At 73.8% G+C, this 57,671-nt stretch carries 39 protein-coding genes, 1 tRNA gene, 1 other RNA gene and 1 riboswitch (1 of these 42 only partly in view); of the genes, 5 read left to right on the top strand and 36 right to left on the bottom strand.

All coding sequences use genetic code 11. The features are described from left to right. From AC2TEW_RS20785 to AC2TEW_RS20800, 4 genes are all read right to left on the bottom strand, one after another. Window positions 1-1,977, bottom strand: partial view of a phosphatidylglycerol lysyltransferase domain-containing protein gene (locus tag AC2TEW_RS20785; protein ID WP_484624821.1) — the 5' portion only. It extends 543 nt beyond the left edge of the window; the window shows 1,977 of its 2,520 coding nt (coding positions 1-1,977); it begins with the start codon at window positions 1,975-1,977; its stop codon lies off the left edge, out of view. Beyond that, window positions 1,974-3,311: an alpha/beta hydrolase gene (locus AC2TEW_RS20790; protein ID WP_484624822.1), complete on the bottom strand. Its 1,338-nt coding sequence runs from the start codon at window positions 3,309-3,311 to the stop codon at window positions 1,974-1,976. The genes AC2TEW_RS20785 and AC2TEW_RS20790 overlap by 4 nt, the downstream gene beginning before the upstream one ends. Then, complete coding sequence (locus AC2TEW_RS20795) at window positions 3,308-3,865, bottom strand: class F sortase (protein WP_484624867.1); 558 nt, start codon at window positions 3,863-3,865, stop codon at window positions 3,308-3,310. Before AC2TEW_RS20795 ends, AC2TEW_RS20790 begins: the two co-directional genes overlap by 4 nt. A gap of 130 nt (window positions 3,866-3,995) precedes the next feature. After that, on the bottom strand, window positions 3,996-6,536 hold the full coding sequence (locus AC2TEW_RS20800) for a phosphatidylglycerol lysyltransferase domain-containing protein (protein ID WP_484624823.1): 2,541 nt from the start codon (window positions 6,534-6,536) through the stop codon (window positions 3,996-3,998). A 310-nt stretch (window positions 6,537-6,846) separates the two neighbouring features. On the opposite strand from AC2TEW_RS20800, the gene AC2TEW_RS20805 reads away from it, so the two are divergent. Then, window positions 6,847-8,151 carry a polysaccharide deacetylase family protein gene (locus AC2TEW_RS20805; RefSeq protein ID WP_484624824.1) on the top strand — a complete coding sequence of 435 codons (1,305 nt, stop codon included), beginning with the start codon at window positions 6,847-6,849 and terminating at the stop codon, window positions 8,149-8,151. On the opposite strand, the gene AC2TEW_RS20810 is transcribed toward AC2TEW_RS20805, so the two are convergent. Next, entirely contained in the window at window positions 8,125-9,597 is a 1,473-nt protein-coding gene (locus AC2TEW_RS20810) for an MFS transporter (RefSeq protein WP_484624825.1), read from the bottom strand. The two genes, AC2TEW_RS20805 and AC2TEW_RS20810, sit on opposite strands and share 27 nt — an antisense overlap. 138 nt (window positions 9,598-9,735) lie before the next feature. Then, the gene (locus AC2TEW_RS20815) at window positions 9,736-10,050 is read right to left on the bottom strand and encodes a DMT family transporter (protein WP_484624868.1); all 315 of its coding nucleotides are present in this window, start codon (window positions 10,048-10,050) and stop codon (window positions 9,736-9,738) included. 54 nt (window positions 10,051-10,104) lie between these two features. Then, a riboswitch (guanidine-III (ykkC-III) riboswitch) is annotated at window positions 10,105-10,171 on the bottom strand. Between the two features lie 279 nt (window positions 10,172-10,450). Here AC2TEW_RS20815 and AC2TEW_RS20820 point away from each other — a divergent pair. Beyond that, window positions 10,451-10,525: transfer RNA gene (locus AC2TEW_RS20820), tRNA-Cys, on the top strand. Window positions 10,526-10,775: 250 nt separating this feature from the next. On the opposite strand, the gene AC2TEW_RS20825 is transcribed toward AC2TEW_RS20820, so the two are convergent. The 10 genes from AC2TEW_RS20825 to AC2TEW_RS20870 all read right to left on the bottom strand — a co-directional run bounded on the left by AC2TEW_RS20825 (window position 10,776) and on the right by AC2TEW_RS20870 (window position 23,422). Beyond that, window positions 10,776-12,323 carry a WXG100 family type VII secretion target gene (locus AC2TEW_RS20825; protein ID WP_484624826.1) on the bottom strand — a complete coding sequence of 516 codons (1,548 nt, stop codon included), beginning with the start codon at window positions 12,321-12,323 and terminating at the stop codon, window positions 10,776-10,778. A 1-nt stretch (window position 12,324) separates the two neighbouring features. Further along, window positions 12,325-12,651, bottom strand: a complete 327-nt coding sequence (locus tag AC2TEW_RS20830) for a hypothetical protein (RefSeq protein ID WP_484624827.1) — start codon at window positions 12,649-12,651, stop codon at window positions 12,325-12,327. A gap of 119 nt (window positions 12,652-12,770) precedes the next feature. Then, window positions 12,771-14,144, bottom strand: coding sequence for a S8 family serine peptidase (locus AC2TEW_RS20835; RefSeq protein WP_484624869.1), 1,374 nt, complete (start codon window positions 14,142-14,144; stop codon window positions 12,771-12,773). A gap of 149 nt (window positions 14,145-14,293) precedes the next feature. After that, complete coding sequence (locus AC2TEW_RS20840; RefSeq protein ID WP_484624828.1) at window positions 14,294-15,544, bottom strand: S8 family serine peptidase; 1,251 nt, start codon at window positions 15,542-15,544, stop codon at window positions 14,294-14,296. A 263-nt stretch (window positions 15,545-15,807) separates the two neighbouring features. Next, window positions 15,808-18,141 (bottom strand): xanthine dehydrogenase family protein molybdopterin-binding subunit, encoded by a 2,334-nt coding sequence (locus AC2TEW_RS20845; protein ID WP_484624829.1) that lies wholly within the window; start codon window positions 18,139-18,141, stop codon window positions 15,808-15,810. After that, complete coding sequence (locus tag AC2TEW_RS20850) at window positions 18,138-19,550, bottom strand: (2Fe-2S)-binding protein (RefSeq protein ID WP_484624830.1); 1,413 nt, start codon at window positions 19,548-19,550, stop codon at window positions 18,138-18,140. Before AC2TEW_RS20850 ends, AC2TEW_RS20845 begins: the two co-directional genes overlap by 4 nt. Continuing rightward, a complete protein-coding gene (locus AC2TEW_RS20855; RefSeq protein WP_484624870.1) occupies window positions 19,547-20,413 on the bottom strand; it encodes an FAD binding domain-containing protein in 867 nt (288 codons plus the stop codon). The genes AC2TEW_RS20850 and AC2TEW_RS20855 overlap by 4 nt, the downstream gene beginning before the upstream one ends. A 347-nt stretch (window positions 20,414-20,760) precedes the next feature. Continuing rightward, window positions 20,761-22,407, bottom strand: coding sequence for a beta-N-acetylhexosaminidase (locus tag AC2TEW_RS20860; protein WP_484624831.1), 1,647 nt, complete (start codon window positions 22,405-22,407; stop codon window positions 20,761-20,763). 82 nt (window positions 22,408-22,489) lie between these two features. Continuing rightward, a complete protein-coding gene (locus AC2TEW_RS20865) occupies window positions 22,490-22,768 on the bottom strand; it encodes a DUF3039 domain-containing protein (RefSeq protein ID WP_033823860.1) in 279 nt (92 codons plus the stop codon). 75 nt (window positions 22,769-22,843) lie between these two features. Then, window positions 22,844-23,422 (bottom strand): YqgE/AlgH family protein, encoded by a 579-nt coding sequence (locus tag AC2TEW_RS20870; protein WP_484624832.1) that lies wholly within the window; start codon window positions 23,420-23,422, stop codon window positions 22,844-22,846. A gap of 259 nt (window positions 23,423-23,681) precedes the next feature. Here AC2TEW_RS20870 and murA point away from each other — a divergent pair, with 259 nt between their 5' ends. Next, window positions 23,682-25,025, top strand: a complete 1,344-nt coding sequence (murA, locus tag AC2TEW_RS20875) for a UDP-N-acetylglucosamine 1-carboxyvinyltransferase (RefSeq protein ID WP_484624833.1) — start codon at window positions 23,682-23,684, stop codon at window positions 25,023-25,025. An 83-nt stretch (window positions 25,026-25,108) separates the two neighbouring features. On the opposite strand, the gene AC2TEW_RS20880 is transcribed toward murA, so the two are convergent. From AC2TEW_RS20880 to ftsE, 10 genes are all read right to left on the bottom strand, one after another. Beyond that, entirely contained in the window at window positions 25,109-25,390 is a 282-nt protein-coding gene (locus AC2TEW_RS20880) for an HU family DNA-binding protein (protein ID WP_033823863.1), read from the bottom strand. 478 nt (window positions 25,391-25,868) lie between these two features. Then, window positions 25,869-27,344: an NAD-dependent malic enzyme gene (locus AC2TEW_RS20885; protein ID WP_484624834.1), complete on the bottom strand. Its 1,476-nt coding sequence runs from the start codon at window positions 27,342-27,344 to the stop codon at window positions 25,869-25,871. Between the two features lie 380 nt (window positions 27,345-27,724). After that, window positions 27,725-30,040 carry a HelD family protein gene (locus tag AC2TEW_RS20890; protein WP_484624835.1) on the bottom strand — a complete coding sequence of 772 codons (2,316 nt, stop codon included), beginning with the start codon at window positions 30,038-30,040 and terminating at the stop codon, window positions 27,725-27,727. Window positions 30,041-30,421: 381 nt separating this feature from the next. After that, window positions 30,422-31,588, bottom strand: a complete 1,167-nt coding sequence (locus AC2TEW_RS20895) for a uroporphyrinogen-III synthase (RefSeq protein ID WP_484624836.1) — start codon at window positions 31,586-31,588, stop codon at window positions 30,422-30,424. A gap of 155 nt (window positions 31,589-31,743) precedes the next feature. Then, entirely contained in the window at window positions 31,744-33,117 is a 1,374-nt protein-coding gene (locus AC2TEW_RS20900; RefSeq protein ID WP_484624837.1) for a nitrate/nitrite transporter, read from the bottom strand. A gap of 215 nt (window positions 33,118-33,332) precedes the next feature. Further along, window positions 33,333-33,711: a transfer-messenger RNA gene (gene ssrA / locus AC2TEW_RS20905) on the bottom strand. Window positions 33,712-33,800: 89 nt separating this feature from the next. Continuing rightward, window positions 33,801-34,277, bottom strand: a complete 477-nt coding sequence (smpB, locus tag AC2TEW_RS20910; RefSeq protein ID WP_033823868.1) for an SsrA-binding protein SmpB — start codon at window positions 34,275-34,277, stop codon at window positions 33,801-33,803. A gap of 45 nt (window positions 34,278-34,322) precedes the next feature. Then, on the bottom strand, window positions 34,323-35,429 hold the full coding sequence (locus AC2TEW_RS20915) for a S41 family peptidase (RefSeq protein WP_484624838.1): 1,107 nt from the start codon (window positions 35,427-35,429) through the stop codon (window positions 34,323-34,325). 119 nt (window positions 35,430-35,548) lie between these two features. After that, window positions 35,549-36,457, bottom strand: coding sequence for a permease-like cell division protein FtsX (gene ftsX / locus AC2TEW_RS20920; protein ID WP_033823872.1), 909 nt, complete (start codon window positions 36,455-36,457; stop codon window positions 35,549-35,551). Window positions 36,458-36,515: 58 nt separating this feature from the next. Continuing rightward, entirely contained in the window at window positions 36,516-37,205 is a 690-nt protein-coding gene (gene ftsE / locus AC2TEW_RS20925; protein ID WP_033823873.1) for a cell division ATP-binding protein FtsE, read from the bottom strand. 385 nt (window positions 37,206-37,590) lie between these two features. On the opposite strand from ftsE, the gene AC2TEW_RS20930 reads away from it, so the two are divergent. Next, window positions 37,591-37,785, top strand: coding sequence for a hypothetical protein (locus AC2TEW_RS20930; RefSeq protein WP_033823874.1), 195 nt, complete (start codon window positions 37,591-37,593; stop codon window positions 37,783-37,785). Window positions 37,786-37,994: 209 nt separating this feature from the next. Here AC2TEW_RS20930 and prfB read toward each other — a convergent pair whose 3' ends face one another. From prfB to AC2TEW_RS20945, 3 genes are all read right to left on the bottom strand, one after another. Continuing rightward, complete coding sequence (gene prfB / locus AC2TEW_RS20935) at window positions 37,995-39,107, bottom strand: peptide chain release factor 2 (RefSeq protein WP_484624839.1); 1,113 nt, start codon at window positions 39,105-39,107, stop codon at window positions 37,995-37,997. A 35-nt stretch (window positions 39,108-39,142) separates the two neighbouring features. Beyond that, on the bottom strand, window positions 39,143-40,453 hold the full coding sequence (locus tag AC2TEW_RS20940; protein ID WP_484624840.1) for a serine/threonine-protein kinase: 1,311 nt from the start codon (window positions 40,451-40,453) through the stop codon (window positions 39,143-39,145). A 160-nt stretch (window positions 40,454-40,613) separates the two neighbouring features. Beyond that, window positions 40,614-42,446: a serine/threonine-protein kinase gene (locus tag AC2TEW_RS20945; protein WP_484624841.1), complete on the bottom strand. Its 1,833-nt coding sequence runs from the start codon at window positions 42,444-42,446 to the stop codon at window positions 40,614-40,616. Between the two features lie 351 nt (window positions 42,447-42,797). Between AC2TEW_RS20945 and AC2TEW_RS20950 the strand changes: the two genes are divergently transcribed. Next, the gene (locus tag AC2TEW_RS20950; protein WP_484624842.1) at window positions 42,798-45,572 is read left to right on the top strand and encodes an FtsK/SpoIIIE domain-containing protein; all 2,775 of its coding nucleotides are present in this window, start codon (window positions 42,798-42,800) and stop codon (window positions 45,570-45,572) included. 132 nt (window positions 45,573-45,704) lie between these two features. Here AC2TEW_RS20950 and AC2TEW_RS20955 read toward each other — a convergent pair whose 3' ends face one another. From AC2TEW_RS20955 to AC2TEW_RS20985, 7 genes are all read right to left on the bottom strand, one after another. Next, complete coding sequence (locus tag AC2TEW_RS20955; protein ID WP_484624843.1) at window positions 45,705-46,670, bottom strand: CU044_5270 family protein; 966 nt, start codon at window positions 46,668-46,670, stop codon at window positions 45,705-45,707. Beyond that, the gene (locus tag AC2TEW_RS20960) at window positions 46,667-47,296 is read right to left on the bottom strand and encodes an RNA polymerase sigma factor (RefSeq protein WP_484624844.1); all 630 of its coding nucleotides are present in this window, start codon (window positions 47,294-47,296) and stop codon (window positions 46,667-46,669) included. Before AC2TEW_RS20960 ends, AC2TEW_RS20955 begins: the two co-directional genes overlap by 4 nt. Window positions 47,297-47,398: 102 nt before the next feature. Then, on the bottom strand, window positions 47,399-52,339 hold the full coding sequence (locus tag AC2TEW_RS20965; protein WP_484624845.1) for an NAD-glutamate dehydrogenase: 4,941 nt from the start codon (window positions 52,337-52,339) through the stop codon (window positions 47,399-47,401). A 388-nt stretch (window positions 52,340-52,727) separates the two neighbouring features. After that, window positions 52,728-54,353: an L-glutamate gamma-semialdehyde dehydrogenase gene (gene pruA, locus AC2TEW_RS20970; RefSeq protein ID WP_484624871.1), complete on the bottom strand. Its 1,626-nt coding sequence runs from the start codon at window positions 54,351-54,353 to the stop codon at window positions 52,728-52,730. A gap of 280 nt (window positions 54,354-54,633) precedes the next feature. Then, window positions 54,634-55,290, bottom strand: a complete 657-nt coding sequence (locus tag AC2TEW_RS20975) for an HAD family hydrolase (protein ID WP_484624846.1) — start codon at window positions 55,288-55,290, stop codon at window positions 54,634-54,636. Between the two features lie 80 nt (window positions 55,291-55,370). Beyond that, window positions 55,371-55,880 carry a DUF6912 family protein gene (locus AC2TEW_RS20980; protein ID WP_484624847.1) on the bottom strand — a complete coding sequence of 170 codons (510 nt, stop codon included), beginning with the start codon at window positions 55,878-55,880 and terminating at the stop codon, window positions 55,371-55,373. Between the two features lie 444 nt (window positions 55,881-56,324). After that, window positions 56,325-57,416 (bottom strand): patatin-like phospholipase family protein, encoded by a 1,092-nt coding sequence (locus AC2TEW_RS20985; protein ID WP_484624848.1) that lies wholly within the window; start codon window positions 57,414-57,416, stop codon window positions 56,325-56,327. Window positions 57,417-57,671: the final 255 nt, after the last annotated feature.

Genomic DNA, 57,671 nt, shown 5'->3' on the forward strand with positions numbered 1-57,671 from the left:
GACCCACTCCTCGGAGATCGCCCGGATCTGGTCCCGGATCGCGATCGGGGCGTCGTGGTAGGTCCACCACTCGGCGGTGATGCCCTGCTTTCCCGCCTTGTTCAGCGAGGTCCTGATGTCCTGCCACTTCTTCCCGGTGAAGGCCAGGTCGGGCAGTGCCACCACGGTGTCCTCGGCGACCTGCAGCGAGCGCCAGCCGAGCTCCTCGGCGGCCGCCAGGGTCTGCGGGGTGACGCTGTAGAAGCAGGGGGTCCAGCCGCGCGCGTCGCAGTAGCGGGCGAAGCCCGCCACCGCCGCCCGCCGGGCCTGCGGCTCGCCGAACGGGTCCCCGGTGGTGAGCGCGACGGTGGCGATCACCCGGTACGGCACGGCCGCCCGGCCCCCGTCGTCGAACCAGTAGTGGTTGCCGTCCCAGGTGGAGATGAAGGAGAGCGTCGAGCCGCCGTGCGCGGTCAGCAGCTCCCGGGCCCGGGCCGCGTCCTCGGCCCCGCTGTGCACCACCGGCCGCCGGAACGCCAGCACCAGCGCGACCAGTGTGACCAGCCAGAACACCACCCCGCAGTAGATCTGCAGCGCCTGCGCGGTCCCCCCGACCGCGATCGGGTAGCCCGGCAGCAGCGCGTTGTACGAGGGCGGCAGCAGTTCCGCGGGCAGCCCGGCGAACAGCCCCGCCAGGGTGGCCTTCGGCTCGTACTGGCCGCGCACCAGCCAGCCGATGCCCACGTACGCGCCGCAGCACAGCACCAGTGCACCGCCCACCACGGCGGCCAGCCGGCGCACGTCCCGGCGCGGCAGCAGCTGGTCGAAGCTGCGCCGGGTGACCCACTGCAGCACCAGCAGCGCGACCGGCAGCAGCAGCGCCTCGCCGACCAGTTCGAAGAGCAGCCCGACGCCGCCGTCCTTCGCGAAGTCATCGTAGTTGTCGGACAGCAGCCAGGCCAGCACCCCGACCCAGGCCACCTCGGTGATCACGGTGATCCACCAGGCCAGCCGCAGCCCGCGGCGCAGCCCCTCGGCGAGCACCAGCAGCAGCACCGGGACGAGGGCGGCCATCAGCCGTCCCGGGGAGTCGAAGAACCGCTGCACGGAGTGCGCCCGGGCGCAGTCCACCGGCGAGTCCGCGCAGGCGTCGGCGATCTCCGCGGAGGAGGGGACGTGCGAGAAGTAGAGGTCGCCGACGGTGTTGAACGGTCCGATGGCGTCCTGGTAGAGCGAGGCGACCAGCGGCCCGATCGCGGCGGCGGCCAGGCAGAGCGCGACCAGCACCCGGGTCTCGGTGTAGGAGGCGCGGTGCGGGCGGGTCGGCCGGTGCCGGTACAGCAGCGCGCCGGTGACCAGCCCGACCAGCGCCCCGGCCACCCGCTGGACGCTCTGCAGGTGGCCGACGTACAGCATCAGCACCAGCGGGACGAGCACCGTCAGCAGCCGCAGCCGGCGCCGCCACAGCACGCTGAGGCGGTAGCTGAGCACGGCGGCGAGCGCGAACAGGCCGATCGCCGGGCCGACCGCGATCTGCCGCTGGATCTCCTGCATCCAGCCGAGGTCCGCGGCGACCCCGAGCCGGACCACGCCGGTCCCCAGCAGGCTGCCCAGGACCTGCCCGAGCACCAGCACCGCGGCGGCCCGCGCGCTGGTCAGCCGCCGTTCGGCGAACGGCCCGAGCACCGCCAGCAGCAGGCTGGTCACCACGTACGAGCCGATGCCCGAGCACCACAGCAGCGAGCTGAACGGGGTCCACCAGTGCCCGGCCTCCAGGCTCGGGATGCCGACGCCGACCCGGATCAGCAGGCCGGGGTCCGGCCCGGCGCCGAGGCTGCCGGTGGCGGCGCCGACCACCCAGAGCGCGGCCAGCAGCGCCAGCGTCAGCGGGGCGGAGCGCAGCTGCGCGGCGTACGGGCGCAGTGCGCGCAGCCGGCGCTGCCAGCCCTGTTCGGCGCGCGGGGCGACGGGGGCGGTGTCGGTGTCGGCGTCGGTCATCGGGTGAGTCCTGTCTGCTGGGCCACCCAGGGGATGTACCGGGCCAGGCCGAGGTGGAAGGCGCTCCAGTTGTGGCCGCCGGGGACGGTCTCGAAGGTGGTCCGCATCCCGGACCGGACGGCGGCGGCGTGGATCACCTGCTGCTGCGGGCCGAACTCCCCGTCCGAGGCGCCGACCAGGAAGAGGGCGGCGGTGTCGGGGAAGCTCCGGCGGGCCATCACATGGACCGGGTCGACGGCGTCGAAGGCCGCCTCGTCGCCGCCGAAGGCGGTCCGGACGGTCAGTTCGTGGCTGCCCAGGGTGGGTTCCTGCTGTCCGGACATGTCCAGGAAGGTGCCGAAGACCTGGGGTGCGTTGACGGCCAGCTGCAGGGCGCAGGTGCCGCCGAAGGAGATCCCGCCGGCCGAGAGCGCGCCGCGGCCGGTGGCGGTCTGCAGGTGGGTGTGGATCCAGTCGGGGACGTCGACGGCCAGGTAGGTCTGGGCGTTGGCGATCCGGGAGTCCATGCACAGGGTGTTGCCGAGGGTGGAGCCGATCGGGTCGGCGACCACGACGACCGGGGCGAGGCCCTGGTGGGCGGCGGCGAAGTCGTCCAGGACCTGCTGCAGTCCGCCCGAGTTGACCCAGTCGGCGGGGCCGCCGGGCTGGCCGCCCATCAGCAGGACCACCGGCAGCAGCGGGCGCGGCGAGGTGAGGTAGGCGGGCGGCAGGTAGACGTACGCGTCGCGGGCCTTGAACCCGGAGCGGGTGCCGGGGATGGCGACCGAGGAGAGGGTGCCCCGGGCGGGCATCCCGGCGGGGGGCCGCCAGACCTCGGAGAGGGTCCGGCCGGGCGGGGCGGTGACGGTCTCGGCCTCCCGGCCGGTGGTGAGCGCCTCGGTCTGCGGGGAGAGCATGGCCCGCAGCGTCGGGTACTGGGCGTAGTACCGGTTGACCTGGTTGGCCGCCATCGCCACCACCAGCGCGGCGGCGACCAGCGCCGCGGCCCGGCCGGGCCAGCGCAGGGCGGGCAGCCGGAAGGCGGCCAGCGTCAGGCCCAGCAGGGCCACCCCGATCCAGACCGTGACGGTGCGCGGCAGCCGGTCCGGGAACGGCCGCCACCAGTGGTCGACCGCGTACACCAGCAGGACGGTGAGCGCGGCGGCGAGCAGGACGGCGCCCGGCAGCAGCCGGGTCCACCAGCGCGGGGAGGTGGAGACCGCGAGCCCGAGCAGCGCCCCGGACCCGGCCGCCAGCAGCGCGTAGGGCACCGGGCCGTGCAGCAGCGACCAGTCGAGCGGGTTCCATGCCGCGAGCGGCCGGGTCATCTCGGTCCTCCCCTCCGGGCGGGTCATCCGCGCAGGGTGCGGATCAGGTGGGCGTAGACGACGACGTTGCCGTCGTAGCCGTTCTCACGGGTGAAGCCGCCGCCGCAGGTGATCAGCCGCAGCTGGGCGTCGCCGGTCGGGTCGTAGACCTTGCGGTCGGGGAAGTCCTTCTTCGGGTACACCTCGACGCCGTCGACGGCGAAGTAGGCGGTCGAGCGGTCGGCCCGGGCGATCTCCAGCTGGTCCCCCTTGTGCAGGGTGCCGAGCCGGTAGAAGACCGCGGGCCCGGCCAGGGTGTCGACGTGCCCGGCGACGATCGAGGCGCCGCGCTGGCCGGGGGTGGCGCCGCCCCGGTACCAGCCGGCCAGGTTGCGGTCGTCGTCCGGCGGCGGCCGCAGGGTGCCCCCGGCGTCCAGGTCGAGCGGGGTGAAGGGGGCGTCGACGCCGATCGCGGGGATCCGCAGCCGGGTGGGCTCGGAGCGCGGCAGCGGCGGCACCACCGGTCCGGCGACCGCCCGGCCGTCGAAGGCCTGGTCGGCGCCGGGCCCCGGCGGCAGTCCGGTGCCGCCGTGCTGCACCATCCAGGCGCCCAGCACGAGCGCGGTCCCGGCGGCGAGTGTGCCGGGCCACGGGCTCCTGGTCTGCTGCCCGCCCACCTGTGCTCCCCTCGGTCGGTCCGCCCGTGCCGTCCGGCGCTGCGGGGTGCCCGGCTCACCGGGCCGGCTCCGTGCGGCCGCGCCGCAGCGAGCCGACGCTGGGCAGCCGGGGCCGGGTCAGGAAGCCCTCGGCGGCCGCGTTGGCGATGGCGATGGCCGGCAGTTCGGAGGACTTCTCGTAGAGCAGGTACCGGGGCTCCCAGTCGGGCTGGTACTTGGCGTTGGCCCGGTACAGCGACTCGAGCTGCCACCAGCGGGAGAGGAACCGCAGCACGGCCCGCAGCAGCCGCAGCACCGGGCCGGCGCCGATCCGGCCGCCGTGCTCGAAGACGTACCGGAACATGGCGAAGTTCAGCGAGATCCGGGCGACCTCCGGGTCGCCCGCCGCGGAGCGCTGGAGCAGTTCCGCGATCAGGTACTCCACCAGGCCGTTGTCGGACTCCCGGTCACGGCGCATCAGGTCCAGCGACAGGCCGTGCGCGCCCCAGGGGACGAAGCTGAGCAGGGCGCAGGTGCGGTCGTTCTCGTCCCGGCACTCGGCCATCAGGCAGTCGCCGTCGGCGGGGTCGCCGAGGCGGCCGAGCGCCATCGAGAAGCCGCGTTCGGTGCGGCCGTGCCGCCAGGCGTCGGCGAGCCGGACCAGTTCGGCCAGTTCGGCCTCGGGGATGTCCCGGTGGCGGCGGATGACGGCCCGGTAGCCGGCCTTGCGGACCCGGTTGCAGGTCTGGCGCAGGGTCCGCATCGAACGGCCCTCCAGGGTGAAGCCGGCCGTCTCGACCAGTGCCTCGTCGCCGAACTCCAGCGCCTTGAGTCCGGCCACCCGGGCGTACGCCGTGCCGGCCTGTTCGCCGGCGCCGGTGACGGCGGGGACCCAGGCGTGCCGGCGGACCTCCTTCCACCACCCTTCGATCGCCTGCGGCCAGGCCTCGGGGTCGCCGATCGGGTCGCCGGAGGCCAGGGCGACGCCGTTGACGACCCGGTAGAGCACGGCGGCCTTGGCCGAGGGCGACCAGCAGACCGACTTGTCGCGCCGCAGCGCGAAGTAGCCGAGCGAGTCCCGGGCGCCGTGCCGCTCCAGCAGGGCGCGCAGTTTCAGCTCGTCCTCGGGTTCCAGCAGGCGGCGCCCGCGCGGGGAGCGCAGTAGCGCGCGCAGGGCGAACAGCAGCAGGGCGGCGCCGAACAGGTTGATCCCGAGGTCGACCCAGCCGGGGACGTCGACGTCGGTGTACTCGACGATGCCGGACAGGGTGACCAGGCGGAGCAGCACGTAGACGGTGCTGTCGCCCCAGTCGGGCGGGGTGCCGGAGTAGGTGAGCCGGACCACGGCGGCGCCGAGCACGGTGAGCACGGCCCCGCCGAGCACCAGGACGGCCAGCGCCAGCGCGATGTTGCGGCGCTCGCCCCTGGCCCGGAAGGCGTCCCTGGCCAGCACCAGGTCGACCAGCAGGGCGGTGGTGAGCGCGGCCGAGACCCAGTTGAAGGGGTGCTGGTGGTAGGTCCGGTAGCTGAGCGCGATCAGGAAGACGCCAGCGTAGACCGTGACCACGACGGTGGTGACCAGCCAGGCGGCCCGCTTGCGGCGGCGCAGCATGACCGAGAGCAGCCCGGCGAACAGGGCCGAGCTGAAGCCGGCGGTGACCAGCACCGGGGTGAAGAACTCGCCGGTGTTGGCGTGCTTGATCTGGTCCCGGAATGGTGCGATCAGCCCGGCCAGCAGGCAGAGCAGCGCGGCGATCCGGACGTACCACTCGGCTCCGGTGGCGCAGCGCCCGCGCCAGGGGGCGACCGGTTCCGCCGCGCGGAACTCGTGTTCGGGCGGCGGGATGACCGGGGGTGCGGGCCGGTCCTGCTGCTCGGAGACGTTGGGGGCGCCTGCCACGAAGTTGTAGGCGGCCGTGCGGTAGGTGGTGATCCGGCCGTGGATCCGGGCCTCGCGGCGTTCGGCGCGGGCCATCCGCTTGGGCCGGGAGCGGTAGCGCCAGCGGGCCCAGGGGCTCTGCGGGCGGGCCAGCCGGATGGCGCCGACCAGGGCGAGCGGGGAGAGCATCACGCCGAGCAGGCCGGTCCACAGCTTGCCCTTGAGCAGGGTGATCACGACCAGCAGCAGCAGGATGGCGGCGCCGACCAGCTGGCCGACGGTCAGGTGCCCCTTGAAGCCGCCGAACGGGAGTTCGCCGAGCAGCAGCAGACCGATCACGGCGACCGCCATGATCACCGCGTCCACCGACTTGCGGCCCTGCTCCTCCCAGTAGACGTCCTCCAGGTGGAGCACCAGCGCGAACTCGTCCAGCACCAGGCCGGCGCCGATCCCGAAGCCGAAGCCGAGCCAGTTCCAGACCTCGCCGCCGTCGCCGCGGATCGCGAACGCGGCCACGCCGCAGATCAGCATGGTGGCCTGGCCGAAGACCACGTGGTGGATGTGCAGGCCGCCGGGGCTGACGTTGCCCGGCCACCAGCTGGTGCCGCGGCGGATCATCCGGACGCTGAAGCGGATGAAGAGGAAGGAGAGGATCAGTCCGACCAGCAGCAGGAAGAGCGGTTCGCGGCCGGAGTCCACGATCCGCTCCCGGTAGGTGTCGGTCACCCACTGCCACATCGATGGACGCACCTCCGGCGAAGCAGGGCACCGCACTGCCCCGGCTGAACGGCTGGCTCCATCTGACGACGGTTCAGCCGGCGGCTGCCACCCGGCGGACCTGCGGATACGCCGAACGGATGAGCCTGTTCCCGGCGCCCGGGCGATGCCGCGCGCCACTCGCCCCGCCTACCCGCCCCCCGCGTCCGGCCGTGCCATGCTGTGGCCCGGTTCGCCCCCCGGTGACACTGATGCGATTGTCGGACTGTCCGTCAGTACGAATCATCGGCGCCGCTACCAGGACACCCACCCCCTGCGAACGGATGTGACCATGGAAGCCCTCCCCCGCCGTACCCTGCTCGCCGCCGGCGCCGCCACCGCCGCCACCCTCGCGGCCGGCTGCTCCGGCCGGGGCGGCGGCGGGGGCGAGCAGCAAGCCCGGTCCGCACCCGCCACCGGCCTGCCCGCCGCGGCCGGCCAGAGCCCGCAGGCCGTCCCGGTCGCCACCCTGATCGGCGACGGCTCCACCTCGGACACCGGCGCCCAGCCCAACCAGCCCAAGGCCGAGCCGCTGAAGCTGGGCGAGCGCCCGCCGCAGTTCGTGGTCTTCTCCTGGGACGGCGCGGGCGAGCTCGACAACAAGCTGTTCAGCCGCTTCCGGCAGCTCGCCAAGGACCACAACGCGACGATGACCTTCTTCTTCAGCGGCATCTACGCCGTACCGGAGTCGAAGAAGACCCTCTACCGTCCGCCGCAGCACCCCATCGGCGCCTCCGACATCGGGTACCTCACCGACGAGCACATCCACGGCACCCTCCAGCAGCTCGGCGCCGCCTGGCTGGAGGGCCACGAGATCGGCACCCACTTCAACGGGCACTTCTGCGGCCCCACCGGCGGCGGCGCCTGGTCCCCCGACGACTGGGACAGCGAGATCGAGCAGGCGATGGACTTCGTCATGAACTGGAAGACCAACACCGGCTTCGACCTGCCCGCCCTGCCCTTCGACTACCGCAAGGAGCTGATCGGCTCCCGCACCCCCTGCCTGGAAGGCCAGCGCGGCCTGCTGCCGACCGCCGCCAAGCGCGGCTGGAAGTACGACAGCAGCGGCGGCGGCGGGCTGCAGATCTGGCCGCAGAAGTTCCAGAACGGCGCGCTGTGGGACATGCCGCTGCAGTCCATCCCGTTCCCCGGGCACACCTTCCAGGTGCTCTCGATGGACTACAACATCATGTACAACCAGTCCGGCGCCAACACCAAGGGCGACCCCGGGCACTACGCCGCCTGGCAGACGCAGGCCCGCGACTCGTACCTGGCCGGCTTCGACCGGGCGTACAGCACCAACCGGGCACCGATGATCATCGGCAACCATTTCGAGGAGTGGAACGGCGGGATCTACATGACCGCCGTGGAGGACGCGCTGAAGGTCATCGCCGGCCACCCCGACGTGCGGCTGGTGTCGTTCCGTCAGCTGGTGGAGTGGCTGGAGGTGCAGGACCCGGGCGTGCTGCGCAAGCTCCAGGCGCTGGCCCCCGGGCAGGCGCCGACCGGCGGCTGGGCCGAGTACCTGGGCGCGGCCGGACCGACCCCCTCCCCCACCAAGCCCGAGCCGTCAGTGCTGATCGCCCCGCGCACCTGAGCCACCGCCGCGGGCCGGGCCGCCGGTGCGGCCCGAGATCAGGGCGCCGAGCAGCGCCACCCCGGTCATCACCAGGAAGATCACCGCGAACGGGCCGGCCGGGACCGGCCCGCTCCCGGCGGCGGCCAGGGTCCCACCGCCGAGCGCCGCGAACAGCACCCCGGACAGGCCAATCAGCAGCACATTGCCGAGCGCGTCGCTGAGCTGCAGCGCCGCCGAGTTGGCACCGGTCTCGGCGGGCGCCGAGAGCTTCATCATCAGCACGCTGATACTGGCCACCGCCAGTCCCATCCCGACCCCGCCGACCGCCCAGGCCACCGCGGCCACCCAGACCGGCACGGCGGGCACCAGCACCAGCGCCGCCCCCGCGATCGCCACCGCCGTCAGCACGAAGCCCCACCGGATCAGCGCCTCACGGTGCCGGTCGGCACCCGGCCGGCCCTGCAGGAACGAGCCGAGCGCCCAAGACAGGCCGCCGCTGGTGAGGGTGAGCCCGGCCAGCGTCGGGGACAGCCCGCGCTGGGTCACCATCATCAACGGGATGAACGCCTCCGCGGCGAAGAACGCACCCGCCGCCACCCCGCGCAGCAGGATCACCGTCGGCAGGCCCCGGGCCGCCAGCAGCGCACCCCGCGGCAGCAGCCGTACCACCGCGGGCAGCAGCAGCGCCGCCCCCGCAGCAGCCGGCAGCAGGCCGATCAGGTCCAGCCGCTGCCCCGCGTACTGGAGCAGCCCCGCGCCGAGCGCCGCCATCGCGGCGAGCACCGTGCGGCGGCGGTCGTAAGCCGCCGCCACCGTGGACGGCAGGTCCCGCTCCGCGCGGCGCAGTGCCGGCCCCATCACCGCCAGCGGCAGCAGGATCAGCACCGGCACCGCCAGGAACACCCAGCGCCAGCCGAGGTGCTGGGTGACGGCGCCGGAGACCAGCGGGCCGACGATCGACGGCAGCACCCAGGCCGCCGAGAACGCCGCGAACACCGCGGGCCGCAGCGCCTCCGGGTAGGCCCGGCCGACCACCACGTACAGCGCCACGATCACCAGCCCGCCGCCCAGCCCCTGGACCGCCCGGCCCGCGACGAAGGGCCACATGCCGGTGGCCGTCCCGGCCATCACCAGCCCCGCCCCGAAGACCGCGATCCCGGTGAACAGCGGGGCCACCGGACCCCGCCGGTCGCACCACTGCCCCGAGACCACCAGCGCGAACAGGGTGGTGGTGAAGTACCCCGAGAAGGCGAAGGCGTACAGCCCGAGCCCGTCCAGCTGGCGGGCCGCCACCGGCATCGCCGTGTTGACGGCCGTCGCCTCGAAGGCGAGCAGCAGCACCACGGAGACGATGCCGAGGGTGAGCGCCCGGTAGGGGCCGCTCATCACGCCGGCGGGTTCCTCGGGCAGCGGTGCCCGGGGTTCGGGGGCATGGCCGACCGCGGAGGTGGAGGCTGTGGTCATGCCAGCCATCGTAAGACGCGTGGCGCGCTATGACTCCTGACGGGAGACCGGTTCCGCCTCCGTCCCCGGACCTACGCCCCCGGTGGGGCGGCCGGCGACGGGCCGGCAGTGGGCCGCGGCGGCGGGCTACTCGGCCGGCTAGTGCAGGGCCTTCAGGCCCACCACGCCGGAGAGGATCAGCACCAGGCAGGTGATCCGGGCCGCCGTCACCGCGTCACCGAGCGCCGCTATCCCGTACAGCGCGGTGCCCACCGCGCCGATGCCCACCCACACGGCGTAACCCGTACCGAGCGGGATGGAACGCATCGCGTACGCCAGGCCGCCCATCGACAGCGCCAGCGCGACCACGAACAGCGCCGTGGGCGCCGGCCTCGAGAACCCCTTGGACGCGTCCAGTGCCACCGCCCAGACCGTCTCCAGGACGCCGGCGACGATCAGTACCACCCAGGCGATCACGACGAACTCCTCCGCAGCCAGTGCGCGACAGCCGTGTGCTGCCGCTGCTGTACTGCGTCGTCTTGTCGTGCCGGGTACGACGCACCTCGTCCGGGGCCGGCGGATCTCCCGCCGTCTCCCTCCGACGGTAGCACAGCACGACACACAGAATTCATATTCGGATATTGACGGGCCCCGGCCCCGGCCGCATAAGATGAATTCATCAGCACGGCGGCACGGAACAATCCGGCCGCCCCGGCGGTACCCACGACAGGAGTCGGCAATGATCAGGAGCACGGAGGCCCGCAGCGCGGCGCCCGGCACCTGCGCCCCCTGTTGCCGCCGCACCTGTTGTTGCGCCTGAGCGCCGCCTCTCCCCTCTGCCCGGCCCGGATCCATGATCCGACGCCGCCCTCCCGGCCGTGTGCCCGAGTGGTTCAGGGAACCGCCTGCAAAGCGGTTTACGCGGGTTCGATTCCCGCCATGGCCTCCATCCGCCGAATTCCCGGCCTGCGGCATCCATGCATTCCCGTGGATATCGCAGGCCGGGAATTCGGCATGCCCGGAATGTATTTCCGGGCGGCATCACGGGCATCATGGTCCGCACGGGAGTCGGGCGATTCGTGGGAGTCAGGCCGAGTCACGCGCGCGGCGAGCGCGAGTCGGGCGAGTCCCGGAGAAGCCGCAGGGGCGGCCCCGGTGCTCCCGGGGCCGCCCCTGCGGCTTCGCTCCTGATCGGCCTGCTACTCGATCACGGGCGGCAGGGCCGAGCCGCCGCGCCAGGTGTCCTCGTCCTCGACGAGGTAGTCCGGACGGTGACCCGCTTCCTTCTTCTTGCCCTTGCCCGCACCACCGGTACCGGCGCCGTGCATACCGCCCGCGCCCGCGGCACCGTTCGCACCACGGCCCTTCCCGAGACCGGAACCGCCCTCGGTGAAGGCCCGGCCGCTCGCGCTGCCCGGCTTGGCGCCGCCGATCGTGCCGCCGGCCTTGCGGACCAGGCCGCTGCTCTTGCCGCCCGCGCCCTTGCCACCGGCGCCCGCACCGCCGCCCATGCCGCCGCCGTGCATCCCGCCGGCCCCGGCCGCACCGGGCCGGCCCTGGCCGCTGCCCGCACCGCCGACCCCGCCGGCACCGGCACCCGTGCCACCGGCACCGCCGGTCGAACCGGGCTTGGGCGCACCACTGGTACCGCTCTTGGCACCGGTGCCACCGGCCAGACCGCCGCCCTTGACGCCGCCGCCGCCGATACCACCGCCCTTGCCGCCGGTGTAACCGCCGCCGCCACCGAGACCGCCGGGGACGAATCCGCCCCCACCGATACCCAGGCCGCCGCCACCCGTGCCACCGCCGCCACCGATACCGGTGCCGGTGCCGACACCGCCGGGGAGGCCGATTCCGCCGCCGCCCGGAGCGGGCGTCGTCGTCGGCGGGGTCCAGCCGTCGATACCGGTCGACGGGGGCTGGACGACACCGCCGGGGTGCGGGAGCGCACCACCCGGCAGGGTCTGCCCGGGCACCGTCGGCAGGTTCGGGTTGGACGGGTCCATCCCGTGCGGCAGCCCACCGGGCAACGTCGCATGCCCCCCGGGCCCGCCGGACGACGGGCTGTCGGGGTAGGCGGGGGTGGGCATGGGGGACGGGCCGACGCTGCTGGGGGTGACGGGGTTCTCGGGCGGGGGCGGGAAGCCGTGGCTGCCCTTGTCGCGAGTGTCCTTGTCCTTGTCCGGGGCGTCGAGAAGCCCGGCGGCCTTGTTGTACTCAGGGCCGAGGTACTCCATGACCCCGATGGCGTACTGGTGCTGGATCTCGGTCGCCGAGAGGCTGTCCTGGTTCTTGTTGACGGCGTCGATCCGGTTCATGCCCGAAGCGAGGTCTGCCTTGAACTGCGCATCCGAGCGGTCGAAACCGTCACCGAGAAGCTTGGTCCCGCTCTCCCACATACCCGGAACGTGGACCTGCTTCATGGTGCTCTGCGCCTGCTGGAGCGCCTGGCCCGCCACCTTCAGCGCCGCACTGGTGTTCTGCGCGTGCGCCGCCGTGTTGGACAGCTTGGTCTGGAGCTCGCCCGCCTTGCGCGTGAACGCGCCGGCAGCGTCACCTTCCCAGTTGGCCGTGGCGTGCTCGACCGCCTTCTGAAGGTCCTGCACGGCCTGAGTCAGCTCGGCGTGCACGTTCGTCCAGTGCTGGCTGACCTCCTCGAGCCGCGCGGGCTTGGCACTGTCCAGCATGTTCTTGAGCGGGATCAGGTCATAGCCGTCGAACTTCGTCGTGGGTTCGTTGCCGCCCATCTCAGGCACCTCCCTGATACTTGTTCACGGCCGACACGCCCTCGTACTCGCGGGCCTTGTAAGCCTCGTTGACGGTGTGCGTCTTGTCGCCGAACTCGTTGATCAGGGAGTCCAGGTCCGCGATCATGCCCGTCAGGAACTGCTGCATAGTGCCGTGGGCGGAGTACATCGACTGAGCCTCGAGGAAATCACCACCGAAGTCCTCGCGGGTGACCACCGTGTTGTACTTCGCCTTGTTGCCGCACTCGTTGATGCCCTGCTGGAGGGCCCGCAGTCGTGTGACGACTGCCTCCAACTCATCGGTGTTGACGCGGTATCCGTCGGACACGCGACCCTCTCCCCCTGGAAATCTTGAACTTCCCCGTGATTTCGCCCGACCGCCCGGGCGAGGACTGTCTAGTTTCAGCGTTCGATGGTATCGCCTGGGGCCGACACCCTGACACACCCTCAACGCTGCTGGTTACCATCCTGGTACGGATTGTTCTGGTACGGCTGCTGCTGGTGCGGCGGGAACCCCGGCTGGGGAGCCTGTCCACCGTACTGCTGCTGTTGCGGGTAGCCCTGTGCGGGCGCCTGGCCGCCGTACGGCTGCTGGCCGGGCTGCCAAGTCGGAGCACCGTAAGGCTGCTGAGCCTGGGTCCGCCGACGACCGCGCCGCGCAAGGACGACGATCACCACGACGAGCAGTACCAGGCCGACCAGGACCGCAGCACCGATCAGCAGGTAGGAAGCGCCCTTCGATCCGGAGTCGGAGGCAGCAATCGGAGGAAGGCTCCCTGCGGGCGGTGCAGAGGCAGCACCGGAGGAACCCGCGCCCGGCGCCTTGCTGTCACTGCTCGATGCGGCCCTGGCCAGCGGCCCCTGGGCCGACCCCGCCGGGATGTCCATCGTCAGCGCCTCGTAGGGCCGCAGGACGCCGTACCCATAGTGGGGATCCGGCGCCTTGGCACCCTTCGCGGCAGGCGGCATGAGAGCCGACTTGACCAGCCTGTTGGCCACCTGACCGGCGGTCAGGTTAGGGAACTTGGCCCGAACGAGGGCAGCCGCTGCGGAGACATAGGCGGTCGAGTCGGAGGTACCTTCGGCAATGCAGTACTGGCCGCCGTCACAGGCGCCTGCACTGACCATCTCCGTCCCTGGCGCCGAGATCAGCACCTCAGGACCATAGTTGGAGTACTTCCACGCAGTAATCGACTTGTCCACGGCACCTACCGCAAGGACGCCGGGGACGTTCGCGGGAGACTCTACGGGGCTGATCCCGTCGTTCCCGGCCGACGCCACAACAAGAACGTCGTGGTCGACTGCGTAGTTGATGGCCTCGACTTCCCTGGCCGACGAACTTCCGGCGGCACCAGCGGAAATGTTGACAACCTTCGCACCGTGATCGACTGCCCAGCGGAGGCCCTCAGGAATTGCGTTTCCGCCAGAACCATTGTCCTTGTTGATGGGGAGAATCTTCGCCCCAGGCGCAAGACCGACAACGCCCGCGTTGGTGCCGTGTCCCTTACCTGCGATCTCACTCGCCATCTGCGTGCCGTGCGTCCCAGTCGGCTTCCTGTCGCGGCCCTGGCCGGCCGGGTCGTAGCCCGCGAGGACCTGGCCCGCGAGGTCCTGGTGGCTGGCGTCGACCCCGGTGTCGATGACGGCGACGATCACGCCGTCGCCCTTGCTCACCGACCACACCTTGTCCAGGGAGTAGTACTGGTTCACCCACTGGCCGTCCCGCACCTGGTCCGCCGAGGCGGTCGGTGCGGCGGTCATCAGTAGTGCGCCGGAGAGCGCCGTGGCGCCCAGTACTCGCATGGTTCTGGTCAGCGTCATCAGCACCCCGTCAGTCGGCTACCGCTACCCGTGTCTCGCAATGGCCCCCATAGGCCGGGCCGTTCGATCGTATCGCCCGTTCACCCGCCGTGTGCAGCAACCCCCGGGCGCGGTTCGGTGGCGGACGGCCGGGGCGGGGCAACGGCCGGTCAGCTCGAGGGGTGGGGGTCCTGACGTGGCGTCTCGTACGGTGCGGCGCCCGGCGGGGGCTGGTACGGGAAGGGCGGCGGCGGGTACGGGAGGGCCGCGGCGGCGGCCGCGTTGCGGCGGCGCAGGCGGCGGGAGAGCAGCAGGACGAGCAGCGCCGGGACGGCGAGCAGCAGCAGGCCGGCCGGCGGGCTGCCGGCCGCGGGACTGCCGGTGGGGCCGGAGCCGGCGGTGGTGGTGCGGGAGTCGGCGGGGGCGGTGGCGGCGACCGGTCGGGCGAGCGGGCCGTCGGCGGGGCCGGCCGGGATCTGCTGGGTGAGCGCCTCCAGCGGGCGCAGGATGCCGTAGCCGAAGCGCTGGTCGGGCAGGTGGGCGCCCTGCAGGCTGGGGGTGACCAGGGCGGACTTGACCAGGCGGTCGGCGACCTGGCCGGCCGTCAGGTCGGGGTACTTGGCGCGGACCAGGGCGGCGGCGCCGGAGACGTAGGCGGTGGCGTCGGAGGTGCCTTCGCCGAGGCAGTACTTCTGGTCGTCGCAGGACCCGGCGGCGACGATGCCGACGCCCGGTGCGGCCAGCATGATCTGCGGGCCGAAGCTGGACTCGGCCCAGATGTCGAGTCCGCGGTCGACGGCGGAGACGGCGAGCACGCCGGGGCTGTCCGCGGGGCTGAGCACCCGGGCCTCGCCCTCGTTGCCGGCGGCGGCCACGATCAGGACGTCGTGCTTCACGGCGTACGCGACGGCCAGGCTGAGGGAGCGGCTGGCGCCGTCCTTGCCGCCGAGCGAAATGTTGATCACCTTGGCGCCGTGGTCGACGGCCCACCGGATGTCCTCGGGCACCGCGTCGTAGCCGCGGGCGTCGTCCTTGTAGATCGGCAGGATCTTGACGCCGGGGGCTATGCCGACCACGCCGTCCGCGCCGCCGGCGCCGTGGCCGTGACCGGCGATCAGGCTGGCCATGCTGGTGCCGTGCGGGTCGGCCGGGCTGGTGTTGAGGCCCTTGCCGCTGGGGTCGTAGCCGGGCAGCACCTGGCCGGTGAGGTCGGGGTGGCCGGCGTCGACGCCGCTGTCGATGACCGCGACGACCACGCCCTCGCCCTTGGTCACCTGCCAGACCTGGTCCAGCTTGAAGTAGGTGTTGGCCCACTGTTCTTCGCGCAGGTCGTCCGCGGCGGCCACCGGTGCGCCGGCGTACAGCGCCACGCCGGTCAGCAGTACGGCGCCGGCCATCCGCTGCGCTCGGCCGAGCAGCATCGTCCCCGTCCCCCTTCACCGGCCGCGCGGCCGGTCCCTGTCAGCTGGAAGCAGCGATGGTACCGGCCCCGACCTGCGGCGGCGCGCGGTTTCCGGGCCGCTCCCCCGACCGGGAACGCCGGACGGGAACAGCCGCCGGGACCACCCGAACGTGGACACCGGCCCGGGCCGCGCCCCCGACCGGGAACACCGACCGGGAGCACCGGCCGGGCGGCCGCCGCGGACCGACCGGTGGACGATCCGGCGTACCGGCCCGGAGCCCGTCAGCCGGCGATGGCGTCCTCGGGCAGGATCGGCAGCCGGCCGACCGGCAGGCCGGTGGCGGCCCGGACGGCCGCCGCCACGGCGGCCGGGGCGACCACGGCGGGCGGGGCGCTGACCGCCTTGGCGCCGAAGGTGGCGACCACGTCGCGCTCCTCCAGCAGGGCGGCGATCCGGATCTCCGGGGTGTCCAGGGCGGTCGGCAGCCGGTAGCCGGTGAGCGAGGGGTTGACCAGCCGGCCGCCCTCGGTGCGCAGGTCCTCCAGCAGGGCGAGGCCGACGCCCTGGGCGACCCCGGCTTCGATCCGGTCCTCGATCTGGCGCGGGTTGAGCGCCCGGCCGACGTCCTGGGCGACCGTCATCTCGACCACCCGGACCGCGCCGAGCTCGATGTCGACGTCGACCACGGCCCGCATCGCGCAGAACGCGATGGAGACGAAGGCGTCGCCCTGCCCGGCCTCGTCGAGCGGTTCGGTCGGGTGCGGGCGGCACTGGGCGGTGGCCCACAGCTCGCGGCCCTCCAGCGCCTCGGCGACCGGCATCCCGAGCACCCCGTCGTACGAGGTGATCTTGCCGTCGGCGATGGTGAGCAGTTCGACGGACATGCCGAAGTTGGCGGCGATCGGCTGCAGCATCTGGTGGCGGACCATCACGGCGGCCCGCTCGACCGCACCGCCGGACACCCAGGTGTGCCGGCCGCGGGCGGACGGGCCGGCGCCGGACTGGTCGCTGTCGACCGGCGCGATGTAGACCTCGCTGACGCCGAGCACGGACTGCACGATCTGCCGGGCGAGGGTGGCGAAGCCCTGGCCGGAGTCGACGGCGGCGCAGATCACGGTGGCGTGGTCGCCGTTGACCCGGACGGTGGCGGTGGAGACCTCGTCCTCGCCCTCGGCGCCGAGCATGTGCACCATGCCGACGGCGTAGCCGATGCCGCGCCGGACGGCGGCCGGGTCGCCCGCGCCGCCGGGGCCGCCGGGGAGCAGCCAGTCGGCCTCGGGGTCGTCGACGGGCAGGGCCGGCAGCGGCTGTTCGGCGATGGCGTCGAGCAGCGCGGTGACCGGGGCGGGGCAGGTGACGGGCTGTCCGGTGGGCAGCGGGTCGCCGGTGGCCATCGCGTTGCGGCGGCGGATCTCCAGCGGGTCGATGCCCACCTGGAGGGCCAGCTGGTCGAGCTGGGACTCGTACGCGAAGCAGGCCTGCAGGGCGCCCTCGCCGCGCATCCGGCCGGCCGGCGGGTTGTTGGTGCGCACCGCCCAGGCGTCGACGAAGACGTTGGGGCAGGTGTACGGGCCGACCGAGAAGGCGGTGGCGGCGGCCAGCGCCTCGGCGGAGACGTCGGCGTAGGCGCCGCCGTCCAGCAGGATCTGCGCCTCGACCTTGACCAGGCGGCCCTCGGCGTCGGCGTGGTGCCGGTAGCGCAGCAGGGCGGGGTGGCGGGTGGTGTGGGTGTGGAAGGACTCCTCGCGGGTGAGGGTCATCTTCACCGGGCGGCCGGTGCGCAGCGCGAGCAGGGCCAGGGTGACCTGGAAGGAGAGGTCCTCGCGGTCGGCGGTGGCGCCGGGCACACCGGTGACGACCAGCCGGACCCGGTCGGGTTCGAGGCCCAGGCAGGCGGCGGTGCGGTCGCGGTCGCCGTGCGGGTCGGTGGTGGAGAGGTGGAGTTCGACGCCGCCGTCGGGGCGGGGGACGGCGAGGCCGGCCTCGGCGCCGATCGGGGCGGGGTCCTGGCGGCCGACCTGGTAGAGCCCTTCGACGACGATCTCGCCGACCGCCTCGGGGTCGCCGGTGCGCAGCGGGAGGTGGCGGAAGAGGTTGCCGTCGGGGTGCAGCGGCGGGGCGTTGAAGGCGGCCTCGGGGTCGGTGACGGCCTCCAGCGGCTCGTACTCGACCACGATCAGCGAGGCGGCCAGCCGCGCGGTGTCGGGGTGGTCGGCGGCGACGGCGGCGACGGGTTCGCCGTGGTGGCGGACCACGCCGGCGGCCAGGATCGGGCGGTCGGCGACGATCGGGCCGTGCGGGGCGCCGTCGGCGGTGCCGTCGGGCCCGGGCGGCAGGTCGGCGGCGGTGACCACGGTGTGCACGCCGGGGACGGCGAGCGCGGCCGAGATGTCGACGGCGGCGATCCGGGCGTGCGGGTGCGGGGAGCGCAGGACCGCGCCCCAGAGCAGCCCCTCGGCCCAGAGGTCGGCGGCGTACGGGTAGATGCCGAGCGCCTTGGGCAGGGCGTCGGTGCGCAGCGGGGAACTGCCCAGGCCGAAGGGCTCGGCGGGCCCGTTCTCCTCGGGTGCGGCGGCGGGGGCGGCGGCCGGCGCGAGGTCGGTGGGCGAGGTCATGCGTGGCGGTCCTCAGGGATGGGGGCCACCCCGGGTGCGGGCTGGGGGTGGATGCCGTGGGCGGGGGTACTGCCGTCGTAGCCGGGGGTCTGGTGGCCGGGGGTCTCGTAGACCGGTCCGTCGTAGCCGGGGCCGTCGTACACCGGGCCGTCGTAGCCGGGGGAGTCGTACACCGGGGCGTCGTAGCCGGAGCCGTCGTAGCCGGGGCCGGGGTAGGCCGCCGGGTCGTAGCCGCCCGCCGGGGCGGCGGGGACGTGGCCGGGCAGCTGGTGGCCCTGCGGGTAGCCCGGGTGGCCGGTGCCGTGCGGGGGTGTGGGCAGGTACGGGGTGCCGTGGGCGGGGGTGGTGTCGGGACCGGGGCCGTCGTGCGCGGTGCCGTGCGCGGGGGTGGCCTCGTAGCCGGGGGCGCCCTCGTAGCCGGGGAGCCGGAAGTGGCCGGTGTCGTAGCCGGTGGGCTGCGGCGGTACGACGGGGTGGTGCCCGGTCCCGTACCCGGCCGGGTCGTAGCCGGGCGGCTGGTGGGCGGCCTGGTGGCCGTCGGCGGGGTGGGCGGCGTTGTGGACGCCGGTGCCCGCGGCGGTGGGCTGGTCGGGCCGGAACTGCTCGGCCTCGACCCACAGCTCGGAGTCGGCGTAGAGCGGCAGTTCGCCGGCCAGCGGGAGGTCGGCGACGGACTGCGCGACCGGCTGCGCGACCGGCTGGGCGGGCGGCTGCCGGTCGTCGGGGTGGCCGGAGCGCTGCGGTGCCACGCCCGGCAGGGTGTCGCCGGGCAGGGTGTCGTCGAGCCGTCCGGCGGTGTCGGGCGCGCCGGGGTCCTGGGCGGCGGCGGCCCGGGCGGCGGCCTCGGCCGCTTCGGCCTCCGCCTCCAGCTCGGCCTCGCGCTGCTCGGCGACGCTCTGGACGGCGGCCAGCACGCCCCGGTAGCCGGTGCAGCGGCAGAGGTTGCCGCACAGCGCCTGGCGGGCCTCGACGTCGCTGGGCCGGTGGTTGCGCTGGAGCAGGTCGTGGACGGCCATCGCGAGGCCCGGGGTGCAGTAGCCGCATTGGACGGCGCCGGACTCGGCCAGCGCCCGCTGGACGTCGCTGGGGCCGCCGGACTCCGACAGCCCCTCGACGGTGGCGATCTCGCTGTCGGCGGCCAGCGCGGCGGGCACCAGGCAGCCGGCCACCAGCTGGCCGTCGACCTGCACCGAGCAGGCCCCGCACTCGCCCTGCTCGCAGCCGCCCTTGGCGCCGGCCAGGCCGAGCCGTTCGCGCAGCACGTACAGCAGGCTCTCGCCGATCCAGGCGTCGGTGACGGGCCGTTCGAAGCCGTTGACGCGCAGCGTGTAGGAGGCGCACGGGCGTACGTCGCCGGCCAGCCCGGCAGGCTGCCCGGCCGGCTGCTCGATCGTCGGGTGGTCCGTCACTTCAGTGCCCTTCCCAGTGCCCGGCGGGCCAGTACGGCCACGGTACGCCGCAGCCGGACGGCGGTGGCGCCCGGCCCCTCGCCCGCGCCCTCGAGGGCGCCGTCGGGGATGCAGGCCCCCGCGACGTACTCGCCGAAGGCGGCCAGCGCGGCGGGGTCGATGGTGGTGGCGCCGTCCTCGCCGCGGGCGTCCCAGTCGATGCAGCCGGCCACCCAGGCCTCGGCCTCCAGCGGGCGCAGCGGCACCGGGGCGACGGCGCCGACGGCGCAGCGCACGGCGCGGCGGGCGGGGTCGAGGACCAGGGCGACGGAGGCGGTGGCGCGGGCCGGGCCGCTGCGGCCGGTGGACTTCAGGAAGACCTGGGGGGCGTGCAGCAGCGGCACCCGGACCCAGGTGAGCAGTTCGCCGGGGCGGATCGGGTCGAGGCCGGTGAGCAGGTGGCTGACGGGCACCTCGCGGGTGGACCCGGCGCGGGCGAGGGTGGCGGTGGCCTCGAGCGCGGCGAGGACGGGGAGGGTGTCGCCGGTGGCGGCGGCGGTGGCGAGGTTGCCGCCGAGGGTGCCGACGTTGCGGACCTGCGGGGGGCCGGCGGTGCGGGCGGCGTCGGCGAGCGCGGGGATCAGCGCGGCGAAGTCGGGGCGGTCCATCCGGGCGTGGGTGAGGCCGGCGCCGAGGACGGCGGTGCCGCCGTCCTCGTAGCGCCAGCCGCGCAGTTCGGTGATCCGGCCGAGGCCGATCAGGGCGGCGGGGCGGAGCCGGCCGGCGTTGACGGCCTCCATCAGGTCGGTGGCGCCCGCCACCGGAACCGCGCCCGGGGTGGCGGCCAGCGCCTCGACGGCCTCGTCGACCGAGGCCGGCAGCATGATCGTCCGGTTCACCAGGATTCCACCGTGCTCCACTTGCTCATCAACTGCCCGGCCCTCCCGCGGCCTCGGTCGTCCGTCGGCCGGGGACGCCCTCGGGCGGTGCGACCTGGCCCGTAGGGTACGGGCGATCGGGCCGGGTTGGGCAACTCTGGCACACAATGTTCGGTGATCATTTCCCGGGTCTCGGGCGGCCGCCGGGAATCCCGGACAAGTCAGGGCAATTGTCGGTCACCCGCCGTCGACAGCCGGTCGACTGTTCACCTGATCTTGACGTCACCGGGCACCCGGGGGTTCCCCGCCGCCGTCCCCCGCGCACCCTCGCGCGCGGGGGACGGCGGCGGGGCTCAGGCGGTCGGCGGCGGGCCGTCGGACGGGCGGCCGACCACCCCGGGCCGGCGCTGCCACGGGCGGGGCCCCTCGGGCCGGCGGTACTCGACGCCGAGCGCGTCCAGGCGCCGGTAGTGGGCGGCCATCCGGCGCTCGAAGCCGGAGAAGTCGCGGGCCGCCGGGTCCCGCGGCAGGTCGGACCAGGCCACCTCGGCGAAGGCCGCCAGCCGCGGGAAGGCGCGGTAGTCGACGTCCCGGGCGTCGTCCATGAACTCGGTCCACAGGTTGGCCTGGGTGCCCAGCACGTGGGCGGCGGCCGCGGCGTCCAGCTCGGCCGGGACCGGTTCGAAGCGGTAGACGTCCTCCAGGGTGCGGACGTACCCGACCGGGATCGGCTCGTCCTCGCCGGGCGCCTGCCGGTGGTCCAGGTAGACGTACTGCTCCGGGCACATCACCACGTCGTGCCCGGCCCGGGCGGCCGCCACCCCGCCCGCGTACCCGCGCCAGGAGGACACCGCGGCGCCGGGCGCGAGGCCGCCCTCCAGGATCTCGTCCCAGCCGATCAGCCGGCGTCCGCGCTCGGCCAGCCAGTGGTCGAAGTGCCGGATGAACCAGCTCTGCAGCTCGTCCTCGTCGGCCAGCCCCAGCTCCTTGATCCGGGCCTGGGCGGCCGGGCTGGCCCGCCACTGCTCCTTGGGGCACTCGTCGCCGCCGAGGTGGACGAACCGGGACGGGAAGACCTCCAGCACCTCCTCCAGGACTCCCTCGAAGAAGCGAAGGGTCCGTTCGGAGACGTTCAGCACATTGGGGTTGATCCCCCAGTCCGTCCACACCCCGAGCGCGGCGGTGTCCACCACGTCGGTGTTGCCGAGTTCCGGGTACGCGGCGATGGCGGCCTGGGAGTGGCCCGGCAGGTCGATCTCGGGGACGACGGTGATGTGCCGCTTGGCCGCGTACGCGACGATCTCGCGCAGGTCGTCCTTGGTGTAGTAGCCGCCGTGCGGGCGGTCGTCGCGGCGGTCGGCGGCCCGGAAGCCGACCATCGAGCGCTCCCGCCAGGCGCCGACCTCGGTGAGCCGGGGGTGGCGCTCGATCTCGATCCGCCAGCCCTGGTCGTCGGTCAGGTGCAGGTGCAGGACGTTGAGCTTGTGCGCGGCCATCAGGTCGAGGAAGCGCAGCACGTCCGACTTGGGCAGGAAGTGCCGGGAGACATCCAGCAGGACGCCGCGCCAGCCGAACCGGGGCGCGTCCTCGATCGAGACGCTCGGGACCTTCCACGGCTCGCCGGTGATCGGCGCCCGGCGGAACGCGGCCGGGCCGAGCAGCTGGCGGAAGGTCTGCGCGGCGTAGAACAGGCCGGGCCGCCCGCCTCCGGCGAGCCGGGCGCCGTACACGTCGACGGTGATCCGGTAGGCCTCACGGCCGCGCTCGGCGCGCAGCCGCTCGTCGAGGACCAGGGTGACCGAGTCGGCGGACCGGTTCGCCTGCTCCGGCGTGCAGGCGTCCAGGGTGAAGCCGGTCGCGGCGGAGAGCTCGGAACGCAGCCAGCGGGCCACGCCCTGGGCGCCCTGGTCGGCGCCGATCCGGGTGGTCGGCCGGAGCTGGAACGTCCACTCGTGGGGCTCCCACTCGTCGACGTGGTTCGGGGCGGGGATGAGATCCATGCGGCTCATCCTGCCCCGCCACCACCCGAGTGGCATAGACCAATGCCCGGGCCGGTCGACCCGGCCCGGCGGCCGGCCGGGCTCAGCCCTGGTTGTCGTCGCCGCCCTTGGGGGTGCCGAGCCCCTCGAAGATCTCCTTGCACATCGGGCAGACCGGGTACTTCTTCGGGTCGCGGCCCGGGACCCAGACCTTGCCGCAGAGCGCCACCACGGGGCTGCCGGAGAGCGCGCTCTCCATGATCTTGTCCTTCTGGACGTAGTGCGCGAAGCGCTCGTGGTCGCCGTCGCCGTGCGACACCTGGGGGACGGGCTCGACCAGGGTGCCGGTGCCGAGGCCGCGCTCGGGCTCAAGAGTGCTCATGGGTGCCAATTCTATGGCGGCCGCCGGGAACCGGGCCAGTACCGCCCCGGCGGGCCCGCGGGAGCGGCGCGCGGCCTAGTTCAGCGTCGGGTTGTCCGGGTACGTGGCGAGCATCGCCAGCGGGCCGCGCTGGCGGCGCAGCACCGAGCGCCAGAGCCGGTCCGGGTCGGGGCAGGAGACGTCGCCGGGCTCGCAGTCGGCGAGGTACCAGGCGCCGTCGGCGATCTCCGCCTCCAGCTGGCCGGGCGACCAGCCCGCGTAGCCGGCGAACACCCGCAGTGCCCCGAGTTCGCCCGCCAGCACCTCCGGCGGGGCCTCCAGGTCGACCAGCCCGATGGCGCCGTGCACCCGGCGCCAGCCGAGCGGTTCGGCGTGACCCTCCTCACCCGGGACGACCGCGATGGCGAGTGCCGAGTCGAGCGCGACCGGCCCGCCCTGGAAGATCACCGACGGCTGTCCGGTCAGCTCCGCCCAGGCGTCCAGGACCGCGGCGACCTCCACCGGGGTCGGCCGGTTCAGCACCACGCCGAGCGCGCCCTGCGGGTCGTGGTCGAGGAGAAGCACCACGGTACGGGCGAAGTTGGGGTCGGTGAGGACCGGGGTCGCGACGAGCAGTCGGCCGGTGTGCGAGGGGGCCGGTGTCATGCCAGACATGATCCCGCAGCCGGGCCGGGGAAGGGCGTCCAACACGGAACCTCCGCGAACCGCTTCCCCACCCGTTCGGCTCAGTCGGCAGCCCGCCGGAGGCCGCCCGGGAGCATGATCACCAAAGGGACACACGGGAACCAATCGCCCGCCTACTACCATCTACGTTTGGTGGTGCGCATTTCGCGGGTGGAACCCGTCCCACAGCGGTCCCAGAAGCCCGCCGCCTCCGCCCTGTCCTCCCCCCGGCACCCGGATTGCGAGAACGATGATCGACGACGTCCTGCTGGTCCACGGCGGTAATCCGCTCGAAGGCGAGATCCAGATCCGTGGTGCGAAGAACCTGGTCCCCAAGGCCATGGTCGCCGCGCTGCTCGGCCAGGGCCCCAGCAGGCTGCGCAACGTCCCCGACATCCGTGATGTCAAGGTGGTGCGCGGCCTGCTCCAGCTGCACGGGGTGACCGTGCGCACCGGCGACGAGGACGGCGAGCTGATCCTCGACCCCTCGCACGTGGAGAGCGCCAACGTCGCCGACATCGACGCGCACGCCGGTTCCTCGCGCATCCCGATCCTGTTCTGCGGCCCGCTGCTGCACCGCCTCGGCCACGCCTTCATCCCGGGCCTGGGCGGCTGCGACATCGGCGGCCGGCCGGTCGACTTCCACTTCGAGGTGCTGCGCCAGTTCGGCGCCTCGATCGAGAAGCACCCGCAGGGCACCTACCTGGTCGCCCCGCAGCGGCTGCGCGGCACCAAGATCGAGCTGCCGTTCCCCTCGGTCGGCGCGACCGAGCAGGTGCTGCTCACCGCCGTCCTCGCCGAGGGCGTCACCGAGCTGCGCAACGCGGCCATCGAGCCGGAGATCGTCGACCTGATCTGCGTGCTGCAGAAGATGGGCGCGATCATCTCGATGGGCACCGACCGCACCATCCTGATCACCGGTGTGGACGAGCTCGGCGGCTACAACCACCGCGCCCTGCCGGACCGCCTGGAGGCGGCCTCCTGGGCCTGCGCGGCGCTGGCCACCAAGGGCGACATCTACGTCCGCGGCGCCCGCCAGCTGGAGATGATGACCTTCCTGAACACCTTCCGGAAGGTCGGCGGCGCCTTCGAGGTGGACGACGAGGGCATCCGGTTCTGGCACCCGGGCGGCGAGCTCAAGGCGATCGCCCTGGAGACCGACGTGCACCCCGGCTTCCAGACCGACTGGCAGCAGCCGCTGGTGGTCGCGCTCACCCAGGCCAACGGCCTGTCCATCGTGCACGAGACGGTGTACGAGTCGCGGCTCGGCTTCACCGGCGCGCTGAACCAGATGGGCGCCCACATCCAGCTGTACCGCGAGTGCCTGGGCGGTACGCCGTGCCGCTTCGGCGCCCGCAACTTCAAGCACTCGGCGGTCGTCTCCGGCCCGTCCAAGCTGCTCGGCGGCGAGCTGGTCATCCCGGACCTGCGCGGCGGCTTCTCGTACCTGATCGCGGCGCTGGCGGCCGAGGGCACCTCGACCGTGCACGGCATCGACCTGATCAACCGCGGCTACGAGAACTTCATGTCCAAGCTGCGTGACCTCGGGGCGCACATCGAGCTCCCCAGCGAGGAACTGGTCGCGACCGCCTGACGGCCGCACCACGCACTGTGGCCGGGTCCCCCGCGGGGGACCCGGCCACAGTGCGTTCGGCGTGGGCTCCGAGGAGCCCCGCGTCACTTGCCCTTGGCGGCTTCCTTGAGCTTCGAGCCGGCGCTGACCTTGACGCTGTAACCGGCCGGGATCTGGATCGGGTCGCCGGTCTGCGGGTTGCGGGCGGTGCGGGCGGCGCGGAGGGTGCGCTCGAAGGTCAGGAAACCGGGGATGGTGACCTTCTCGTCGCCCTTGGCGACGACCTCGCCGGTGATCTCGGCGAAGGCGGCCAGCACGGCGTCGGCGTCCTTGCGGGTCACCTCGGCGCGCTCGGCCAGCGCGGCCACCAGCTCACTGCGGTTCATGTGTACTCCTGTGGTCTGTTGCTCTGCTGCGGGCAAGGGCCCGCCGATGCCCGCCAGGGGCACCCGGGGGGCCGTCGCTCCGCACACTGTGCTCATTCAGGCGATAGGTGGTCAGGGGCCGGGCTCGCACCCCAAAGCGCCGCAAACTGCCCGCCTGGGAACGAATCCTGCCCCGACCGGCACTGAGAAAGCCAATCGGGCATTGGCGGGGTTGACCCGAACAGCGCCCGCCCCACGGAGTTGTGACGCTCCGTCGGCTCCGGGTGACCCGGTGCGGGCGGCGGTCGGGACGACTCGCCGAGATGCCTGAGGGGACGTTCCGTACTTGTCGGACACGCCGCCCCATGCAGGGCTACCGTACGCCCTGGCACCGACAAGCCCAAACACGCCCCTGCCCTTGTGTCGCAAGGGCTCGGGGCGTGCGGGGACGGTCAGGTGCGCCAATCGGACATTTGACCGATCGCCGGCGGCCTCCCGGTCAGAGCCGGACCGCCGGGAAGGCGGCCGTGTCGAGGGTGCCCACGATGCCGGCGGTGGGCCTCGACGGGGCCGGCTCCTCGCCGCCCCGGGCGGCCAGCGCGGCGTCCCGGACGGCCGCCGCGACGGTCTTGGCGACGTCGGGGTGGAAGACGCTCGGGATGATGTAGTTCGGGTTCAGCTGGTCGTCCGCGACGGTGGTGGCCAGCGCCCGGGCGGCGGCCAGCATCATCTCGGTGTTCACGGTGTGGCTCTGGGCGTCCAGCAGGCCGCGGAAGACGCCGGGGAAGACCAGCACGTTGTTGATCTGGTTCGGGAAGTCGCTGCGGCCGGTGGCGACCACCGCGGCGCTCTGCCGGGCGACGGCCGGGTCGACCTCGGGGTCCGGGTTGGCGAGCGCGAAGACGATCGCGTTCTCGGCCATGGTGGCCAGGTCGTCGCCGTCCAGCACGTTCGGGGCCGAGACGCCGATGAAGACGTCGGCGCCCGCCACGGCCTCCTTGAGGCTGCCGGTGCGCCCCGAGCGGTTGGTGTGCTCGGCGATCCACCGCAGGCTGTCGTTGAGGTCGTCACGGCCCTGGTGGACCACGCCGCGCACGTCCGCCACGGTGGCGTGCTCCACGCCCGCGGCCAGCAGCAGCTTGAGGATCGCGGTGCCGGCCGCGCCGGCGCCCGACATCACCACCCGGATGTCGGAGATCTCCTTGCCGACCACCTTGAGCGCGTTGGTGAGCGCCGCCAGCACCACGATCGCGGTGCCGTGCTGGTCGTCGTGGAAGACCGGGATGTCCAGCGCCTCGCGCAGCCGGGCCTCGATCTCGAAGCAGCGCGGCGCCGAGATGTCCTCCAGGTTGATGCCGGCGAAGCCCGGGGCGATGGCCTTGACGATCGCCACGATCTCGTCGGCGTCCTGGGTGTCCAGGCAGATCGGCCAGGCGTCGATCCCGGCGAACCGCTTGAACAGCGCCGCCTTGCCCTCCATCACCGGCAGCGCGGCCTTCGGGCCGATGTTGCCCAGGCCCAGCACGGCGGAGCCGTCGGTGACCACGGCGACGCTGTTGCGCTTGATGGTCAGGCGGCGGGCGTCCTCGGGGTTCTCCGCGATGGCCATGCAGACCCGCGCCACGCCCGGGGTGTAGATCATGCTCAGGTCGTCACGGTTGCGGATCGGCAGCTTCGAGGACATCTCGATCTTGCCGCCGAGGTGCATCAGGAAGGTCCGGTCGGAGACCTTGCCGATGGTCACGCCGTCGATCGCGCGCAGCTTCTCGACGATCTCCTCACCGTGCGCCACCGAGAAGGCGGCCACCGTCACGTCGATCCGCAGCGCCTCCAGCCCGGAGGCCGTGACGTCGAGACCGGTGACCGAGCCGCCGGAGGACTCGACGGCGGTGGTGATCGAGCTCACCGCGTTGCCCGTGGCCGGAACCTCCAGCCGCACCGTGATCGAGTTCGAGACACTGGGCACCGTCGCCATCGACGTCCTTCTTCCGTCCGTGATCGGGGCTCTGGGGCTGCGACTTCAACATAATGTTGAATGGCGCGCCCTGCGCATGCTAGACCTCGATCGTCGCACCTACCAGTGGGTACCCAGAAATAAGGTTCCGCCACTGTGCACAGTCCACAAACGGGCCCCGGCCGTCCTGGGCACCCGTCCGAAAAACTGCCGCGGCCACCTTGGATCCCCGGGGCGATGCGTTACATTGGACGGGACACCGGCTCGATCCAAGCCCCCGGGCCCAACCTTCGTCGCTACGAGCGACCACTTGCCGCGAGGCGAGCATGGCGGGTCGGTGTCATTACTCGTGGCGAAGGCCCCCACCGGCAGGTGGGGGCCTTCGCCGTGTCCGGGACCGCTCAGCCGTGCAGCAGGGCGGGCACCCCGGCCGCGTCCGGCAGGTCGTCCGGGCCGGAGAGCACCGTCAGCCGCTGGGTGGCCCGGGTCAGCGCCACGTACAGCACCCGCAGGCCCGCCTCCGACTCGCCCGCGATACCGGTCGGGTCGGCGACCACCGTCGCGTCGTACTCCAGGCCCTTGGCCTCCAGGCTGCCCAGCGCCACCACCCGGCCGCCCAGGCCCTCGGCCCAGCCCGCCGCCTCGGCCCGGCGGTCCATCGGGACCACCACCGCCACCGTGCCGTCCACCTCGTCCAGCAGCCGCACCAGCTCGGCCCGCGCCGCGGCCGCGAAGGCCTCCGGCGCCGGGTCGGTGACGGCCGCGAACCGCGGCTCGACCCCGGTCGAGCGGACCGCGCTCGGCGACGGCGTGCCGGGCGCCGCCAGCGCCAGCACCTTGGCCGCCACCTCGGCGATCTCCGCCGGGTTGCGGTAGTTCACCGTCAGGGTGTGCCGGCGCCGCGGCTTGCCCGCCAGGATCTCGTCGAGCGCGGCCTGCGCCTCCTGCGGGTGCGGCCAGGAGCTCTGCGCCGGATCGCCCACGATGGTCCAGGTGGCCATCCGGGCCCGGCGGCCGATCATCCGCCACTGCATCGGGGTGAGGTCCTGGGCCTCGTCCACGATGATGTGCGCGTACTCGCGGCGCTCCACCGGGACCGCGGCGCGCTGCCGGGACATCCGGTCGGCGTAGGTGGTGACCTCGTCCAGACCGCTCAGCAGGTCCACCGCGTCCACCTCCCGGACCTTCGGCCGGGCCGGCTCGCCGAGCAGCAGCTGCAGCTCGTCCACCAGCGCCACGTCGTGCGCCGACAGCGGGCCGCGGCCCTGGTCGTCCAGGTGCCGCCAGGAGCCCGCCAGCAGCCGCGCCTCCTCCGGGGTGACCGCCCGGCGGGCGATCCGGTTCAGGTGCCGGGACTGCCGCATGGTGGCCAGCACCTGGCGCGGGGTGACCGCCGGCCACCAGGCGTCCAGGAACGCCAGGAACGGCGCCTCGTCCGACACGTACTCGTCGAAGGACTCCCGCTCCTCCTGCCGCTGCTCCCGCTCGGCGTGGCTGACCGGCTTCGGCAGGTGCCGGACTGCGACCGACCAGAGCGCGTCCAGCAGCAGCCGGCGGGCGCGCGGACGCAGCAGGTTCAGCGGCGTGCCGCCGCTGCCCAGCACGTTGCCGCGGACCGCCCGCAGTCGCCCGGCGTCCAGCCGCAGCGCCTGGCCGCGGGCGAACACCCGCAGCTCGGCCGGCTCGTTCAGCTCCAGCGCCGCCCGGGCCGCCCGGCGCAGCAGCTGCACCATCCGCGACGACCCCTTGACCCGGGCCGCCTCCGGCGTGTCGTACCGCTCGGCCTCGATCCCGTCGACCAGGCTGCCGACCGCCCGGATCGCGACCTGGCCCTCCTCGCCGAGCGAGGGCAGCACGCCCTCGGTGTACGAGACCAGCAGCGCGGTCGGGCTGACCACCAGGATGCCCCCGGCGTACCGGCGGCGGTCCTGGTAGAGCAGGAACGCGGCCCGGTGCAGCGCGACGGCCGTCTTCCCGGTGCCCGGACCGCCGGTGACCAGCGTGGCACCGGCCGCGGCGGCCCGGATGACCTCGTCCTGCTCCTTCTGGATCGAGGAGACGATGTCGCGCATCGAGTGGCTGCGGGCCCGGCCCAGCGACGCCATCAGCGCGCCGTCGCCGACCACCGCCAGCTCGCGGCCGTCCAGGGTGGGGGTCAGGTCGGGGCGCAGCAGGTCGTCCTCGACGCCGATCACCTTGCGGCCCTTGGAGCGGATCACCCGGCGGCGGACCACCCGGCCCGGCTCCAGCGGGGTGGCCCGGTAGAACGGCGCCGCGGCCGGCGCCCGCCAGTCGATGACCAGCGGGCCGAACTCGGCGTCGAGCACGCCGAGCCGCCCGATGTGCAGGGTCTCCGCGACGGCCGGGTCGGCCGGGTCCATCGGGGTCTGCGACGGGATCCCGTGCTCCTCCGGGGCGTCCGCCTGCTGCAGGTCGATCCGGCCGAACAGGAAGTCCTCGAACTCGCTGTTCAGCCGGTGCAGGTGCGCGCCGGCCCGGTAGACCTGGGCGTCCCGCTCCGCGAGCGCGCCGGGGGTGCCGACCTGTACGCGCTTGGCGGCGTCCTCGAGGATGTACTCGGCCTCGGCGAGCTTCTCCTCCAGGCGGTGGTAGACGGTGTCGAGGTGCTGCTGCTCCTCCGCGATCTCACGGTCGCGGACCGTGTCTTGCTGGGTGGTGGTACTGCTGTGGTGCTGGGCTGAGCCGTGCGCGCCCAAGGAGCCCCCTGAGGTACGTCCTGCGGGTGGTGAGGGAGACCGCCTCCACGAGAAAGGCGGACGGATGATCCTACGCCCTCCCCCACCCCTGCCCCCAGCCCACACCCCTGACCACCCCCAGGGGCACCACCCGCTGGGGCGCGGGGCACCTCCCCCAGTGGCACCTCCAGGGGCGCGGGGAACTGCGCGGGATCGGAAGGCACCTGCCCGCAGCCTCCCGGCTTCGCGCAGTTCCCCGCGCCCCTGGGGGCCTGGCGGCCCGCCCCGGGGGGTAGCACGCGGAATCGGCGAGTACCGGCCCACGGCCTCCCGGCTTCGCGCAGTTCCCCGCGCCCCTGGAAGCGTGGCCGCCTGCGCCCCTGGGGGTACCGCCCGCAGGCGTCAGGTGGTGCCGTACTTCTCCCCCGGGTCGGTGACCGGGTCCAGGGCGAGGCGGTAGCCGCGCTTGACGACGGTGGTGATCAGGCCGGGCGTGCCGAGGGCGGTCCGCAGCCGGGCCATCGCGCTCTCCACCGCGTGCTCGTCCTCCCCGCTGCCCGGCAGGGCCCGGAGCAGGTCGGCCCGCGACACCACCCAGCCCGGCCGCTGCGCCAGCACCCGCAGCAGCGCCATCCCCGCGGGCGGCACCGGCCGCAGCTCCCCGTCGACCAGCGCCGCCTGCCCCCGCAGCTCCAGCCGGCGCCCGGCCACCGCCAGGCCGCGGGAGCGCCGGGGCAGCTCGGCGGTGAGGACCTGCACCATCGCCCCGAGCCGCATCCGCTCGGGCCAGATCGCCGGTACGTCGGCCTCGTCCAGCGGGGCCGCGGTGACCGGCCCCACGCAGACCGGCAGCACCTCGCGCCGCAGGGCGTGCAGCAGTTCGCCGGTCCGGCCGCGTTCGGCGGCGCGCTCCAGCAGGCTCAGCACGGCCGGGGCGCTGGTGAAGGTGACGGCGTCCAGGGCGCCGCCGCAGCAGGCGTCCAGGAGCCGGTCGAGCGGCGCCGGGTCGACCGGCGGCAGCCAGCGGTAGACCGGGACCTCCACCACGTCCGCGCCGGCCGCGGTGAGCGAGTCGACGAAGCCGCGCAGCGGTGCGCCGTGCAGCTGGACGGCGATCCGGCGCCCGTCGACGCCCTGGTCCAGCAGGTGGGTGAGGACCTCGGCGGAGGACTCGGACTCCGGTGACCACTGCTCGCGCAGTCCGGCGGCCCGGATCGCGCCCTTGGCCTTGGGGCCGCGGGCGAGCACCTCGGCCTTGCCGAGGCGGGCGGTCAGCTCGTCGCCGAGCCCCCAGCCCTCCGCGGCCTCGATCCAGCCGCGGAAGCCGATGCCGGTGGTGGCGACGGCGATGTCGGGCGGGTCGGCAACCAGGGTGCGGGTGGCGGCGAGCAGTTCGGTGTCGTCGGAGAGCGGGACGATCCGCAGGGCGGGCCCGCGCAGGACGGCGGCGCCGCGGCGCTGGAGCAGCGCGGCGAGTTCGTCGGCGCGGCGGGCCGCGGTGATCCCGACGGTGAAGCCGGCCAGTGGCGGCACCGGGTCGGCGGGCTGACGGTCGGTCTGGTCGGCCATGGCGTGCGGTCCTTCGGTGGTGCGCCCCGCGGCCGTCGCGGGCCGCGGGGTGGGGTGGGTGGACGGCCATCGTCGCGGGCGGGCGTCACCGTCCCGGGTCGTCCCGGTGTCGGTGGTGTTTCACGATCGCGCCCGGCCCGGGTGCGGCCGGGTGGTCAGACCCCGGCCAGGGCGGGGGCGCCGGCGGCGGCCGTGGCGCCGCGGGGGCGGCGCAGGTAGACCGTCCGGGTGAGGGCGGCACAGACCGCGTACGCGGCCAGGAAGGACAGGAAGGCCGGGGTGCCGGTGCCCACGGTCAGGAAGGACTGCCGGAAGGCGAGGTTGATCAGCAGGCCGCCGAGCGCCCCGACCGCACCGATCACGCCGATCGCCGCGCCGGACATCCGCCGCGAACGGGCGGCGGCGAGCTCGGGGTCGGCGCCGGCGGCGATCCGGTTCCGGGCCTCGGCCTCGAAGATGCCCGGGATCATCTTGTAGGTGGAGCCGTTGCCGATCCCGGCGAAGACGAACAGCCCGATGAACCCGGTCAGGAAGACCGGCAGCGAGCGTTCGGCGGAGGCGTAGCCGACCAGGGCGGTGGCGGCGGCCATCGCGGCGAAGTTCCAGAACGTGATCCGGGCGCCGCCCCAGCGGTCGGCCAGCCGGCCGCCGAGCGGGCGGATCAGCGAGCCGAGCAGCGGGCCGATGAAGGTGAGCTGGGCGGCCTGCAGCGGGGTACGGCCGAACTGGTTCTGCAGGACCAGCCCGAAGGCGAAGGAGAAGCCGATGAACGAGCCGAAGGTGCCGATGTACAGCACCGACATCAGCCAGGTGTGCTTCTCCCGGACGACCTCCGCCAGTGCCCCGCGGTCGCCGCGCATCGGGGCCAGGTTGTCCATGCCCAGCGCCGCGCAGGTGGCCGCGACGACGATCAGCGGCAGGTAGATGCCCAGGACCAGCCGGGGGTGCCCGGCTCCGGCCCAGGTGATGACGGCGAGCGCGACCAGCTGGATCACCGGGACGCCGATGTTCCCGCCGCCGGCGTTGAGTCCGAGCGCCCAGCCCTTGCGGCGCTGCGGGAAGAACGCGTTGATGTTGGTCATGGAGGAGGCGAAGTTGCCGCCGCCGAGTCCGGTGAGGGCGGCCACCAGCAGGAAGGTGGTGTAGGTGGTCCCCGGGTGCATCACGTAGGCGGCGGCCAGCGTCGGCAGGAGCAGGAGCAGGGCGGAGACCACCGTCCAGTTCCGGCCGCCGAAACGCCCGACGGCGACGGTGTAGGGGATCCGGACGAATGCGCCGACCAGGGTCGGCATCGCGACCAGGAAGAACTTCCCGGCCGGGTCGATGTGGTAGCCCTTGCCCATGAAGAGCACCATCACCGACCACAGGCTCCAGATCGAGAAGCCGATGTGCTCGGAGAGGATGGAGAGGATCAGGTTGCGGTTGGCGATCCGCCTGCCGGATTTCTCCCAGAATTCCGTGGACTCCGGTTCCCACCGCTGGATCCAGCGGCCGCCGGTTCTGTCCTGCCGTGCCGTGTCCGCACTCATCGGGTGGCTCCTCCGCCTGCCGGGTGGCTCTGTGGTCCCGACGGTAGGAGTCCGGGGTTTCGGCGGGGTTGTGCGCTGTGAAGCCGGCGGAACGGTCCACTCACCGGGGCGGCCCGGCCGGTGTGAGGACGGCCCGGGCGCGCGGCCGGCGGTGCCGGGCCCGGAACGCACGAAGGCCGCCCTCCGGGTGGAAGGCGGCCTGCATGCACATGGGGCGGTGGAGATGCCGGGAATCGAACCCGGGTCCAGTGCAGCGGATTCAGGACTTCTCCGAGCGCAGTCCGCTGTGATTTTCTCGGCCCTGGCAGTCACGCGGACAAGCCGCCAACAGGCCCAGCTGCTGTTTGATTTCCCATCCGCCCTCGCAGCCCGGGCGGACGGTTGAGTTCCCTAGATTATGCCAGGATCCGGGTCGGGAACTTCCCGGGCTGACACCCATTCACTCTGGCAGACTAGGCTGCGAGAGCGAACTGCTGGGAATCGCGCTTAGAGTTGGCGATTATTTTTTTGCGACAGATGGTTAACGAGATCATTGCCGCGTTCCTCGGCTCGCTTCTCCTGTTTCGACCAACACTGTCGAAACCGATCATCCCCATGTTGATTTGAAAAACAGCTCCGGCGGGCAGGCCCTCCGGTGATGCTCGGCCCATAGTACGCGCTGTGACCGACGAGGGTCCAGCAGATTAACGCTGGCGACGGCGCGCGGCGGCCACCGCGCGGTCGGACTCGCGCCGGTCCTGCTGCTCACGCAGGGTCTGGCGCTTGTCGTACAGCTTCTTGCCGACCGCCAGGGCGATCTCCAGCTTCGCCCGGCCGTCCTTGAAGTACAGCGAGAGCGGTACCAGGGTGTGACCGGTCTCCCGCACCTTGGACTCGATCTTGCGGATCTCCAGCTTGTGCAGCAGCAGCTTGCGCTTGCGCCGCGCCGAGTGGTTGGTCCAGGTCCCCTGGGTGTACTCGGGGATGAAGAGGTTGTCGACCCACGCCTCCCCGCCCTGGATGTACGCGTACCCGTCGACCAGGTTGGCCCGCCCCTCGCGGAGCGACTTCACCTCGGTACCGGTCAGCACCATGCCGCACTCGTAGGTGTCGAGGATGGTGTACTCATGCCGCGCCTTCTTGTTCTGCGCGACCAGCTTGTGTCCCTTTTCCTTTGCCATAGCGCCGATCATTCTCGCATCCCGGCGCCACCGTCGGCAGCCCCTTTAGCCGGGGGCGCCCTGCCGTGTCCCCAGACCGGCCAGCACCCGCAGGGCCAGCGCCGCCGGATCGTCGGCCGGCTGGGCGGGGACGTCGGGCACCACGCCGGTGCCGTCCGGCGAGCGCCCCGAGGGCGTGGCGTAGCGGCCGACGGTCAGTTCCAGCACCGAGCCGTCGGCGAGCCGGCTGGGCTGCTGCACGGTGCCCTTGCCGAACGTCCGGCTGCCCACCAGGACGGCCCGGCAGCGGTCCTGGAGGGCGCCCGCCAGCAGCTCGGCGGCGCTCATGGTGCCGCCGTCGACCAGCACCACCAGCGGGGTCGCGGTGTCACCGCCGGGGGCGGCGGTCAGCTCGCGGTCCTCGCCGCGCGCCTGGTAGGACGCCACCGGCCCGCCGTCCAGGAACAGCGAGGCGGTGGCCACCGCCTCCTCCACCAGGCCGCCGGAGTTGCCGCGCAGGTCCAGCACCACCGCGTGGGCGCCGCGGACGGCCTCCCGCACCTGGCCGGACACCCCGCTGGTGAAGGCCCGGACGGCGACCTCGGTCACTCCGGGCGCCGGGTGCCGTACGGCCACCTCGCGGGTCGCCAGCTCGGCGCGGGTCAGCACCAGGTCGCGACCGGGCCCGCCGGCCCGCTGGACGGCGACCGCCACGGTGGACCCGGCCTGCCGGCCGCGCAGCCGGGCCACCACGTCCGTGACGGGCAGCTGGTCGGCCGCCGCGCCGTCGACCCGCAGCAGCCGGTCGCCGACCGCGATCCCGGCCTCGGCCGCCGGACTGCCGGGCAGCACGTCCGAGACGGCCGTGGAGCCGTCCGCGGCCCGGCCCACCGACAGGCCGACCCCGGGGTAGCGCCCGCCGGTGAAGTCCGCGTACTCCTCGGGGCTCAGGTGGGCCGCCCAGCGGTCGCCGCTGGCGCCGACCAGCTGTTCGGCCTGCAGCGGGGTGAGGTCGGCGCCCGCGGGGTCGCCGAGGCCGGTCCCGATCCCGGCCGGGCGCGGTGCAGGCGCCGGCGGCTCGCCCCAGGCCCCGGAGGCGGCGCCGGCCAGCAGCACCACGCCGAAGACCACGCTGAGCGTGGCCCCCTGTCGCACCCGCCGCGCTGTCACCATGCACCGGAGTCTAGGGCGCGCCCGGGGCCGTGGGCGCCGAATGCGGTCCGCGACGACGCACGGCGGCCCCGGACGGCGCAGGGCCGACCGGGGCCGCCAGGGCCGGAACTGACCGGCGGTCAGACCTTGAGGTACTTGCGCAGGGTGAAGAAGGCCGCGATGCCGGCCATCGCCATACCGACCACCACCAGCAGCGGGATCACCGTCAACACCGAGGACAGGCCGATGAAGTGGATGAACAGCACGCGCTGCGCCAGCCAGTGCTGGACGAAGAAGTGCCCGGCCAGCAGCAGCCCGGAGGCCATCGTCGCGCCGAGCAGCGCGGCGAACGCGGCCTCCGCGATGAACGGCATCTGGACGTAGAAGTTGGAGGCGCCCACCAGGCGCATGATGCCGGTCTCGCGCCGCCTGCTGAACGCCGACACCCGGACGGTGTTGACGATCAGCAGCAGGGCGACGAAGAGCATCAGCACCATGATCACGAAGGCGGCGGTCTGCAGACCGTTCAGCAGACCGAACAGGTTCTCCAGGATCTTCCGCTGGTCCTCGACCGACTTCACGCCCGGCTTGCCGGCGAAGGCGCTCTGGATCACGTCGTACTTGGTCGGGTCGACCAGCTTGATCCGCCAGGACTGCGGCATCGCCTCCGCGCCCACGGCGGCGAGCAGCGGGTTGTCCGGGTTGGTCTCCTTCCACCGCTTGTAGGCCTCGATCGAGCTCTCGAACGACGAGTTCTGCACCAGCGGCATCTTGTCGAGGCTGGCCTTCACCTCGTCGATCTGCTCCTGGGTCGCGGCACCGGCCTTGCACTGGACCGAGGTCGCGGCGTCCGACTTCGTGCAGAAGTAGACGCTCACCTCGACCTTGTCGTACCAGTACCCCTTCATGGAGTTGACCTGGTCGCGGACCAGGAGCGAGGCACCGGCGAGGGCCAGCGAGAGCGCGACGCTGACGACGACGGCGATGGTCATCGTCAGGTTGCGGCGTAGACCGACACCGATCTCCGACAGGACGAACTGGGCGCGCATGCTTCTCTCAATCCAGGGTCAATGCAGGCAGGGCGGATCAGGCAGGGCGGTCGGCCGGCTAGCTCTGGTAGCCGTAGACGCCACGGGCCTGGTCGCGGACCAGCAGCCCCTTGTCGAGCTCGATCACTCGCTTCCGCATCTGGTCGACGATGGCCTGGTCGTGGGTGGCCATCAGTACGGTGGTGCCGGTGCGGTTGATCCGGTCGAGCAGCTTCATGATGCCGACGGAGTTCTGCGGGTCGAGGTTTCCGGTCGGCTCGTCCGCGATCAGCAGCATCGGGCGGTTCACGAAGGCCCGGGCGATGGCCACGCGCTGCTGCTCACCACCGGAGAGCTCGCCGGGCATCCGGTCCTCCTTGCCGCCGAGGCCGACCAGGTCGAGCACCTCGGGCACCACCTTGGCGATGGCGGACTTCGGCTTGCCGATCACCTCGAGGGCGAACGCCACGTTCTGCGCCACCGTCTTGTTGGGGAGCAGGCGGAAGTCCTGGAAGACGGTGCCCAGCTGGCGGCGCATGTGCGGCACCTTCCAGTTGGACAGCTTGCCCAGGTCCTTGCCGAGCACGTGCACCGCGCCGGTGCTCGGCCGCTCCTCGCGCAGGCACAGCCGCAGGAAGGTGGACTTGCCCGAGCCGGAGGAGCCGACCAGGAAGACGAACTCGCCCTTCTCGATCTCCAGCGAGACGTTGTCCAGGGCCGGACGGTTCTGCTTGGGATAGGTCTTGGAGACGTTGTCGAATCTGATCACGGCTGCATCACGGTGGCCATCCTAGGTGGAAGGGCGACCGCCCCGGCCAGGGCCCCCGTGACCCGATCGTTACGTCGAGGCCCGAAGGCTCGACCCGCAGCGCCGTTCCTCGGTCAGTACTGGGTTGGGACCATACGCGACGGGGATGACCATTCGCAGGCCCCGGCGGCGGATCGGGCAAGGGATTGCCCGGCTCTGATCCGGTTTGCCCCGAAAACTGCGAGGCATCTCACAGCCCCCCGGACCCCGGACAGCACGGGCCGTACGCGGTGGAACCTGGCACAGTGGAGAGGAGCGGTCGCGACCGGCCGCCCCCTTGCACAGGGCAGCAGAGGAACCAGAACCCCGTCCGGTGCGTTGGCAGTAGCAGCAAGGAGGAGATCGCATGACGTGCGACCATCTGGTGTGCGCCAACTGCAACGGCCGCGTGAGCGACGGCCGCTGCCCGGTGTGCCGCGCCAACCGCGCCCGGCTGCAGGAGCAGCAGGGCCCGTTCGCCGCGCTGTCCCCCGCCGCGCTGCTCGCGCTGCTGGTGGCCCTGCTGGCGGTGGCCTTCATCGCCCGCCAGGCGCTGGCCTGACACCCACGACGACGCCGAAGGGCCCGGGAGCGGCTGCTCCCGGGCCCTTCGGCGTCGTTCAGGTGTCCCGCGGGACTACTCCGCGCCTGTTCCGCGGAGGTCTCCGGCCGGGCCCCTCCCCTTAGTCGTTGGAGGTCTCGCGCTGCTTGCGCCGGCGGATCCCGGCCTCGATGCTGTGCTCGATCGTCATCTCGGCCGGGCCCCTCCCCTTAGTCGTTGGAGGTCTCGCGCTGCTTGCGCCAGCGGATCCCGGCCTCGATGAAGCCGTCGATGTCCCCGTCCAGCACCGCCTGCGGGTTGCCGACCTCGAACTCCGTCCGCAGGTCCTTGACCATCTGGTACGGGTGCAGGACGTACGAGCGCATCTGGTTGCCCCAGGAGCTGCCCTCGCCCTTGAGCGAGTCCATCAGCGCCTTCTCCTCCTGGCGGCGGCGCTCCAGCAGCTTGGCCTGGAGGACGTTCATCGCGGAGGCGCGGTTCTGGATCTGGGAGCGCTCGTTCTGGCAGGAGACCACGATGCCGGTGGGCAGGTGGGTGATCCGGACCGCCGAGTCGGTGGTGTTGACGCCCTGGCCGCCGGGGCCGGAGGCGCGGTACACGTCGACCCGCAGCTCGCCCTCGTCGATGTCGACGTGGTCGCTCTGCTCCACGACCGGGAGCACCTCGACGCCCGCGAACGAGGTCTGCCGGCGGCCCTGGTTGTCGAACGGGGAGATCCGGACCAGCCGGTGGGTGCCCTGCTCGACCGAGAGGGTGCCGTAGGCGTACGGCGACTTCACGGTGAAGGTGGCGGACTTGATGCCGGCCTCCTCCGCGTACGAGGTGTCGTAGACCTCGGTCGGGTAGCCGTGCCGCTCGGCCCAGCGCAGGTACATCCGCATCAGCTGCTCGGCGAAGTCCGCGGCGTCGATGCCGCCGGCCTCGGCCCGGATGTTGACCAGGGCCTCACGGGCGTCGTACTCGCCGGAGAGCAGGGTGCGGACCTCGAGCTCCTCGACGGCCTTCTGGACCGAGGTGAGCTCGGTGAGGGCCTCGGACAGGGTGTCCGCGTCGTCCTCGTCGGCGGCCAGCTCGAACAGGACGGCGAGGTCGTCGACCCGGCCGCGCAGGTGCTGGACCTTGCGCAGTTCGCCCTGCAGGAAGGAGAGCCGGCTGGTCACCTTCTGGGCGTTCGCCAGGTCGTCCCACAGGTTCGGGGCCGCTGCCTCCTCCTCCAGGGTCGCGATGTCGGCCCGGATCTTGTCCAGGTCGAGGACGGCCTCGATCGACCCCATGGTCGACTCGAGGTTCTTGAGCTCTTCGGAAGGATCGACGGCTGCCACGCCCTCAAGCGTAATGGTTGGCGAGGGCCGCTCAACTACACCGGGGGGTGCGAAGTCCCGACGGCCGCCGCGGGGGCCTGCTGCGAGCCCTGCCCGGCGGCGTGCCCGGGGGCGTGCGCGGGCGGGCGGGACGGACCGTGCGCGGGTTCGGCGGCGAAGGCCGTGAACGCGGCCGCGGCGCCCGCCAGCAGCAGGACCACGGCCACCACCACGGCCAGCATCCGGCGGCGCCGGATCAGCGCCTGGCGGCCCTTGCGGTGCCCGGCCGCCGGGGCGGCGCGCTGGGCCCGGGACTCGGCGGCGTACGCGGCCAGCTCCTGGGGGCTGGGGCGGCGCAGGCTGGTGTGGGTGTCGCGGGTGGAGTCCGGGGAGGGCGCGGGCACCAGCGGGACGGCCGGTCCGCGCCGGCGGCGGTGGGTGCCGCCACCGCCGGTGTCGCTCTCCGCGTAGACCGCCTCGGCCGGGGTGGGCAGCTCCTCGGCGGGCGGGCGGCCCTGGGCCGGGACGGCCAGCGGCGGCACCCCGGTCAGCGCGGGCAGCTGCTCGCGCAGCCGGGCGGCCAGCTCCGCGGCGCGCAGCCGGGAGGCCGGGGCCTTGGCCAGGCACTCGGAGATGATCCGCCACAGGCCGTCCGGCATCCCGGGGACCGGCGGGACGTTCTCGGTGACGTGGCGGCGCAGCACGGCGCCGGTGTGCCCGCCGCCGAAGGGCGTGGTGCCGGCCAGCAGCTCGTAGAAGACGGTGGCCAGGGCGTAGATGTCGACCGCGGCGCGCGGCTCCAGGCCCTCGATGATCTCGGGGGCGAGGTAGTCGGGGGTGCCGATGATCCGGGTGGCCCTGGTCCGGCGCGGGGCGTCCACCAGGCGGGCGATGCCGAAGTCGGTGAGCTTGGCCCGGGGGGCACCGGCCGGGCCGGGCGGCGCGGCGAGGTCGAGCAGCACGTTCTCGGGCTTGACGTCGCGGTGCACGATGCCCGCCGCGTGTGCGGCGGCCAGGCCGTCGGCGACGTCCGCGATCACCGAGGCGGCGACGGCCGGGGGGAGGACCCCGTCGTGCTCCAGCCGGGTGCGCAGGTCGGTGCCCTGGACCAGTTCCATCACCAGGGCGAGGTCGTCGCCGTCCACCACCATGTCGTGGACGCCGACCACCCGGGGGTGGTCGAGGCCGGTCAGCGCGGACCGCTCCTGGACGAAGCGGCCGACCAGCACCTGGTCGGATGCCAGGTCCTCGCGCAGCAGCTTCACCGCCACCGGTCCGTCCGGGCCTTCGCCGAGCCACACGGTCCCGGCGGAGCCCCGGCCGATCACCTGGTGGACGGTGTACCGGCTGCCGATCTTGCGTGCCAATGCTGCTCCGTGGGCTCGGTAGGTCGGTGCTCAGCGAACAACCTACGCGCCCCGGCGCCCTCCGAGGGCCGTCGAAGGGCTCCTGCCGGGTACTGACGGGCGAGAAATATTGCGAATTGTCGACAAGACGCCAAAACCGCGCCCGGCGGCCGGCGCCCGGCTACTTGCCGAGGCTGTTGAACCAGTCCCGGGCGCTGGCGAACCAGTCCTGGACGTTCTGCCAGTACTCCGGCAGCGGCGTGAAGTTCCACAGCGCGACCGCGGCCAGCGCGAGGATCAGCAGCACCATCAGGCAGCCCTTCAGGCAGCCGAGGCCGGGGATGTACATCTTGTTGCGGCTGCGGCGGCGCGGCTCCCGCTCGCGCGGGGGCTCCGGCTCGCGCTGCGGCGGCCGCTGGGGCTCCTGGCGGCGCGGCGGCTGGGGTTCGCGGTGCTGCGGGGCCGGCGGCTCCGCGCGGCGCTGCGGGGCGGCGGGCGGCGGGTAGGCCTGCTGCGGCCGGCCCTGCTGCCCCTGCTGGCCCTGGTAGGCCTGCTGCTGGTCCTGGTACCCCGGGTGCCCCTGGTAGCCCTGCGGCTGGCGCTGCTGCTGGTTCTGCGGCGGCCGGCCGGCCTGGTAGGGCGGCGGGGCGACCGGCGGCCGCTGGGCGTATCCGGCGGGCGGCTGCTGGTACTGGCCCGGGCGCCGGTCCTGCGGCGGCTGCCCCGGCGGCTGGCCCGGCCGGCCGTACGGGTCGGGCCCGGCCTGGTAGGGGCGCGGGGCGACCTGCGGGCGGGCCAGCTCCTGGGGGTCGAGGTAGCCGACCTCGGTCTGCTGGTTGCGGTCGCGGGCGGCCCGCAGCTGCGTCTGCCACGGGTGCGGCGTCTCCGCCGCCGCGGGCGCGGCCGGGGCTCCGGGGCTCCCCTGCGGGACCGGCGGCATCACCCGGGTGCGGTCCGCCGCGGGGGCCGGCGGCTGGCCCATCACCTGGGTGGCGGCCGCGGGGTCGAAGGCCCGGGCGGGCATCACCTGGGTCAGGTCGGCCGAGCCGAAGGGCGCGGGCGGCTCGGCCGGTACGGGCGGCGCCGCCAGCGCCGCGACCTGCGGGTCGGGCAGCAGCAGCGCGCCGACCGCGAGCGCGGCGTCGACGGCCGCCGGGGAGGCGTGCACCCCGACCCCGGCCGCGACCACCCGCAGGGCGTGCGCGAGCGAGGTGGCGGTCGGCCGCTCGGCCGGGTTCTTGCGCAGGCAGCGCTCGATCACCGTCCACAGCGGCTCGGGCACCGTGCGCGGCCGCTCGGGCTCCTGGGCGAGGTGGGCCTGGAGCACCGCGAGCGGCCCGTCGCCCTGGAACGGCGGCCGACCGGTGACCAGCTCGTACAGCATGATCCCGGCGCCGTAGACGTCCACCGCGGAGGTCTGCGGGCGGCCCTCGGCGGACTCCGGGGCGACGTAGGCCGGGGTGCCCACGAACTCGTGGGTGCGGGTGATGCCCGGGGAGTCGGCGAGCCGGGCGATGCCGAAGTCGGTGAGCATCGGGTGCATCTGCTCGACGCCGTCGAGGGTCGCGGTGGCGAGCAGCACGTTGGCGGGCTTGAGGTCGCGGTGCACGATGCCGTCGGCGTGGCTGGCGGCCAGCGCGTCGGCGACCTGGGCCATCAGCAGGGAGCCCGCGATCGGGCTGAGCGGGCCGTTGCCGCGCAGGTAGTGGAACAGGTCGGGGCCGTCGACCAGGTCCATCACCAGCGCCAGCAGCTCGCCCTCGACCACCAGGTCGCGGACCTGGACGATGTTGGGGTGGCTGAGCCGCAGCAGGGCGGAGCGCTCGCGCAGGAAGCGCATCACGATGTCCGGGTCGGCGGCCAGTTCCTCGCGGAGCACCTTGACCGCGACCGCCTGGCCGGGCAGCAGGCCCGGTACGGCGACATCGTCGCGGACCCGTCCGCGCCACACGGTGCCGGTAGCCCCGCGCCCGAGGCTGTCCTCAAGCAGATACTTGCTGCCGACTGGCCGCACCTGTGCTCCCGTTGTCGTAGCTCGCCCCCGGCTCGCGACGGGTTGGCGGACCCTGATTTCGGCAACTCTAACGGTGTCCGTGCGGGTTTCCGAGTGGGTGGCGGGTGTCCGTCGGCCAGTCGCCGTACGGCCAGGTGGGACGGGGTTTGACCTGACGTGCCGTCCGCCCCACCATGGCGATCATCGCAAGATCGTCAAATCCGGTACCGTGCGCGGGCTGTCGGTCCCGGGTGGCAGGATGACAGCACCACACTTGTGGCCCAACGCCCAAGCCCGCCGCGTCGACCATGCCACTCCCGGGCGGCGCGCCCACGCACCGCGTCAGCACGAGCAGAAGGGACCACGGGCGAGATGCAGATCCGGCTGACCGTCCTACGACCGCGCAGCGGCCCGGCAGGCGCCGGAGCTGCCACCGATGTGCTCGTCACGGCCCCGGCCGGGACCACGCTGGGGGCCCTGGCCGGCGCCCTGGCGGGCGCCGTGGGGGTCAGAGGACCGCGCTCCGCGACCCATGTGCACCTCTACTCCGGCGCGCGCCGGGTGGAGGACCAGGCCCCGCTCGGCCACCCGCCGCTGGTCGACGGCGCCGTGCTCTCGCTCGGCGAGCCCGACCCGGACGCCGAGGACGACGCGTCGCCCGCCACCGCGGAGCTGCGCGTGGTCGGCGGACCGGACGCGGGCGGGGTGCACCGGCTGCACGGCGAGGAGATCCGGATCGGCCGCTCCAGCGAGGCGGACGTGCCGCTGGACGACCCGGACGTCTCCCGCCTCCACCTGACCCTGCACCTCGCCGCCGACGGCCGGGCCACCGTCCGCGACCTCGGCTCCACCAACGGCACCCGGCTGGACAGCCGCTTCCTGCGCGGCGAGAGCGCCGAGCTCGCCGACGGCGCCCTGGTGCGGCTCGGCGAGTCCACCGTCCAGCTGGCCCGGTCCGGGCCGCCCGCCCCGCCCCGGGAGCTGGTGCCGGACGGCGAGGGCCACCTCGGCCTGGCCGGCCGCACCGCCACCCGCACCGGTTCCGCGCCCGCGCTCGTCCCCGTCGCCACCGAACCGCCGAGCGCCGGCGGCCGCGCCCGCGCGCTGCTCTCCCGCCGCCGGGCCCGCGCCGCCGCCGAACCCGAGCGGGCCGACACCGACCTGTTCGCCGCCGCCCGGATCCGGCAGGCCACCGCCCTGCGCGAGCGCTGGCCCGACCCGGCCGCCCTGCTGCTGACCGCGCTCGGCACCGGCCCCCGGCTCTGGGAGCGCGCCCCCGGCCACCCCGACGCGCTCACCGTCCGGCTCGGCACCGCCGACCTCGCACAGCCGGCCACCGGCGGCGAGCCCGGCACCGTCCTGCCCGCCGTCCCGGTCACCGTCGCGCTGCGGACCGCCGGCAGCCTCGGCCTGGCCGGCCCCCGGGCCCGGGTGGCCGGGCTGGCCCGCGCGCTGGTCGCCCAGCTCGCCACCCTGCACCCGCCGACCGGGCTGAACCTCGTGCTGGCCGCCGCCGACGAGGAGACCGCCGCCGAGTGGACCTGGGCCCAGTGGCTGCCGCATCTGCGCCCGGCCCACGGACAGGCCTGCCGGCTGCTGGTCGGGGTCGGCCCCGAGCAGACCGCGGCCCGGCTGGCCGAGCTGGCCGCCGTCGGCTCCGGTCCGCCCGCCACCGTCGTACTGGTCGACGGCGACCCGGGCACCCCGGCCGGCCGCGAGGCACTGGCGCAGCTGCTGCACCGGGGCCCGGCCGACGGCGTCTTCACCGTCCTCCTGTCCGAGAGCGCCGAGCAGCTGCCGGCCGGCCTCGGCGCGCGGGCCCTGGTCACCGGCGAGGTCGGCACCCTGCTCACGGTCGAGCGGCCGGCCGGCGGGGAGCCCGACGCCCGCGGGACGGCGGCCCGCGAGGTGGTGGAGGAGGTCGCCCTCGACGCCGTCCCGCCCGCCTGGGCGGAGCGGCTGGCCCGGGTGCTCGCCCCGCTGCGGGAGGCCGCACCGGTCGCCCGCGGACCCCTGCCCGCCTCGCTGCGCCTGCTCGACCTGCTGGGCCTGGACAGCGTCACCCCCGCCAAGGTGTCCGCCCGCTGGTCCGAGCTGCCGCTGTCGGCCGGCGCGGCCGGGGCGCTGCTCGGCACCGCGCGCGGCGGCGAGCCCTGCACCGTCGACCTGGCCGACCCCGAGCTGGCCTCCGTCCAGCAGGGCGGGCCGCACCTGCTGATCGGCGGCGGCGCGGGCGCCGGCAAGACCGAGCTGCTGCGCACGCTGATCGCCTCGCTGGCGGTCGCCGAGCGGCCGGAGCGGCTGCGGCTGACGGTCATCGAGGGCCGGGCGCCGTCCGGTACGGACGAGGCCGGCGGCCTCGCCGGCTGTACCGACCTCCCGCACGTGACCGGCCACCTCAACGCGGCCGCCGACCCGCGGCAGGCCCTGCTGACGGCCGAATCGCTGCTGGACGAGCTGACCTCCCGCACCGAACTGCTCGGGGAGCTCGGCTTCACCGCCTGGCACGCCGCCCGGCGGTTCGCCCGGACCCCGGCGCTGGTCGCCAGCGGCGGCACGCCCGCGGGCGGCCGCTCCGGTGACGGCCCGCGGGTCATCGAGCCGCGGCGGGCCCCCGGCGGCCCGGCCGCGGACGGGCCGCCCCCGAGCCGGCTGATAGTCGTGGTCGACGACTACGACGCGCTGCTGGCACCGACGTCCGCCGCCGGACGGCCGCTGGCCCGGGCCCTGGCGGAGGTGGCCCGCCGCGGCGGACGGCTCGGCGTCCACCTGGTGGCGGCCACCGGGGCGCCGGAGCTGACGGCCGGCTCCGAGGTGGACGAGGCCGCTCTGCTGCGGATCGCGCTGCGCACCGACCAGCCGTCCGAGTCCGACCTGCTGATCGATCTGCCGGACGCGGCGGCCGTCCCGGAGGACACCCCCGGCCGCGGCTACCTGCGCCGGCCCGACGGCGGGGTGACGGCCTTCCAGGCCGCCCGGGTGAGCGGCCGGATCCCCCGTACGGCCACCCTGCGGCCGACGGTGGTCGCGATCGACCCGTCCCAGCTGGGTGCTCCGCCGACCCGCCGCCCGGTCCGCGAGCTGGGCAACGGCCCGACCGACCTCGCGCTGCTGGCCAGCGCACTCCAGCGGGCGGCCGCCGGGTAGCGCCGCCGGCGGGCCGGCCCTGGCCGGCCGGGAGCACCGCCCGCCCGGGGATCCGCCGTACCGGCCCCGGGGCGGGCGCGCCGCACCCCCGTGTCGTCGCGCCCGCCCCGGGTCCCGGCCTCCACCGGGGGGTCAGCCCGCCGGCCGGTCGCCGATCCGGTCCACCACCGCCCGGTCCAGCTGGAGGGTGCTGAACACGACCGTGCCCGCCGGCCCCTGCGGCCCGGCGGCGGCGGTCGTCTCCCGCAGTCCGACCAGGCTCTGGTCCGCCTGGTCGAACAGCAGGGACACCCGGACCGGTCCGTCGCCGCCCCGGTCCTCCGACGAGCTGACCGCGAACCGCGGCACACCCCGCGCGTCGGCCACCCCGCTCTCCAGCGTGAGACCGGGGAGCTGTGCCAGCGCCCGCAGCAGCGCGGCCCGTACCGGCGGGGTGAGCAGCTCGTCGGTGAGCAGCCGGCGGATGGTCTGCAGGGCGTTCCGGTCGGGCCCGGCGGCGTTGCCGTCCTCGGCGCGGATCAGCGCCAGCAGCGCCCCGGGGTCGGTCGGCAGGGCGGCCAGGAACGCCCGGTCCGGGTGGGCCAGGCCGGCCGGCTGCTGCTCCGGGTTGGGAACGAGAACGGTCCGCCCCTCGGGGTTGCGCTCCGAACGGAACGCCTCGTCGATGATCAGCCCCTCGGTCCGGCCGTCCAGCGCGGACCACAGCTCGCGCTGTGCGGGCGCCCCGCCGACGCCGGCCGAGACCGACCTGGTGTAGAGGAACTGACCGTCCGCCGCGGGCACCGCCGCGCGCTCCGCGGCCGCCCGGGCGGCGCGCTCCAGCAGGTCGGCGGCGGTCTGCGGCGCCGGGGTGGGCGCCGGGGCGGGCGCCTGCGACCCGGAGGCCGCCGGCCGGGGTCCGGAGTCCTGGTGCCGTCCCGGTCCGGCCAGGGCCAGGGCCACCGACAGCGCGGCGACCAGGGCCGGCCCGGCCACCAGTGCCACCCGCCGGCCGGTGCGCGCGCCGGCCCTCGCCGGCCCGCGGGCGATCTCGGCCAGCAGGTGCTCCCGCAGCAGCCGGTGCCGGTCGGGGGCGAGGAGTTCGTCCGAGTCGTTCATCGCAGGCCCTCCTTGATCGGTCCCGCCGCTGCCCGGCGGCCGTCCGGTGCCTGTCCGGCGTCGGCCGGGCGTTCCCAGCGGACCGTCAGTTCCGCCTCGGTCAGGGCCTTCAGTCGGGTCCGGGCCCGGGAGAGCCGGGAGCGCACCGTGCCGACCGGGACGCCGAGCGCCTGCGCGGCGGCGGTGTAGTCCAGCCCCACCCAGACGCAGAGCCGGAACACCTCCCGGTCCCCGCGCCGCAGACCGGCCAGGGCCCGCTGCACGGCGGCGAGCCGGTTGTCCTGGTCGAGCCGGGTGACGAGTTCCTCGGCGAAGTCCGGCGCGGCGGGGCGGTCGGGGAGCCGGGCCATCGCGGACCGGTGCCGGCGGCCGGCCCGGGCGGTGTTGCGCAGCACGTTGGTGGCGATCCCGTACAGCCAGGGCCGGACCGATTCGCCCTCCTCGTGCAGGGTCGCGCGCAGCCGCCAGGCCTCCAGGAAGGTCAACGAGACCACGTCCTCGGCGGCGGCCCAGTCGCCGAGGGTGCGCAGCGCGTAGGCGTGGACGCCCTGCGCGTGCCGGTCGAAGAGCTCCCCGTACGCGTGTTGGTCGCCGGCGCGCAGCCGGGCTCTGAGTAACGGTTCCACGCCCTTACCTGTCCGCACCGGCCGGGCGGTTCCCTGTGACGGCCGTCACGCGGGAACGCCGGAGGGCGGGACCGCGCGCGGTCCCGCCCTCCGGTCGGCTGCTCAGTGGCCGGTGCGCAGCAGGGTGCGGATCACCCGCATCGCGACGGACAGGCTGGACAGCTCGTAGTTGTCCGAACCCCTTATGTCGTCGAGGGTGGTCTTGGCCCGCGTCATCAGCGTGCTGTTGAGCTCGGCCCAGGCGCCGTAGCGCTCCTCCGGGGAGGAGCCCTCGGGGCCGCAGGCCAGGATGTCCGCGGTGAGCGCGGCGTGCGCCGCGAACAGGTCCTCGCGGATGGCCGCGCGGGCCATCGAGGACCAGCGGTCGGTCCTCGGCAGCTCGATGATCCGGTCCAGCAGGTGGGTGATCTGCAGGCGGTCGGCGAGGTCGTAGTAGAGCTCGGCGACCTCCATCACGTCGGCGTCCGAGCGGTCCGCGACACCGACGATGTCCAGGGTCGGGAAGGCCGAGGAGAGGCCGGCCACCCGGGTGGCCAGGGCCTCGGGCACGCCCGAGGCGGACAGCTCCTGGTAGATCTTCTCGAACCAGGCCGCGTCCTCGCCGCGCAGCGGCTTGGGCAGGCTGTCCCAGACCTGGTTGACCCGGTCGTGGAAGAACTCGATGGTGCCGGCGATGTCCAGCGGCTGGCGGCGGTTGTTGAGCATCCACCGGGTGGCGCGCTCGACCAGCCGGCGGGCGTGCAGCCGCATCCGGGTCTGGACCTCGGCGGGGACCTGGTTGTCCAGCTCCTCGATCTGGTCCCAGAGCTGCTCCAGGCCGAACACCGCGCGGGCGGCGGCGTGGGTGCGGGCGATCTCCTCCATCGTCGCGCCGGTCTCCTCGCGGAGCCGGAACGCGAAGGTGCAGCCACCGCGGTTGATCGTGTCGTTGACGATCAGGGTGGTGATGATCTCCCGGCGCAGCGGGTGGTTGTCGATCGCCTCGGCGAACTTCGCCCGCAGCGCGCTCGGGAAGTACTCGTGCAGCACGGTGCGGAAGTACGGGTCGTCGGGCAGCCCGGTGGCGAGCAGCTCGTCGGCCAGCGTGATCTTCGTGTAGGCGAGCAGCACGGACAGCTCGGGCTGCGAGAGCCCGCGGCCGTTCTGCTGGCGGTCGCGGATCTGGCGCTCGGTGGGCAGGAACTCCAGCGCCCGGTCGAGCTGGCCGTTGGCCTCCAGACGGTTGATCATCCGGGAGTGCACGTTGACCATCGAGACGGCCTGGGCGACGGCGTTGGCCAGCACCACGTTCTGCGCGTAGTTGTTGCGCAGCACCAGGTGGCCGACCTCGTCGGTCATCTCGGCGAGCAGGGCGTTGCGCTGCTTGACCGTCATGTCGCCGTCGGCGACCACCTGGTTGAGCAGGATCTTGATGTTGACCTCGTGGTCCGAGGTGTCCACACCGGCGGAGTTGTCGATCGCGTCGGTGTTGATCCAGCCGCCGGTGCCCTCGGGGCCGCCGGTGGCCGCGTACTCGATCCGGCCGAGCTGGGTGCAGCCGAGGTTGCCGCCCTCGCCGATCACGCGGGCCCTGACCTGCTCGCCGTTGACCCGGATGGCGTCGTTGGCCTTGTCGCCGACCTCGGCGTTGGTCTCGCTGGAGGCCTTGATGTAGGTGCCGATGCCGCCGTTCCAGAACAGGTCGACGGGCGCCTGCAGGATGGCCTTCATCAGCTCGGCCGGGGTGAGCTTGGCGGCGTCGAGGCCGAGCCGCTCGCGGACCTGCGGGGAGAGCTGGATGGCCTTGGCGGAGCGCGGGAAGACGCCGCCGCCGGCCGAGATCAGCGACTTGTCGTAGTCGTCCCAGGAGCTGCGCGGCACGTCGAACAGGCGGCGGCGCTCGGCGAAGGAGACCGCCGCGTCCGGGTCCGGGTCGAGGAAGATGTGCCGGTGGTCGAAGGCGGCGACCAGGCGGATGTGCTCGCTGAGCAGCATGCCGTTGCCGAACACGTCACCGGACATGTCGCCGATGCCGACCACGGTGAAGTCCTCGGTCTGGGTGTCGTGGCCCAGCTCGCGGAAGTTGCGCTTGACCGACTCCCAGGCGCCGCGGGCGGTGATGCCCATGCCCTTGTGGTCGTAGCCGGCCGAGCCGCCGGAGGCGAACGCGTCGCCCAGCCAGAAGCCGTACGACTCGGCGACGCCGTTGGCGATGTCCGAGAAGGTCGCGGTGCCCTTGTCGGCGGCGACCACCAGGTAGGTGTCGTCCTCGTCGTGGCGGACCACGTCGGCGGGGTGGACGACGTCACCGGCGACCAGGTTGTCGGTGATGTCGAGCAGCGCCGAGATGAAGGTCTTGTACGAGGCGATGCCCTCGGCCAGCCAGGCGTCGCGGTCCACCGACGGGTCCGGCAGCTGCTTGGCGACGAAGCCGCCCTTGGCGCCGACCGGGACGATCACGGTGTTCTTGACCATCTGGGCCTTGACCAGGCCGAGGATCTCGGTGCGGAAGTCCTCGCGCCGGTCGGACCAGCGCAGACCGCCGCGGGCGACCTTGCCGAAGCGCAGGTGGACGCCCTCGACCCGGGGCGAGTAGACCCAGATCTCGAACGCCGGGCGCGGGGCCGGCAGGTCCGGGATGGCCTTCGGGTCGAACTTCATCGACACGTAGGAGTGCCACTGGCCGTCGGCCGCGTGCTGGAAGAAGTTGGTCCGCAGGGTGGCGTTGATCAGGTGCAGGAAGGAGCGCAGGATGCGGTCCTCGTCCAGCGAGACGACCTCGTCGAGGGCGCCGTTGAGCTCCTCGAAGATGCCCTCGGTGAGCTCCTGCGCACCCGAGCGGTGGCTGGGGCTGAGCCGGGCCTCGAAGAGGTTGACCAGCAGCCGGGTGGTGTGGGTGTTGTTGCGGAGCGCGTCCTCCATGTAGTCCTGGGAGAAGGTGCTCCCGGCCTGCCGGAGGTACTTGGCGTACGCGCGCAGCACGACGGCCTGGCGCCAGTTCAGCCCGGCGGTCAGGACCAGCTCGTTGAAGCCGTCGTTCTCGGCCTTGCCGGTCCAGGTGGCCGAGAAGGCCTCCTGGAAGCGCTCGCGCGCCTCGTCGCCGAGCTCGGTGGCCTCGCGCAGCTTCAGGCCGAAGTCGTAGACCCACGCGGTGCTGCCGTCGGAGCGGCGCAGCGCGTACGGGTGCTCGTCGAGCACCTCGACGCCCAGGCGCTGCAGGACCGGCAGGACCTCGGTGAGCGAGATCGGGCCGCCGACCCGGTAGATCTTGAAGCGGCGCTCGTCGTCGCCGGCGCCGACCGGCTGGTAGAGGTTGAGCCGGAAGTCGCCCTCGCCGTGCAGCGCCTCGATCTGCTTGATGTCCGAGACGGCGGTACGGGCGGTGAAGTCGGCCCGGTAGCCGTCGGGGAAGGCGTTGGCGTAGCGGTGGCCGAGCTCGGCGGCCCGCTCCTCGCCCAGCTCGATGTGCAGCTGGTCGTGGAAGCTGTCCATCCAGAACCGGGCGGCCTCGGCCAGCTTGGCCTCGATCCGCTCGATCTCGGCGTCGCCGAGCTGCGGCAGCTCGGTGCCGGCGGCGACCCGGACCACGAAGTGCAGGCGGGTCAGCACCGACTCGGTGGCGTGCACGGTGTAGTCGATCGTCTCGCCGTTGAGCTCCTCCATGAGGATCTCCATCAGGCGCAGCCGGATCCGCGTGGTGTAGCGGTCGCGCGGCAGGTAGACGAAGGCGGAGAAGTAGCGGCCGTAGTCGTCCTGGCGCAGGAACAGCCGCAGCCGGCGGCGCTCCTGCAGGTAGAGCACGCTGGTGGCGATGGAGAGCAGCTCGGCGGCGGCGGTCTGGAAGATCTCGTCCCGGGGGAAGGTCTCCATGATCTGCAGCAGGTCGCGGCCGTCGTGGCTGTCGCTGGAGAAGCCCGAGTCGGCGAGCACCTCCTGCACCTTGCGGCGGACCACCGGGATCCGGGTGACCGACTCGGTGTACGCGGCGGAGGAGAACAGGCCGAGGAAGCGGCGCTCGCCGATCACCTCGCCGTTGGCGTCGAACTTCTTCACGCCGACGTAGTCGAGGTAGGCGGGGCGGTGCACGGTGGCGCGGCTGTTGGCCTTGGTGAGGACCAGCAGCTTCTTCTCGTGCGCCTTGGCCCGGACCGGGGCGGACAGCCGGCCGAACGCCTCGGCCACCGGGTGGTGGTCGACGTCGTGGCTGACCGGGTCGGAGCGCAGCACGCCGAGGCCGGTGCCGGGGACGGCCCGCAGCACCTCCTCGCCGCGGTGCTCGGCCAGGTCGTACTCGCGGTAGCCGAGGAAGGTGAAGTGGTCGTCGGCCAGCCAGCGCATCAGCTCCCAGGCCTCGCCGACCTCCTGCTCGGGCAGGTGGGCCGGGGGCTCCTCGGCGAGCTCGTCGGCGAGCCGGAGCGCGGAGTCGCGCATCTTGGTCCAGTCCTCGACGACCTCGCGGACGTCGCCCAGGATCCGGCGCAGGTTGGTCTCGATGGCACGGAGGTCGTCGCGGTCGGTCTCGCGGTCGATCTCGATGTGCATCCAGGACTCGACGGTCGCGTCGGCCGGCCAGCCGGTGCCGGCGGCCTGGCTGCGCGAGCAGGCGTCGATGTCCAGGATCTCCAGCAGCTTGCCGGTGATGTCACGGCGGACCGCCAGCTGGGGGTGGATCACGACGTGGATGCCGCGGTCCTCGCGGGTCAGCTCGTTGGTGACCGAGTCGACCAGGAAGGACATGTCGTCGGTGACCACCTCGACCACGGTGTGGCCGCAGGACCAGCCGTTCTCCTCGACGGTCGGGGTGTAGACCCGCACCTCCGCGGTGCCCTGGGGCCGCTTGAGCCCCAGCCGGTAGTGCGAGGCCGCCGCGCCGTACACGTCGACCGGGTCCCGGTCGACCAGGTCCTCGGGAGCGGTGTGGAGGTAGTAGTGGTGCAGGTACGCGGTCAGAGCGCCGTTGCTCAGACCCTCTCCCGGCGCCGCTCCCCCCACCTGGCTGTTCTCAGCGGCTGCTGCTGCCTTGGCGAGCAGTTCGGCCTTGGCTGCGTCCAGCTTGGTCTGCATGACTGTTTGGCTCCTGTCGCGCGCCGTTGCGTGACTCGGTGGTGGTGGCTGGGTGTACACCGCCGGGTCCGTCCGCAATCCTCCCGCATGATCCTGATGAAAACCGCTCATGCCACGCATGAGCGGCTGCGCATCTGGGTACGAGACGACGTTTGGCCTGCGTCGATCGGGTCCGGCGACGCCAGTCAGCCTAACCTGATGAAACGAAGGTGTCAGGGGACACGGAGGAGCAATCCTGCAGGGAGATCGTTCCTTCCTGGACACCATGTCCAAACGGCATGATCGGACTGTCAGCGACTGCCGGATTGCCCGGCGGCGTCCCCCCGTCCGTGACCCCGGCCTTCACCGCTTCTTGATCGACTCTTCGCCGGACCTTCGTCCCGTCCGCTCAGCCCATGTGCGGGTACCGGTGACCGGTCGGCGGCACGAAGGTCTCCTTGATCGACCGGGGCGAGGTCCAGCGCAGCAGGTTCTGCGCCGCGCCCGCCTTGTCGTTGGTGCCGGAGGCCCGTCCGCCGCCGAACGGCTGCTGGCCGACCACCGCACCGGTCGGCTTGTCGTTGATGTAGAAGTTGCCCGCCGCGAACCGGAGCCGCTCCACGGCCTGCGCGATGGCGTACCGGTCCTGGGCGATCACCGCGCCGGTCAGCCCGTACGGCGAGCCGCCGTCCACCCGGTCCAGCACGTCCGGCCAGCGGGCGTCCTCGTAGACCTGTACGGCCAGGATCGGGCCGAAGTACTCGGTCCGGAAGACCTCGTTGCGCGGGTCCGCGCAGAGCAGCACGGTGGGCCGCACGAAGTACCCGATCGCGTCGTCGTACTGGCCGCCGGCCACCAGTTCCACCGCCGGGTCGCGCTCGGCCCGCTCGATCGCGGCGACGTTCCTGGCGTACGCCTTGGCGTCGATCAGCGCGCCCATGAAGTTGCTCAGGTCGCTGACGTCGCCGACGGTCAGCGCGTCCACCTCGGCCAGGAAGTCGTCCTTGATCCGCTGCCACAGCCCGCGCGGCAGATAGGCCCGGGACAGCGCCGAGCACTTCTGCCCCTGGTACTCGAAGGCGCCGCGCAGCAGCGCGGTGCGCAGCACGGCGGGGTCGGCCGACGGGTGGGCGATCAGGAAGTCCTTGCCCCCGGTCTCGCCGACGATCCGCGGGTAGCCGCGGTACGAGCCGAGGTTGGCGCCGATGGTCTGCCACAGCGTCCGGAAGGTGGCGGTCGACCCGGTGAAGTGCAGCCCGGCCAGCGCCGGGTTGCCGAGGACCACCTGCGAGGTCGCCTGGCCGTCGCCGGTGACCAGGTTGATCACCCCGGGCGGCAGGCCGGCCGCCTCCAGCAGCCGCATCAGGTAGTGCGCCGACAGCGTCTGGGTGGGCGCCGGCTTCCAGACCACGGTGTTGCCCATCAGCGCGGGAGCGGTGGGCAGGTTGCCCGCGATGGCGGTGAAGTTGAACGGGGTGACCGCGTAGACGAAGCCCTCCAGCGGGCGGTGGTCGGTGCGGTTCCACACCCCGGGCGAGGACTGCGGCTGCTCGGCCAGGATCTGCCGGGCGAAGTGCACGTTGAACCGCCAGAAGTCGGCCAGCTCGCAGGGCGCGTCGATCTCCGCCTGCTGGGCGGTCTTGGACTGGCCGAGCATGGTCGCCGCCGCCACCGTCTCCCGCCACGGCCCCGCCAGCAGGTCGGCCGCGCGCAGGAACACGGCGGCCCGGTCGTCGAACGGGAGTGAGCGCCACTCGGCGCCCGCCGCCAGCGCCGCGTCCACGGCCAGTTGCGCGTCCTGGTGGGTGGCGTTGCCGAGGACGCCCAGCTTGGCCGCGTGGTGGTGCGGCTGGACCACGTCGATCCGCTCCCCGCCGCCGAACCGCAGCTCGCCCGCGATGGTCATCGGGAGCGGGATCTGCTCGCCGGCCAGCTCGTCCAGCTTCCGCTCCAGCCGGGCCCGCTCGGGGCTGCCGGGCGCGTAGGCGTTGGGCGGCTCGTTGACGGGGGTCGGGACCTGGGTCACTGCGTCGATCGGCACGGGTCGCTCCACGGGGTCCGGGTGTCCGGCGCCGACCGCCGGCTCGGGCCGGCGTCGGCGTCAAACGGGGTTGACCCGTCCAGACTGGCCAACCGGCCACCGAACCGCGCGGGGCGACACGCCCGGCGACCCGGTCACCGGGCCGGGCCCGCGCCGGACCCGAACCGGCGGACCGCGTCGACGGACCGCGCACCGGGGAGCGTCGGGGGGCGTCGGGGGCGTCGGGAAGCCCGCCGACGGGCGCCTCCCGGGCGGCGGGCGGACCGGACGCCGCTCAGGCCGCCAGCTCCGCGGCCAGCTCGACCGCCTCCGCCAGGGTGTCCACCACCGGGACGCCGACCACCTCCAGCTTCGCCCGGGTGTGCGAGCCGCCGGTGTACAGCACCGCGTGCAGCCCCCACTCCAGGGCGGCCTGCGCGTCGTCGGCGGCGTCCCCGATCAGGACCGTGTGCCGCGGGTCCACCTGCGGCCCGAGCTCCGCCAGGTGGCGGGCCAGGTGGCCCGCCTTGCGCCCGCCCGAGGCACCCCGGCGGCCGTCCACCCGCAGGAAGTGCTCCAGCAGCCCGAACCCCTCGACCACCGGCACCAGCCGCTCGTGCTCGTACATCGACAGCAGCGACTGGCTGCGGCCCGCCTCGCGCCAGCCGCTGAGCAGGCCCGGTACGCCCTCGGTCAGCGGGCAGGCGGGGCTCAGCTCGGCGTACCGGCGGTGGAATGCCTCGTCCAGCGCCTCCCACTCGGCCTGGCTCGGGTCACGGCCGAGCAGCCGCTGGTAGAAGCGCGGGATGGGTATCTCGTACATCTCCCGGTACTGCTCCAGGGTGAGCGGGGAGATGCCGATGGTCTCGAAGGCCGCGTTGCTCGCGCCGAGCACCGCGTCCATGTCGTGGAACAGCGTTCCGTTCCAGTCCCAGACGATATGAGTGCGCACCCTGGAACGGTACCGGCCGCCGCGGCGCGACCGGAAAGGGACCGTCCGCGGTGGGGCCTCGGCGCCCGGGCGGGCCGGGCTCAGGCCAGCAGGCCGGGGATCTCCTGGGTGGCGAACCAGAGCAGCTCGTGGTCCTCGGCCCCGCCGACCGTGAACTGGGCGTCGGCGTCGCCCTTGTCCGCCGCGGCGATGGCCTGCGCGGCGGCGGCCACGTCCGCGGCCACCTCCTCGTCGGCCGCGTCCGCGTGCACGGCGGCGGCCTTCGCCAGCCGCACCGGGCCCGCCAGCACGACCCGGCCGAGCGCCGACTGGTCCTGGTACTCGTCACCGGGGAAGGGCTGCACCGCGGAGTCGGCGACCTCGACGGCCACCACGACCCGGCGGCGCGGCGCGGCGCCGTCCTCGGCGAGCAGCCGCAGCGAAGACTCGGCGGCCCGGTTGAGCGCCGCGTACTCCAGCTCCTCGAGGTCGTCGCTGACGTACCACTCGCGCAGCGCGGGCGTCACCGCGTAGGCCACCGCCCGGTCCAGCTCGCCGCCCGGGTGCGCGGCCGCCAGACCCTTCAACGTGGTGGGCACGTACACGCGCATCGGGAGCACCTTCCTCGATCTGGCCGCGGCCATCACGCCGCGTCCCCAAGAATACGGCCCGCGTGATCACCCCGGCACCGCCGTCCCGGCGACGGCCCCGCCGCCGCGGGCGCGCTGCACGTGCCCGGGGGCGGCGGGGCCGCACAGGAGCGGACCGGTGGCCGCGCAGGACCCGCGCCTGCGGGCCCGCGGCCGGGCCGCCCCTTCGAGCAGGCGGCGGGCGGGCGGGCCGCTCCCGTTCCGCGAGCCGGCGCGCGCTGGGGGCGAGGAGCGGCCGCTCCGGCCGGAGCGGGTCGGGCCCGCTTCCGGGGTTGCCCGCACCCGGGCGAGGACGAGCCGCTCCCGGGCGAGGACCGGCCGTTCCGGCCGGAGCCCGCCAGTTCCCGTCCGGAAAGCGCCCCGCCCCGGGCCTCGGCCCCCGTCCCCGTCCCCGTCCCCGGGGGGTCAGCCCGCGGCCGCGGCGAGCGCCGCCCGGCTGGTGATCAGCGCGGACTCCACCACGGCGGTCCGCCGGGCCGGGTCCATCATGTTGGGTCCCATCACCGCCAGGTCGGCCTGGGTCGGGGCGAGCAGCCGTACCCGGATCCCCACCGCCCGCAGCTCCCGCACCTCCCGCAGCAGCTGCCGGGTGACCGCCCTGCGGTAGCGGCTGAGCAGTTGCGCCAGCACACCCCGCGGCCGGTCGCGCGCACGCCATTCGCGCAGCGCGGCGACGGTGCCCCGGGCCGGTTCGGCCCGCCCGGCGGGGTGCAGCCGGATGCCCATGGGCGCCAGCACGTACACCTCGTCCAGGCCGCGGCCGTTCATCAGGTCCGCGTTGGTGGCCGACCAGCAGCCACCGTCCACGTACCGCCCGCCGGCCACCTCGACCGGCGCGAACCAGCCGGGGATCGCGCAGGACGCCATCACCGCCTCGGCGACCCCGGCGGCCGGCGCGCCCGGGTCGCCGAAGGCCACCCGGCGGCCGGTCCGGTAGTCGACGGCGGCCACCCGCAGGGCGCTGCCGTCGGGCCAGCCGTCGCCGAGCAGCTTTCTGACCAGGTCGCCGATGGGCGCGACCGAGCCCCGGCCGGGCGGCACGGCGGCGGAGACCATGGTGAGGAACGGGTAGTCGCGCGGGTGCCGGACGGCGTCCCGCAGCAGCCCCGGCGAGCCGATCGCCGCCTGCGGCCGCGGCGGCAGTGCGCCGCCCACCACCGTGTCGTAGTCGAAGTCGATGTCCACCAGCGGTCCGGCGGTCACCGGCCGGCCGAGCTGGTGGTCGCGGAGCTGGCCGGGCTCGACCCCGGCCGCGAGCAGGGTGCCCAGGATGGCGCCCGCGGAGGTGCCGAGGACGACCTCGGCGCTGCCCGGCCGCCAGCCGGTGGCCTCCTCCACCGCGCACAGCGCGCCGACCGTCCAGGCGGCGCCCAGCATCCCGCCGCCGCCCAGCACCAGCCCGCGCCGGATCCCGCTTCCGGGCCGCCCGTGCCGTACCCGCTCCGTGGCCGGCCCGCTCCTGGCCGGCCGGCCGTCTCCGGTGGACACCTGGGTCACGCCGTCTCCGCCCGCATCGTGGGAATCCGCTCCCCCGATACTGCGCCCTACCCGCCGGTAGGCCCGGTAGGGCAACGCCCTGATCGCAGCAGTCACCCGTCCCCCTTCGGGCCACGCCCGGCCGCCCCCGACGTCAACCCGGCGCGGCCGGGGGCGGGCGGGCGGGCGCCGCGCGCCGTACGTGCCACCCGGATAGGTGACATCGGACGACCGGCGGCCGGCCCGCCGCAGCCGCTTGCCGCCCGCACCCCGCCT

It is taken from the genome of Kitasatospora sp. NEAU-CNBT7 (assembly GCF_057220535.1).

Excerpts from the sequence above, each read along its gene's own strand:
- AC2TEW_RS20790 (WP_484624822.1), bottom strand. The coding sequence starts at position 3,311 with ATGACCCGCCCGGAGGGGAGGACCGAGATGACCCGGCCGCTCGCGGCA.
- AC2TEW_RS20795 (WP_484624867.1), bottom strand. The coding sequence starts at position 3,865 with ATGGTGCAGCACGGCGGCACCGGACTGCCGCCGGGGCCCGGCGCCGAC.
- AC2TEW_RS20800 (WP_484624823.1), bottom strand. The coding sequence starts at position 6,536 with ATGTGGCAGTGGGTGACCGACACCTACCGGGAGCGGATCGTGGACTCC.
- AC2TEW_RS20805 (WP_484624824.1), top strand. The coding sequence starts at position 6,847 with ATGGAAGCCCTCCCCCGCCGTACCCTGCTCGCCGCCGGCGCCGCCACC.
- AC2TEW_RS20810 (WP_484624825.1), bottom strand. The coding sequence starts at position 9,597 with ATGACCACAGCCTCCACCTCCGCGGTCGGCCATGCCCCCGAACCCCGG.
- AC2TEW_RS20825 (WP_484624826.1), bottom strand. The coding sequence starts at position 12,323 with ATGGGCGGCAACGAACCCACGACGAAGTTCGACGGCTATGACCTGATC.
- AC2TEW_RS20835 (WP_484624869.1), bottom strand. The coding sequence starts at position 14,144 with ATGACGCTGACCAGAACCATGCGAGTACTGGGCGCCACGGCGCTCTCC.
- AC2TEW_RS20840 (WP_484624828.1), bottom strand. The coding sequence starts at position 15,544 with ATGCTGCTCGGCCGAGCGCAGCGGATGGCCGGCGCCGTACTGCTGACC.
- AC2TEW_RS20845 (WP_484624829.1), bottom strand. The coding sequence starts at position 18,141 with ATGACCTCGCCCACCGACCTCGCGCCGGCCGCCGCCCCCGCCGCCGCA.
- AC2TEW_RS20855 (WP_484624870.1), bottom strand. The coding sequence starts at position 20,413 with ATGCTGCCGGCCTCGGTCGACGAGGCCGTCGAGGCGCTGGCCGCCACC.
- AC2TEW_RS20860 (WP_484624831.1), bottom strand. The coding sequence starts at position 22,407 with ATGGATCTCATCCCCGCCCCGAACCACGTCGACGAGTGGGAGCCCCAC.
- AC2TEW_RS20865 (WP_033823860.1), bottom strand. The coding sequence starts at position 22,768 with ATGAGCACTCTTGAGCCCGAGCGCGGCCTCGGCACCGGCACCCTGGTC.
- AC2TEW_RS20870 (WP_484624832.1), bottom strand. The coding sequence starts at position 23,422 with ATGTCTGGCATGACACCGGCCCCCTCGCACACCGGCCGACTGCTCGTC.
- murA (WP_484624833.1), top strand. The coding sequence starts at position 23,682 with ATGATCGACGACGTCCTGCTGGTCCACGGCGGTAATCCGCTCGAAGGC.
- AC2TEW_RS20880 (WP_033823863.1), bottom strand. The coding sequence starts at position 25,390 with ATGAACCGCAGTGAGCTGGTGGCCGCGCTGGCCGAGCGCGCCGAGGTG.
- AC2TEW_RS20885 (WP_484624834.1), bottom strand. The coding sequence starts at position 27,344 with ATGGCGACGGTGCCCAGTGTCTCGAACTCGATCACGGTGCGGCTGGAG.
- AC2TEW_RS20895 (WP_484624836.1), bottom strand. The coding sequence starts at position 31,588 with ATGGCCGACCAGACCGACCGTCAGCCCGCCGACCCGGTGCCGCCACTG.
- AC2TEW_RS20900 (WP_484624837.1), bottom strand. The coding sequence starts at position 33,117 with ATGAGTGCGGACACGGCACGGCAGGACAGAACCGGCGGCCGCTGGATC.
- smpB (WP_033823868.1), bottom strand. The coding sequence starts at position 34,277 with ATGGCAAAGGAAAAGGGACACAAGCTGGTCGCGCAGAACAAGAAGGCG.
- AC2TEW_RS20915 (WP_484624838.1), bottom strand. The coding sequence starts at position 35,429 with ATGGTGACAGCGCGGCGGGTGCGACAGGGGGCCACGCTCAGCGTGGTC.
- ftsX (WP_033823872.1), bottom strand. The coding sequence starts at position 36,457 with ATGCGCGCCCAGTTCGTCCTGTCGGAGATCGGTGTCGGTCTACGCCGC.
- AC2TEW_RS20930 (WP_033823874.1), top strand. The coding sequence starts at position 37,591 with ATGACGTGCGACCATCTGGTGTGCGCCAACTGCAACGGCCGCGTGAGC.
- AC2TEW_RS20950 (WP_484624842.1), top strand. The coding sequence starts at position 42,798 with ATGCAGATCCGGCTGACCGTCCTACGACCGCGCAGCGGCCCGGCAGGC.
- AC2TEW_RS20955 (WP_484624843.1), bottom strand. The coding sequence starts at position 46,670 with ATGAACGACTCGGACGAACTCCTCGCCCCCGACCGGCACCGGCTGCTG.
- AC2TEW_RS20965 (WP_484624845.1), bottom strand. The coding sequence starts at position 52,339 with ATGCAGACCAAGCTGGACGCAGCCAAGGCCGAACTGCTCGCCAAGGCA.
- AC2TEW_RS20980 (WP_484624847.1), bottom strand. The coding sequence starts at position 55,880 with ATGCGCGTGTACGTGCCCACCACGTTGAAGGGTCTGGCGGCCGCGCAC.